The following is a 57,671-nucleotide window of genomic DNA, read 5'->3' on the forward strand; positions in this document are numbered from 1 at the left end:
GCGATGCCGATGCCGCCGGCCCAGCCGTAGTCGCCGTTGCCGGCGGTGAACGCGCCGGGGCCGTCCGGGTCCTGCTTCGACTCCGCGACCAGCGGATTCCCCTCCGGCATCAGCACACCCCCCGTTGAAAGCCCCCATACTGACGCCCCGCGGGAGGTCCCGGTTCCGGGAGACCGAGAATTGCGCCGAACGGTCCAGGGATTACAACCAGCCGTTGGTTTCCGCGATGCGCGCCGCTTCGACGCGGGTGCGTGTCTCCGTCTTGCCGATTGCCGCGGAGAGGTGGTTGCGGACCGTGCCGTGGGACAGGCCCAGCGCCGTCGCGATCTCCGCCACCGTGCCGCCGCCCGCCGCGGCTCGGAGGACGTCGGCTTCGCGGTCGGTCAGGGGGCTGGCGCCCGCGGCGAGGGACTCGGCGGCCAGTGCCGGGTCGACGAAACGCAGCCCCGCGTGGACGCGCCGGATCGCGTTGATCAGCTGCTCCGGCCGCGAATCCTTGACGACGAAGCCGGCCGCGCCCGCGGTCATCGCGCGGGAGAGGTAGCCGGGACGGCCGAACGTCGTGCAGATCACCACCCGGCACGCCGGGAGCGCGCGCCGCAGCTGCCCGGTCACCTCGATGCCGTCGCGCCCGGGCATCTGGACGTCGAGCAGCGCGATGTCCGGTGCCGTGCGCCGCGCCACCGCCAGCACCTCGGTGCCCGAACCGACTTCCGCGACCACGTCGAGGTCGGACTCCATCCGCAGCATCGCCGCCAGCGCGCCGCGCACCAGCGCCTGGTCGTCGGCCAGCAGGACCCGGATCACGCCGGCACCTCGGCGTACACCCGGAAGCCGCCGCGGGGGCCGCGGCCGTGTTCGAGCGCGCCCGACACCGCGGTCAGGCGCTCGGTGAGCCCGGTCAGGCCGTGCCCCGGTGCCGCGTCGGCGGTGGCGGTCCCGTCGTCGGTGACCTCCACCCACCCCGGCCCGAGCCGGACCTGGCACCTCGTCGCGTCCGAGTGGCGCAGCACGTTGGTGACGGCTTCGCGCACGACGTACCCGAACACGCCCCGCAGCGCCGGGTCGACGTCGGCGGCGGTGCCCGGCAGCTCGGCCCGCACACCCGCCGCACGCAGGGCCGCCCGCGCGCCGGCGAGTTCGGTGTCCAGCGTGACTTCGCGGTAGCCCGAAACGGTGGCCCGCACGTCGGAAAGCGATTGGTGGCACAGGTTTTCGAGGTCGCGGATCTCGGCGAGTGCGGGCTCGGGACTGCCCGGCGACTCCAGGATCCGCCGGGCCAGCCCCAGCTTCAGGCTCATCGTCGACAGGTTGTGCCCCAGGATGTCGTGCAGGTCGCGGGCGACGCGCTCGCGTTCCCGCGTCACGGCCAGGTTCCGGACCTGTTCGCGCGCGGCCTGCAGGTGCCCGATGGTGAAGATCAGCGCGAACACCGTGCCCAGCGCGATCGTGACCCCGGCGAGGGTGATCGGCCGCGACCAGGTCACGTGCCCGGTCCCCAGCGCCATCCACGTGATCTGCCCGGCCACCGTCGCGAAGCCGAGCGGCAGCGACCAGCGCAGCGGCAGCAGCATCAACCCGAGCGCCACGGCGTAGGTCAGCTCGGTCAGGTAGTCGGGTGAGCCCAGGACGACGGCCGGGACGGCGCCGAGCGCGAACACCGCGGCCACGAGCGTGCCCCGCCGCCGGCGCGACGCCGAAGGTCCGGACCACAAGACGTACAGGTAGCCGGCGGCGTAGCAGCCGAGCGCGGCGAACGCGATGCCGCTGCGCACCCCGCCGGGGTTCTCGTGGTCGATTTCGGCGACCTGGGCGGTCAGGCCGAGGACGGCGGCGGCGTTGACCGCGATCGTGGTGACCCGCTGGCGGCGGGTCCGCCGGAAACTCCAGTCCGGCCACCGGCGCGCCGGGAACCGGTCTTGATCACGTCCACCCATCCCGGTCACCTTACCGATCCGGGAGAAATCGCCCATGACAAATGGCACGGGGTGGGCTCGGCGGGGCGTGGTGTCGTGATCTTGTGCCGATGCGACGAGGAGTTCCGATGCGAAAGTTCTTACCGGCGGCGCTGGTCGCGGTGGCCGTGACGGCGGGAGCGCCGGCCGTCGCTGCTCCGAGAGCCGCTTTGACGTGGGGCGTGTGCCCGGCCGATGTGACCGCACCCGGGCTGCGGTGCTCGACGCTCGACGTGCCGCTGGACTACCGCCACCCGGACGGGCCCACGATCAGCGTCGCCGTCTCGAAGCTGGCGAGCGCCGACCCGGCGAAACGCCGCGGCGTCCTGCTGCTCAACCAGGGCGGACCCGGGCTGACCGGCTTGGACTTCGCGGCCACGCTCGTCAAGGGCGGGCTGCCGCAGGCGGTGCGCGACAGCTACGACCTGATCGGCTTCGACCCGCGCGGCATCGGCCACAGCACCCCGCTGACCTGCGACCTCACACCCGAGCAGCGGGGGACCGCGCTGAACCCGCCCACCCCGCGCACCGCCGCCGACGTCGTCACGGCGGCCGGGACCGCCGAAACCGTGGCCCGGCAGTGCGCCGGTTCCGCGACCGGCGGCCTCCTGCCGCACATCACCACGGCGAACACCGCGCGGGATGTGGACCGGATCCGGGCCGCGCTGGGGGAGCCGAAGATCTCCTACTACGGCGCTTCGTACGGCACCTACCTCGGCGCGGTGTACGCGACGCTGTTCCCGGACCGCGGCGACCGGATCGTGCTCGACAGCAGCCTCGGTCCCGACGGCTACGACGTCGACGCGCTGCGCAGCCAGGCCCTCGGCTTCCAGACGCGGTTCCCCGACTTCGCGAAGGTCGCCGCGGCCGAGCCGGCGAAGTACGGCCTCGGCGCGACGCCCGCAGCGGTGACCGCGAAGTTCTTCGAGCTCGCCGGGCGCCTGGACGAGTCGCCGGTGCAGGGGATCGACGGCACCACGTTCCGCACGGTGACGGCGTTCTACCTGCGTTCGGAAGCCCTCCTGCCCGGCCTGGCCGAGCTCTGGCACGACCTCGACACGAACCAGCCGGCGAAACCGGCCGCCGCGGCCGCCGAGACGACCGACAACTTCGCCGCGGGCTACCTCGGCGTCGTCTGCGGTGACTCGAAGTGGCCGGGTTCGGTTCGCACTTACCAGCGCACCGTCGCCGTCGACGGGATCCGCTACCCGATGTACGGCGCGTTCGCGGCCAACATCCGGCCGTGCGCGTTCTGGCCGGCCCCGAGCGAGCCGCGGGTGCGGATCGGCGACCGGGGCCCGTCGGACGTCCTCATGGTGCAGAACCTCCGCGACCCGGCGACGCCGCTGCCCGGCGCGCTGCGGCTGCGGTCCGCGTTCGGCGACCGCGCCCGGCTGGTGACCGTCGACCAGGGCGGGCACGGCGTGTACGTCTTCGCGACGAACAAGTGCGGCAACGATTCGGTGACCGATTACCTGGTCACGGGCCGCCGCGCGGGTCACGACACCTTCTGCGCCGCGGACCAGGGTCTGTATCGAAGTCGGCTACACGGCCCGCCACGAGTAATGCGTAAGTCTGGGTGGTGACCGGCGGTGGACGAAGGGAGGCCCGCCGGCTACGGTTCCTGCCCGCCGGCCAATCCGGCTACAACCGCCGCCTGCGTGCCGCACTGCCACTGATCAAGCTCGTCATGCGCTGGCTGGCGGCCGATACCGACCTGTGGACCCCGGTGGAGTACGGCCGGTCCCGGCCCACGGTCAAGCGTTCGGAGCTGGCCGGCTGGGCCAAGTACGGCTTCTGCGGCTCACACTCGCGCTGGTTCTGGGGACTGCGGCTGCACCTGGTCTGCACCCCGGCCGGACTGCCGATCGCCTGGGCGCCGGCCGACCCGGAGGTCGACGAGCGGCAGGTGCTCATGGCGATCTGCGACCACGAACCCCACCAAGCGCGGGATCCGGCTGATTCGTCCGTCCTACCGCAACCGCAAGCGCGCATTACTCGGCTAGGCGCAGGGGAGCGTGCCGGTCCGCAGGGCGTGGTCGCCGTCGTTGCCGTCGTCGGCCCACACCACCGCCTTGCGGCCGGACGCGCACGTCGAGCCAGGGGCGATCGCGAAGCCCTCGTTGTTGTAGTTCGGCATCTTCGACGGCCGCGCGTAGGTGGCCGAGACGGTGAACTTGCCGTTGACCAGCTTCAACGTCGCTGTCTTGCCGGAGCAGGTGTCGTCGCAGACCGACCAGAGGCTGCCGGTCGCCGGCTCGAACTCCAGCTCCATCACCTTCGGGAACCCGGACGCGATGGTCGCCACCTTGGTGAACCCGCCGCCGGCCTGGTCGAGCGCGTAGGCGTAGATCTTGCCTTCGTCCTCGAGCCCGACGAAGTAGAGGCCGGTGCCGTGGCCGGCGTAGGTCGCGGGGTTGTAGGCGGCTTTCGTGTGGTCGTCGCGGAAGCCGCCCGCGGTCAGGAAGGAGTCCGGGATCCAGGTGATGCCCTCGAAGCCGCCGTTGTCGTCGACGGCGGGCAGGTCGTCGGTGAGGTCCCACTCGGCGGTCGCGTTCAGGGACTTCGCCGAGGACGTCGTGTCGTACCGCAGCACCTTGAGCAGGCTGCCGTCGCCGTCGTTGTCGCGCTCGGTCGCGGCGAAGACGCCGTCGGGGGTGGCCACCACGCCCTCGGCGTCCGGGTCGCCGCTGCCGCCGCGGTAGTGCAGGGCTTTCCCGGACGACCAGCCGTTCGCGGGGTCCGGGCCCCAGGTGGTGCCGGTGCGGACGAGCCGGTACAGCGTGCCCGGGCCGTTCTTGACCGCCCACAGCACGTCGGCGCCCGCGAACGAGAGCCCGCTGAGGTTTTCGCCGAAGACGCCGGCGGCGTCGGCGACCGCGACGGCCGGGTCACCCGGCCACTTCGCGGTGGCGGCGTGGGCGGTGCCGGCCGGGGCGGCGAGGACCGCCGCGAGGAGGATTGCGGGTGCCGTGAACCGGCGGAATGTGCGCACGTGTGCTCCTAAGGCCATGGGGGCTCGGGCGAAACAACGCGGCGTTGCCAAGGAAACCTCTTGACGGACCGGACTGTACCGACTTGATCGACTAGGGGCAACCGTCGGTGTCCGGTCGTGCTCTTGACGTAGTTAGGAAAGTTTCTTAACTTGAGGGCATGGAACTGCGGCTCGCCGAGTGGTACGACCACAACGTCCGGAAGCACACGCGGCGCAGTGTGTTCCGCGGTGCCGCGGCCGGCGGTGCCGCGCTGGCCGCGGGGCGCCTCCTGCTGCCGGGAACCGCCGAGGCCGCCCCGGCGCCCCGGCCGGGACCGGCCGTGCTGCTGCGCGCGGAAACCGTGCCGGGCTCGACGCTGCGGCCCTTCGGACGGCACCTCGCCTACGGTGCCGACGCCTCGCGGCAAGTCGTCGTCTCGTGGCAGACGCCGGCCCAGGTGAGCGCGCCCTACCTCCGGATCGGCACGGCCGAAGGGGATTACGGCGCGACCGTGCCCGCCGAGGTGCGCGCGCTGAAGAGCGACTTGTCGTGGCAGACCGCGACGCACACCTTCTCGCCGCACAGCCCGTCCGCGATCACGCAGTACTACCAGCACATCAAGCTCGACAACCTGGTGCCGAACACGACGTACTACTACGTGCTCGGCCACCAGGGCTACGACCCGGCGACCAGCGGCCGGGCCGGCGAGGTCGGCACCTTCCGCACCGCGCCGGCGGCGGGCCGCACCGAGGGCTTCTCCTTCACGGCGTTCGGCGACCAGGGCGTCGGCTACAACGCGTTGGCCACCAACAGCCTCATCGCCGACCTGGGCCCGCGGTTCCACCTCGCCATGGGGGACATGAGCTACGCGCTCAACGGCGAAGGCGGGCACCCGGACGAAGACGAGTACGACGCCCGAAAGTGGGACTCGTTCTTCGCGCAGAACGAACCCGTCGCGGCCGGGATCCCGTGGATGGTCGCCATCGGCAACCACGAGATGGAGGGCTGGTACGACGACCACGGCTACGGCGGCATGCGCGCCCGGTTCGCCATGCCGGACAACGCGTGGGACGGCTCGACGTGCATCTACTCCTGGCGCTACCAGAACGTCGGCCTGATCAGCCTGGACGGCAACGACATCTGCTACAACAGCTAGTCCAACCTGGACTACACCGAGGGCAGGCAGACGGCCTGGCTGAAGAGCCGGCTCGCGAAGTTCCGCGACGACCCGACGATCGAGTTCATCGTCGTCTACTGCCACCAGTGCACCTATTCCACTTCGGACGCGAACGGCGCCGAGCTCGGCGCGCAGCAGAAGTGGGCCCCGCTCTTCGACCAGTACCAGGTCGACCTGGTGCTCAACGGGCACAACCACCTCTACGAGCGCACCGACCCGATCAAGGCGGGCCAGGGCACCAAGCAGGTCGCGCCCGGCGGCACGGTGAACTCGAAGACCGACGGGGTCACCTACATCACCGCGGGCGGTGGCGGCGAGAGCATCAACGACTGGATCGACGAGGCGGCGGGCGATTCCTACCTCGGGCACGTCCACGACGCGACGGTGACCATGCGGTGGGACGACGAAGACGGTGGCGGGCACCGGAAGAAGGTGACCTGGTCGCGGGTGCGCTTCCGCGGCTACAGCCTGGTGCACGTCGACGTCACGCCGGCCGCCGGCGGGAAACCCGGCCGGCTGAAGGTGCGGGCGCTCACCGAAGACAACGTCCTCGTCGACGACCTGACCATCCGCCGCGGCTGACCGGAGGACACGCGATGACCACGAACCTTTCCCGGCGTGCGCTGTTCCGGGCCGCCGCCCCGGCCGCCGGGGCCACGCTGCGCCCGTTCGGCAGGCACCTGGCGTTCGGCGCGGACCCGGCCACGCAGGTCACCGTGTCGTGGCAGGTGCCCGGCAAGGTGACCGGGCCCTACGTCCGCTTCGGCACTTCGCCGACGACGCTGGGGGCGCCGATCGCCGCCGAAGTGCGCCCGCTGGAGAGCAAGCTGTCCTGGCAGCAGCCGGAGGAGCACGACTTCCCGCCGCACGCGCCGGCCACCTCCACGCAGTACTACCTGCACGCGAAGCTGACCGAGCTGGCGCCGGGCACGACGTACCACTACGTGCTCGGGCACGCGGGCTACGACCCCGTCGCCGCGGACCGGCTCGGGGAGGTCGCGAGCTTCCGCACGGCGGGCACTTCCGGCGCGTTCACCTTCACCGCGGCGGGCGAACAGGGGGTCGGCTACAACGCGATCGCGTCGAACAGCCGGGTCGCGGACCTCGCCCCGGCGTTCCACCTGGCACTGGGCGGCCTGAGCTACGCGATGCACGAGCCCGAGGACAAGCCCGCCTCGGAGGACTTCGAGTACGACGCGCGGAAGTGGGACTCCTTCTTCGCGCAGAACGACCCGGTGGCGTCCGGGATCCCGTGGCTGGTCACGCCCGGCCACCGCGAGTACGAGAAGTTTCACGACAGCACCGGAAACGGGGGCATGCGGGCCCGGTTCGCCATGCCGGACAACGCGTGGAGCGGGTCCACCGGGATCTATTCGTGGCGCTACCACAACGTCGGGTTCCTGAGCCTCGACGCCGGTGATGTCTGCTACCGCTTCCCGGCCAAGCTCGGCTACACCGCCGGCAAACAGCTGAAGTGGCTGGACGCGCAGCTCGGGAAGTTCCGCGCGGACCCGGCCGTCGAGTTCGTCGTGGTCTATTGCAACCACTCCGTGTACAGCACGGGCGACCGCTACGGCGCCGAGCGCGGCGCGCAGGAGAAGTGGGCGCCGCTGTTCGACAAGCACGGCGTCGACCTGGTGCTCACCGCGCACAACCGGCTCTACGAGCGCACCGACCCCATCAAGGCGGGGAAGGGGACCACGAAGACCGGCGTGGTGAACCCGAAGACCGACGGCACCACCTACGTCACGGCCGGGGGCGGCGGGCAGGCCCTGGACGCGTTCTACCGGAAGGCGCCCGAGAGCTACCTGGGGCACGAGAACGACTCCGCGGCCACGATGAAGTCGTACAAAAAGGGCAGCACGACCCCGACGGACACGAAGGTGACGTGGTCACGGGTCCGCTACCGCGGCTACGGGCTGGTGGCGGTGGACGTCACGCCGGGGCAGCTGACGGTGCGCGCGCTCGGCGAAGCCGGCGACAAGATCGACGAAGTGGTGCTGCGGCGCGGGTGACCTACCGGGCGGGCTTGGTCTCGCACCGCACCTGGGGTGCCGCTTCGGTGCCGGACGCGACGCAGTCGACGGTCCGGCCCGGCGCGGGAACGGGGTAGCTGAACACGATCGGCCCGTCGCCGTCCCGGCCGGCCGAGAACTTGACGACGGTCGGCGTCCAGGACCCGGTGCCGTGCACCGTCTTCGAGTAGGACGTCGTGCGCGGCCCGATGGCGGTGCTCGTGCCCTGGCCGTCGTCGTCGAGTTCGTGCACGTTCAGCACGTAGTCCCCGGCGGTGTACTTGCCCTCGTTCTCGTGCCCGGCGTCGGCCGGCGTCGCGCTGACGACCTCGGGCGCGACGGGATCGGCGGCGGCGGCCATCACGGTCGCCCCGATGGCGACCGCCGCGGCCCCGGCGGCGACCACGGCGACCCCGACGCGCTTCGCGGTGAACTCCATGGTCGTCAAGCTAGGGGAGCGCCCCGGCCGGTCACCTCGGCCGAAGGGACAGCGGACCTCGTCCTTTCGGCCGATACCCGCGGGCGGACCTGGTTGGAGCGCCGTACCCCCGTCGAAGATCGAGCCGCGGCGTGGCGGAAGCGACGGATAGGGGTACCCGGCGGTGGACAGGAGCACCGTCGGCGTGTTGGGCTGGAGCCCGGCCGCACTCCGGACGCGGCCGGTGGACCGCCGCCCGCGACGTCGAGGAGCGCAGCCCTGAGCTGGTGGGAGTACCTCCGCGAGAACTGGATCGACGTCGTCAACGACGCCATCCTGCACGTGGACCTCACCCTCGCCGCGGTCGCGCTGGCCGTGGTGATCGGCACCGGTCTCGGCGTGCTGACCTACCGGCGGCGCTGGCTCGGCTCCCTCGCGACCACGACCACCGCCGCCTTCCTGACCATCCCCTCGATCGCGCTGCTGGGCATCCTGATCGGCCCGTTCGGGCTCGGGCTGACGAACGTCCTCTTCGCGCTGGTGCTCTACGCGCTGCTGCCGATCACGCGCAACACGATCGTCGGGCTGCGCGGGGTCGACCCGGCCGTCGTCGACGCCGCGCACGGGATGGGGCTCGGCCGCGTGCGGGTGCTGTGGCGGGTGCGGCTGCCGCTGGCCTGGCCGGTGATCCTGTCCGGCATCCGGGTGTCGACGCAGATCACGATCGGGATCGCGGCCATCGGCGCCTACGTCAAGGGGCCCGGCCTCGGCAACGAGATCTTCGACGGCCTCGGCCGGTTCGGCTCGGTCAACTCCCTCAACCAGGTGCTGACCGGGACGGTCGGGATCATGGTGCTGGCGCTGCTGTTCGACCTGGCGTTCGTGCTCGTCGGCAAGCTGACGGCGTGGCGGCGCCCGCGCGCCCGCCTCGAAGCGGCGCCGGGGGAGCCGACCGGCACCGGCGGCGAGACGATCGAACTGCGCGAGGTCAGCAAGCTCTACCCGGGCCGCGCGGTGCCCGCGGTCGACGGCCTCTCGATGCGGATCCCGGCGGGCGAGATCGTCGTGCTCACCGGCCCGTCGGGCTGCGGCAAGACGACGACCATGCGGATGATCAACCGGCTGGTCGAGCCCACCTCGGGAACCGTCACGATCGGCGGCACCGACGTCTCGGCGCTCGACCTCGACGAGCACCGGCGCCACACCGGGTACGTCATCCAGCAGGTCGGGCTGTTCCCGCACCTGCGGGTCGACGCCAACATCGGCGTGGTGCCGCGGGTGCTCGGCTGGACCCGGCGGCGCATCGCCGGGCGCGTGCGCGAGCTGCTCGACGTCGTCGGGCTGACCGCCGAGCACGGCCTCCGCTACCCGCGTGAGCTCTCCGGCGGCCAGCAGCAGCGCGTCGGCGTGGCGCGGGCGATGGCCGCGGACCCGCCGGTGCTGCTGATGGACGAGCCGTTCGGCTCCACCGACCCGATCACCCGCGCCCGGCTGCAGGACGAGCTCCTGCGCCTGCAGCGGCAGGTGCGCAAGACGATCGTGTTCGTCACGCACGACTTCGACGAGGCCCTCAAGCTCGGCGACCGGATCGCGGTGCTGCGGCCGCGGTCGGTGCTCGCGCAGTACGACACGCCCCAGGCGATCCTGGCCGCGCCGGCCGACGACTACGTGTCGACCTTCGTCGGCTCGAAGCGGAACCTCAAACGGCTCGCGCTGATCCCGGTGGCCGACGTGCCGCTCGGCCCGGCCGCGGACGGGCTGCCGTCGGTACCCGCCACGGCCACGCTGCGGGACGCGCTGGACACGATGGTCCGCACCGGCAGCACCGCGGTCTCGGTCACCGGGAACGGGGGCGTCTGCGACGTCGCCCGCCTGGTCGCGGCGCTCGAGCCGGCCGTCGGACCGCCGCCTCCCGCGGTGGTCGAGACGCCGGAGAAGACCGCGGCGCCGGAGAAGCGGCGGCGGCGCCGGCTGGGGCTGCTCGTGCGCCCGGTCCTGCTCGCCCTCGCGCTGCTGGCGTTGTTCCTGATCGTGCGCGCCCACCCGATCGACTCGATCGAACAGCGCTACCTCAACCCGGGCGAGATCTTCGCCGAACTCGGCGCGCACCTGCGGCTGACGCTGATCTCGACGGTGTGCACCATCGCCATCGCGCTGCCGCTGGGCATCCTGCTCACCCGCGCGGGCGCGCGCTGGGCCCGGCCGATCGGGCTGGGCCTGGGCAACCTCGGCCAGGCGATCCCGTCGATCGGGCTCGTCGTCCTGCTCGCGCTGTGGATCGGCACGGGCACCACGACGGCGGTGACGGCGCTGGTTGTCTACGCGACGTTGCCGGTGCTGCGCAACACGATCGTCGGGCTGGACGGCGTCGACCCGACGCTCGTGGACGCCGCGCGCGGCATGGGCATGACGAGGACGGCGATCCTGTGGCGGATCGAACTCCCGCTGGCGGTCCCGGTGATCCTCGCCGGGATCCGGACGGCGCTGGTGCTCACCGTCGCGAGCGCGACGCTGGCGACGTTCATCGACGGCGGCGGTCTCGGCGGCGGCCTCGTCGCCGGGATCGGGCTGTACCGCCCGGTGCTGAGCCTGACCTTCGGCATCGTCGTCGCCGCGCTGGCGCTCTTCGCCGACTGGCTGGGCCTGCTCGCCGAGGAAGTCCTGCACCCGCGCGGAATGCAACCCTAGGAGGACCCATGCGACGCACGCTCGCCGCCGTTTCCGCACTCGTCGTGGTGCTGGCCGCCGGCTGCACGATCGGCAAGGACGAGTCCGGCCCCCAGGTGGGCCAGGGGTCCATCAAGAAGATCGACGCGCTGAGCGGCGCGCAGATCCGGGTCAGCTCCAAGGAGTTCGACGAACAGCTGCTGCTGGGCCAGATCGCCGTCGTCGCGCTGCAGGCGGCGGGGGCGAGCCCGCAGGACAAGACGAACATCACCGGCTCGAGCAACGTCCGCCAGGCGCTGACGAGCGGCGCGGTCGACCTGTACTGGGAGTACACCGGCACCGCCTGGATCAGCTACCTCAAGCAGACCAAGCCGATCGCCGACGCGCAGGCGCAGTACGACGCGGTCAAGCAGGCCGACGCCGCGAACAAGGTCACGTGGTGGGCGCGTTCGCCGGCGAACGACACCTACGCGCTGGCCGGCAACCCGGCGGCGATCGCCCGCACCGGCGTCAAGACGCTCTCGGACTACGCGGCACTGGTGAAGCGCGACCCCGCCGCGGCCTCGACGTGCATCGGCCCGGAGTTCAAGAGCCGCGACGACGGCTTCCCGGGCCTGGAGAAGACGTACGGCTTCGACCTGCCGGCCCCGCAGGAGCACCTGCTCAACGACGCGGTGATCTACCCGACGGTCGGCAAGGGCGACACGTGCGGCTTCGGCGAGGTGGCCTCGACGGACGGCCGCGTGGCGGGGCAGAAGCTGGTCGTGCTGGAGGACGACAAGCACTTCTTCCCGACGTACAACCCGGCCATCTCGATCGCGTCGGGGGTGGCGCAGAAGTACCCGCAGCTGGAGCAGGTCTTCACGCCGATCGCGGCGAAGCTGGACACGGCGACGTTGACGGAGCTGAACAAGAAGGTGAGCGTGGACGGCCAGAAGCCGGCGGAGGTGGCCCGCGACTGGCTGAAGTCGGCGGGCTTCATCAGCTGAAGCCGGTCACCGCCGGAGGTGGTTCTGGGCCCGTTCCCGGAGGTTGGCCGGGATCGACGGGTCGGTCGCCAGTGCTTCTACAAGGAGCCGGCCACGTTTGGGATCGATGTCCCAGGCCTGTTCGGCGGCGTCCAGCCGGACGGGCGCCCGCTCGCGGCGGTCCTCGGCGATGGTGGCGAGCGCGCCCACCACCGCGGGTCCGGGGAGGCATTTCGCCGCGTCGATCCGGACCCGGCCCGGCGTCGCCCGCTTGACCAGCTGCTCCAAGGCCTTCCGCCCACTGGACCGGTCGATCGTGTACAGCGCCTTGGCCGCGTTGAGCCGCAGGGAGTCGGGACGTCCCTTCTGCGCCAGGCTCAGCAACGCGTTCCTCCCGTGCGGACCTGCCTCGCGTGCCGCGTCGAGCCGGAACTCGGGCTTCTCGTCCGTCCGGTCGGCCACCTTCCCCATCAGCCGCGGGCCGTCGGGGTGGCCCATGGCGATGACCTTCTTCGCGGCGGCCCTGGCGCTCTCGCCATCGGCGGTGGCGACGATCTCGGCGTACAGCCCGATGACGACGGCGGTGCCCAGCGTCGTGGCCACGAGTTCGACTGCGCGCACCCGGGTCGGCCCGGCGACGTGCTTGTCCTTGATCAGCTCCGTGATCGCGCCGACGGCCTGCCGTGAGTCGATCCGGTGGGCCTGTCGCAGGAGGGTGAGCCGGCCGGCGTCGGGCGGCCCCGACTTCGAGATGGTCACCAGCAACCGCGCACTGGTCTCGGGATCGGTTTCTTCGAGCGTCTCGGCGGCCTCGGCCCGGTCCGCCCACGCCAGGCGCGGAGCGTTCGCCAGCGCGACGACCGCGTCGATCGGCCCGCGGTGCTCGGTCACGATCCCCGTGGCGGCCCGGAGCCGGACCCGGAAGGTCGCGGCCTCGCTTTCGGACAGCCGGCGCAACGCGGGAACGGCCTGCGCCGGGTCGATCCCGCCGATCAGGAGAACCGCGCGGTACCGCACTTCACTGTCGGCTCGCTTGTCTTCCCGCCCGGCGATCCTGGTCGCCATCCGCAGCGCCGCCGGGCCGTCGAACGGCCGGACCAGCTCGGCGATCCGCAGTGGAGTCTCTTCGTCCGCCGCGGTCTCCGCGAACCGTTCGGCGGCCGTGATCGCGGTTCCGGGTTCCACCGGCAGGAGTTCGCCGAGCGCTCGCAAACGTGCGTCGTCGGACAGGTCGCCTCCACCCGTGACGAGCTCGCTCAGCAGATCGGGGCGGTGGAGGACGATCGCGGCGTCCACGCGCAGATCGCCCATGCCTTCGGTGCCCGCCAGCTGCTGCATGGCCACCACGCCCGCGGCCTCGTCGAGTTCGCCGATGAGGATCGCCGTGTCGAAGCGGTTTTGAGCGGTGCCGGTCGGGTTCCGCGCCAGGATCTTCAGCGCCTTCATGCCCCGCGCCCGGTCGTAGTCGATCAGCGCGACGACGGCGTGGTACCGGCGAAGTGAACTGGCGGTCGGCGCGGCGAAGGTGATCATCGCGTCGAGTTCGTCCGCGGCCACGGCCGGGTCGATCAGCTGGAGCTGCTCGAGGGAGGCCGTCCACCGGTCGTCGTCCAGCTCGTCGTCCCGGACCGCGTCGCGCAGGACGTCGATCGTCCGCCGGCGAAGATCACTGCCCGGCACCAGATTTCGGCGGAGCAGGTCGACGACGAACCGGAGGTTGGGCTCGCGGTGCCGTTTGTGCAGGAGGTTCCCGAGCCGCCGTTCGACCGCGGGTTTCGCGGGCTGCCACCAGAGCGCGGCCAGGAAGGCCTGCACCCCGGCGTCGGGCCACGGCCAGTTCTTCCGGGGGACGAAGTACTTCCACGTCGCCGGCGCCGCCAGCCGGGGACCACGCGGGTGGCGGCGGACCACGTGGTGCGCGGCCAGGTAGTCCCGGACGTCCGGCCGCGCGAACCGCGATCGCCCGTTCTCGGTGCGGAAGAGGCCGGTGCTGGTGTCGACGGGTTCCGGGCCGATTTCCCCGTCACGGCAACGGTGAGCGAGCTCTTCCAGGAACGCCCGCGCGTCGGGCGGCGGGTGTTCCGTCCGGCTCAGCGTCCGCTCCGCCGATCGGACGATTGCCTCGAGTTCTTCGATTTCCCCGCGCGCCCCGTCCGTCACACATCGGCATGCTAGTTCAGCGATCGCCGCCCGCACAGGTCAAAGACGGGACAGCACCAGGGCGGTTCAGAAGGCGTAGCGCACCCGCAGACAGGGGGCGTGCACGGCGATCAGATCCAGCAGCTCGTCCAGCAAAGCCCGCTTCTGCCCGGCCCGGTACCGGACGTTGACGCCGCCGCCTTCGCTGCGCTTGGTCTCCTGGAGGTCGGGACGCCACAGCACCTGCTCGGCCTTCGGGTGCCAGCCGAGGTTGACCTCGTGCAGGGCGCGGTTGTGGGTCAGCATGATGACCTCCGCGGCCAGCTGGGCCTTCGTGGCCGCGTTCGTCGCGTCGCCGAGGTCCTTCAGCAGGGCGGTCCAGTCGTCGAGCCAGCCCGGGTAGACGACGACCGGGCTGAGGTTCACGTGGACCTCGTACCCCGCTTCGACGAAGTCGTCCAGTGCCTGGAGCCGGTCGGTGATCGGGCTCGTGCGCAGGTCCAGCAGCTTCGCCGGCCGCTCGGGCATGAGCGAGAACCGGACGCGGGTGCGGCCGCGGGGGGACAGGCCGAGCAGGCCGCGGTTGACGTACTTGGTGGCGAACGACGCCTTCGCGGTCGGCTGCCCGGCGAACAGCGCGATCAGGTCGCTGACGTTGTCGCTGATCAAGGCGTCGACCGAGCAGTCGGAGTTCTCGCCGATGTCGTAGACCCACGCTTCGGGGTCGCACTGGTTCGGCTCCGGCTTCGGGCCCTGCCTGCCGATGTGGCGGGTCAGGTAGCCGGTGATCTGCTCGATGTTCGCGAAGACCGTGATCGGGTTCGAATAACCCTTGCGCCGCGGGACGTAGCAGTAGGCGCACGCCATCGCGCAGCCGTTCGACGTGGAGGGGGCGATGAAGTCGGCGGAGCGGCCGTTGGGGCGGGCGGTGAGCGACTTCTTGGTGCCCAGCACGAGGGCTTCGCGCTTGATCCGCACCCAGCGCCGGACGTTGGTCTCGTCGCCGTGCAGTTCGGGGATCCGCCAGTGGCTGTCGACCTCGACCCGCGTCGCGTCCGGAAAGCGGTCGAGCACCTGGCGGCCGCGGGGGAGCTCGGCGGCGGCGGGCTCGACGTAGATGCGCGACGGCGCCAGCAGTCGGTCCCGTTCGGCGTCGCTCACCGGACCGAGCTTACCGACCGTAGCCGACGGCGGCTCATGGACGCACCGGCCCGCGCTCTCCTCGGGCATGCCGACGTTGCCCGGTACCGCGCCTGCCCGAGGACGTCGCCGAGTTCGGCGTACAGCGCGTGGCCGGCCACGGAAAGAAAGGGTTTCTTCCGAACGGAAAGGGGAGCGTGCGCATTTTCGCCCCGCCGCGGGAAGGGCGGAGATTCGCGCACCGGGGTCCGTCCACTCGGGACGCGGCGAAGCCGGGCGGCCGACGCAGTAGGCTGAGGCGAATGAGCGCGGTATCCGGCACGGAGCACTCGATGGTCGAAACCCGGCACCAGACCCGGCTGCTCACCCTGCTCCGGGACGAAGGCCCGATGTCACGGGTCGAACTGGGGGAGCGGCTCGAGCTGCCGCGGGCGCGGGTCGGGGCCGAAGTGGCGCGGCTCGCGGAGGTCGGGCTCGTCGAGGCCGCGGGGCCCTCGGCCAGCCGGGGTGGGCGGCGGTCGACCCTCGTCCGGCTCGCCGGTGACCTCCGGGTGCTCGCGGTGGACGTCGGCGCGACGTCGGTCGGGGTGGCGGTCACCGACGCCTCCTGCGAGGTGCTCGCGCACGCCGTCGAGGACTGCGACGTGCGGCAGGGGCCGCACCCCGTGCTGCGGCGGGTCGCCGCGCTCGCCGAGAAGGTCCGGGACGAGGCGCCCGGGCGGCTGGTCGCCGCCGGGATCGGGCTGCCGGGGCCGGTCAGCTTCGCCGAGGGCATGGCCGTCGCGCCGCCGATCATGCCGGGGTGGGACCGGTTCAGCGTGCGCGACCACCTCGGCGGCCTGTGGGGCTGCCCGGTCGCGGTGGACAACGACGTCAACGCGATGGCGCTCGGGGAGCGGCACGCCGGGGTCGCGCGCTCGACCGACGACCTGATGTTCGTCAAGATCGGCACCGGGATCGGCTGCGGCATCGTGCTCGGCGGCAAGGTGTACCGCGGGGTCGCGGGCACGGCGGGCGACATCGGGCACATCCGGCTCGACGACTTCGGCCCGACCTGCGCGTGCGGCGAGGTCGGCTGCCTGGAGGCCTACTTCGGCGGCGCGGCGCTGGCCCGCGACGGGCTGGCGCTGGCCCGCAGCGGCCGGTCGGCGCACCTCGCCGAGGTGGCCGCCGACGGCGGGGCGGTCACCGCGCGTGACGTCGGCCGCGCGGCGGCGGCAGGTGACTTCGGTGCGGTCAACCTCATCCGCGACGGCGGGCGCCGGCTCGGCCAGGTCATCGCGTCGCTGGTCTGCTTCATCAACCCGGGGATGGTCGTGATCGGCGGCGGGGTGGCCCAGCTCGGGCACCAGCTGCTGGCCGAGGTGCGCAGCGCGGTGTACCGGCGGTCGCTGCCGCTGGCGACGGGCAACCTGCCGATCGTGCTCTCCGAGCTCGGCGAGACGGCGGGCGTGATCGGCGCGGCCTGGTCGGCCACCGACCGGGCCTTCACGCTCAGCAGCTGAACCCGCGCGCGGGTTCACGGTCGGTCGCCGAGCAACCTCGCGTAGTAATGTCTGAACCGGACAGACTTTTGCATCGAAAGTGCGAAAGTCTGTCCGGTTTCGCACGTCTATCCGGGTGAAAACCGGGCACAGGGCGCCCACCTCACCTTGACGAGTGATGCGCGCCACCCTACTTTCGCTGCCTGAGAGACAAAGTCCGTTCAGGGCGCAGCACAAGTTGGGGGCACCGTGGCCGTCACCGGGACGAGGCGAGCCGATCCGGCGAGCCCCCGGACCGCGAACCTGGCCGCGGTCCTGCGCGCGCTGCGGACCGGGCCGCTCTCGCGGACGCAGCTGGCCGCCCGGTGCGGGATCGCGAAGTCGGCGGTACCCGGGCTGCTCACCGACCTCGCCGGGCGCGGGCTGGTCCGGCCCGCCGGGGTCCTCCCCGGCAACGGGCGGCCGAGCCGGCTGGTCGAGCTGCACGGCGAAGACGCCTACGCGCTGGCGCTGGGCATCGAGGCCGACCGGCTGTCGGCGGTGGTCACCGACCTCACCGGCCGGGTGCTGGCCGAACGGGCCGAAACCGTCGACGTCGCCGCGCTCGGCCTGCAGAGAGGCATGGACGAACTCGCCCACCTCGCCCACCGGGTGCTGCCCGGGCCGCCGGTCGGGGTGGCGATCGCGGTGCCCGGGCTGGTCGACTCGGCCGCCGCCGTGCTCAGACTCGCACCGGCGCTGCGCTGGCGGGACGCCGAAATCGCCGGCCTGATGGCGGCGCGGCTGGCCGTCCCGGCCGAGGCCATCGCCGTCGACAACGATGCCAACCTCGGCGCGCTCGCCGAATCGGTCGAGGGGCCCGCGGAGCTGTTCTACCTCAGCGGCGGGACGACCGTCGGCGGCGGGCTCGTCTCCGGCGGCGCCATCCTGCGCGGTGCGCGGGGCTTCGCGGGCGAGGTCGGGCACATCGCCGTCGACCCGTCCGGTGAACGCTGCGTGTGCGGCCGGACCGGCTGCCTGGAAACGAAAGCGAACCTGGCCGCGGTCGTGAGAGCCGCGGCCCCGCCCGGCGATCCGCTGCACGACCCCGCCCTCGGCGTCGAAGGGCGGGTCGGCCTGCTCGCCCACCGCATCCGGCGAGGCGACCAGCGCGCGGTCACGGCGGTGCACGAACTCGGCGTCGCGCTCGGCGTCGCACTGTCCACTGTGGTCGACGTGCTCGACCCGGACGTCGTCGTGCTCGGCGGCTACTTCGCCGAACTCGGCGAGTGGCTGGTCGAACCGGTCCGCGTCGAGCTCGCCGCCCGGCCGCTCGGCCACGCCCGGGTCGTGCCGTCGCGGCTCGGCCTGAAGGCCCCGCTGCGCGGAGCCGCCCACCTGGCGGCCGAGCGGCTGTTCGCGAACCCGACGCTCGTCGAGGAGGCCACGGTATGAGTCTGCTTTCGGTCCGCGGGATCGTGAAGAGCTTCCCCGGCGTCCGCGCGCTCGACGGCGTCGACCTCGACGTTGAACCGGGCGAGGTGCACTGCCTGCTCGGGCAGAACGGCGCCGGCAAGTCGACGCTCATCAAGGTCCTCGCCGGCGCCCACCAGCCCGACACGGGGGAGATCACCTGGCAGGGCGAACCCGTCTCGCTCGGCTCCCCGGTCGACGCCCTGCGCCTGGGCATCGCCACCATGTACCAGGAACTCGACCTGGTGCCCGGGCTTTCGGTGGCGGACAACATCTTCCTCGGCCACGAACGCGCCCGCTTCGGGTTCACGCGCATCTCGCAGGCCCGCGACGAAGCCGCCCGGCTGATGGCCCGGCTCGGCCACCCCGGCATCCGCCCGTCGACCGAGGTCGGCAAGCTCTCCGCCGCCGGGCAGCAGCTGGTGTCGATGGCCCGCGCGCTGGCCCACGACGCCCGGCTGCTCGTGATGGACGAACCCACCGCCGCGCTGGCCGGCGAGGAGGTCGACAACCTCTTCCGCATCGTCGGCGAGCTGACCGCCGACGGCGTCGCGGTCGTCTACATCTCGCACCGGCTCGAGGAACTGCGCCGGATCGGGCACCGGGTGACCGTGCTCAAGGACGGCCGGACCGTCGGCACCGGACTCGACGCCCGCACGACGCCGACCGCCGACCTGGTCGCGCTGATGGCCGGGCGCAAGGTCGAGACCGTCTTCGGCCCGCGTCACGAGGGGCACGCCAAGACCACGCCGGTCCTCGAAATCGCGAACCTGGCCCGGACCGGCGAGTTCGAGGACGTCAGCTTCACCGTGCACGCCGGCGAGGTCGTCGGCATCGCCGGGCTGGTCGGCTCCGGCCGCAGCGAGCTGCTGGAGACGATCTTCGGCGCGCGCAAGGCCGACCGCGGGACCGTGGCCGTGCAGGGGAAACCGCTGCGGCCCGGCAGCGTGCTCAACGCCGTCAAGGCCGGCATCGGCCTCGCGCCGGAGGAGCGCAAGAGCCAGGGCCTGCTGCTGGACCTGCCGGTGGTGCACAACGTGACCCTGGCCAGCCTCGGCCGCTACGCCAAGCTCGGCTTCACCGAGCGGGCCCGGGAACTGGACGACGCCGGCGCGAGCCTGCGGCGCCTCGACCTGCGGCCCGCCGATCCCCGGCGGATCGTCCGCACGCTCTCGGGCGGCAACCAGCAGAAGGCCGTGCTCGCGCGGTGGCTGGTCCGCGGGTGCCGGGTGCTGCTGCTCGACGAGCCGACGCGCGGCGTCGACGTCGGCGCCCGCGCCGAGCTGTACCGGCTGATCGACGAGCTGGCCGCGACCGGCGTGGCGATCGTGCTGGTGTCCAGCGAAATCCCCGAGGTGCTCGGGCTGTCCGACCGGGTGCTGGTGCTGCGCGAGGGCCGCGTCCTCGCCGACCGGCCCTCCGGCGGGCTGACCGAGGCCGAGGTGCTCGACGTGATCCTGGAAGGCAGCGCGGCATGACCGAAACCCAAGCACCACCACAGGAAGCGCTTCCCGCGCAGCGGCGGCGGTTCACCTTCTCCGCCGACCCGCGGCTGCTCGGTCTGGCCGGCGTGCTCGTCGTGCTGTGCCTGGTCGGCCAGTTCACCCGGCCCGAATTGTTCTTCACCGAAAGCAACATCTCGACGATCCTGCGGCTGGCCGCCGCGATCGGCGTGGTCAGCGTCGGGATGACGTTCGTGATCATCAGCGGCGGCATCGACCTGTCCGTCGGCTCGATGGTCGGCCTGGCCGGCGTCTGGCTGACGACGCTGGCGACGCAGTCCTACGGGCCCTTCGTGATGGTGGTCTGCGGGCTCGCCGTCGGCCTCGGCTGCGGGCTGGTCAACGGCGTGCTCGTCGCCTACGGCAAGGTCGTGCCGTTCATCGCGACGCTCGCGATGTACGTCTCGGCGCGCGGGCTCGCCGAGCGGATCAGCGGCCGGCGCACCCAGGTCGTCGCCGACCAGGGCTTCCTCGCCTTCTTCCGGGGCAGCTTCCTCGGCATCCCGACGCTGATCTGGCTGTTCGCGCTGGTGTTCGCGGTCGGCTGGGTCGTGCTCAACCGCACCACGTTCGGGCGCCGGACGTACGCGGTGGGCGGCAACGCGGAGGCGTCGCGGCTGGCCGGGATCAACGTCAAGCGCCACCTCGCGCTCGTCTACGGCGTGGCCGGGCTGTGCTGCGGAATCGCCGCGCTCATGGTCGTCGCGCGGACGACGGCGGGGGCGTCGACCAACGGCATGTTCTACGAACTCGACGCGATCGCGGCGGTGGTCATCGGCGGCACGCTGCTGACCGGCGGCCGCGGTTCGCTGATCGGCACCCTGATCGGCGTGCTGATCTTCACGGTGCTGTCGAACATCTTCACGCTCAACAACCTGGACACCGACATCCAGAACATCGCCAAAGGCGTGATCATCGTGCTCGCCGTGCTCTTGCAGTTCCGGGCCAGGAAAGCCAGGACCGGTCCGTAGTACCACCTTTGGAGGCCGTCATGACCGAACAACCCTTCCTCGGCCGCCGGGGATTCCTGCTGGGCGGGGCCGCCGTCGGCGCCGGCGCGCTGCTGGCCGGCTGCACGTCGAACACGCCCGCGAACTCGGAGTCCAACGCGCCGGTCGCCAACGCGGGCACCAACGCCCAGCCCGGCAAGCCGGTCACCATCGGCTTCTCCGCGCCGGCCGCCGACCACGGCTGGATCGCGGCGATCACCAAGAACGCCAAGGCGCAGGCGCAGAAGTTCAGCGAGGTGAAGTTCAACGCCACCGAGGGCACCAACGACGTCAACCAGCAGATCTCCCAGGTGGAGACGCTGATCAACGCGAAGGTCGACGTCCTGGTGATCCTGCCCTTCGACGGCAAGGCGCTCACGTCGGTCGGGCAGCAGGCGATGGACGCCGGCATCCCGGTGATCAACCTGGACCGCGTCTTCGACACGCCGCTGGCGTACCGGACGTGGATCGGCGGTGACAACTACCGGATGGGCGTCAACGCGGGCAACTACATCGCCGCGGAGCTCAAGAAGAAGAACGTCGCCAACCCGGTCATCGGCGAGGTCGCGGGCATCGACTCGCTGCCGCTGACCCAGGAACGCAGCAAGGGCTTCGCGGACGCGCTGGGGCGCAGCGGGTTCAAGGTCGGCCCGCGGGTTTCGGCGCAGTTCACGTCGGAGTCCGGCGAGCAGCAGACCGCGAACCTGCTCCAGGGCGCGCCCAAGCTGGACGCGCTGTGGAACCACGACGACGACCAGGGCATCGGCGTCAACGCCGCGATCGACACCGCGGGCCGCAAGGAGTTCATCATGGTCGGCGGCGCCGGCTCGAAGAACATGATGAACCTGATCAAGGCCGACTCGTCGCCGATCAAGGCGACCGTGCTCTACAGCCCGTCGATGGCCTCGACCGCGGTCGCGCTGGCCCGGCTGCTCGGGCAGGCCAAGGGGATCGGCGACCTGGCCGAGCACGACATCCCGGCCGAGATCAAGACGTACTCGGCGGTCGTCACCAAGGAGAACGTCGACCAGTACCTGGACGTCGGCTTCGACTCCTGACGCGGACTTTCCAGCTGAACCAAAGGAGGGGTATGAGCCCGGGACGGGAAACCATCGGGATCGGCATGGTCGGCCACGCGTTCATGGGTGCGGTGCATTCGCACGCCTGGCGCAGCGTCCACCGGTTCTTCGATCCACCGCTGGTGCCGAGACTCGCCGTCCTCGGCGGCCGGGACGAGGCCCGGGCCAAGGCCGCCGCGGAAAAGTTCGGCTGGGAGGACGTCGAGACGGACTGGCGGAAGCTGGTCGCCCGGGACGACGTCGGCCTGGTCGACGTCTGCACGCCGGGGGACAGCCACGCGGAGATCGCGATCGCCGCGCTGGAAGCCGGGAAGCACGTGCTGTGCGAGAAACCCCTCGCCAACTCGGTCGCCGAGGCCGAAGCGATGGCGGCGGCGGCCCGGAAGGCCCGGGACCGCGGGGTGCGGGCGATGGTCGCGTTCAACTACCGCCGGGTGCCCGCGCTCGCGCACGCCAGGAAGCTGGTCGCGAGCGGGGCGCTCGGGGAGATCCGGCACGTGCGGTCGGTGTACCTGCAGGACTGGCTTTCCGATCCGGAAGCGCCGATGACCTGGCGGCTGCGGCGCGAGAGTGCCGGTTCGGGTGCGCTCGGCGACCTGGGCGCGCACATCGTGGACGCGGCCCAGTTCGTCACCGGCGACCTGATCACCGGTGTCTCGGCGCTGACGAACACCTTCGTGCAGCAGCGGCCGGCCGAGAACGGCGGCACGGACGACGTGACGGTCGACGACACGGCGTTGTTCCTGGCGCGGCTGGCCGGGGGAGCGGTGGCGACCTTCGAGGCGACCCGGTTCGCGCTGGGCCGCAAGAACGCGATGCGGCTGGAGATCAACGGGTCGAAGGCGAGCCTGGCGTTCGACTTCGAGGCGATGAACGAGCTCCAGTGGTACGAGGGCAGCGGCACCGAAGCCGGGTTCCGGCGGATCCTCGTCACCGAGCCGCAGCACCCGTACGTCGGCGCGTGGTGGCCGCCGGGGCACCTGCTCGGCTACGAGCACACGTTCACGCACGAGGTCGCCGACCTGCTGGACGCCATCGGCGCGGGCACCGATCCGGCGCCGAGCTTCGACGACGGCCTGCGCGTCCAGCGGGTGCTCGACGCCGTCGAGAAGAGCGCGGCGGCCGATGCGGCCTGGACCGCGGTGGAGGAGCGGAAATGAGCCGTCCGGTCACGCTGTTCACCGGCCAGTGGGCCGACCTGCCGTTCACCGAGGTCTGCAAGCTCGCCGCCGAGTGGGAGTACGACGGCCTGGAAATCGCTTGCTCGGGCGACCACTTCGAAGTGGACCGCGCACTGTCCGAAGAGGACTACGTGCCGGCGCGGCTGGCTTTGCTGGCCGAGCACGGGCTCAAGGTGTGGGCGATTTCGAACCACCTCGTCGGCCAGGCCGTCTGCGACGACCCGATCGACGCCCGGCACCGCGCGATCCTGCCGTCCCGGATCTGGGGCGACGGCGAGCCGGAGGGCGTCCGGCAGCGGGCGGCGGCCGAAATGGCCGACACCGCGCGGGCGGCGGCGAAGCTCGGCGTGGACACCGTCATCGGCTTCACCGGGTCGAAGATCTGGAAGTACGTGGCGATGTTCCCGCCGGTCACGCGCGATGACATCGATGACGGTTACGCGGACTTCGCCCGTCGCTGGCACCCGATCCTCGACGTCTTCGACGAGGTCGGCGTCCGGTTCGCGCACGAGGTCCACCCGTCCGAGATCGCCTACGACTACTGGACGACCAAGCGCGCGCTCGAGGCCGTCGGCCACCGGCCGGCGTTCGGGCTGAACTGGGACCCGTCGCACTTCGTCTGGCAGGACCTCGACCCGGTCGGGTTCATCCTCGACTTCGCCGACCGGATCTACCACGTGGACTGCAAGGACACGAGAAAGCGCTTCGACGGCCGCAACGGCCGGCTCGGTTCGCACCTGGCCTGGGCCGACCCGCGCCGCGGCTGGGACTTCGTGTCCGTCGGCCACGGCGACGTCCCGTGGGAGGACTGCTTCCGGGCGCTCAACTCGATCGGCTACACCGGCCCGATCTCGGTGGAGTGGGAAGACGCCGGGATGGACCGGCTCCGGGGCGCGGCGGAGGCGGTGAAGTACCTGCGCGAGCACCTGTTCGACCAGCCGTCGGCGGCTTTCGACGCGGCTTTCAGCAACCAGAGATGAGGGAGTTCCATGTGCGGTCATGAAGCTGAGCAGCACTCCCGACGGACATTCCTGAACGTGGCGACGGCGGCCCTCACGGTGGGTGCGGCGGCCATCGCGTTACCCGGCACCGCGGATGCCTCCCCAGCCCGCCGGCGCGTCCCGCTCGACAAGATCAGCATCCAGCTCTACTCCCTGCGGTCGCTGCTGCAGAACGACCCGGAAGGCACGCTCTCCGCGCTGGCCGACATCGGCTACCGGAAGGTCGAGCTGGCCGGGACGTACGGCCGCAGCGCCACCGAGTTCCGCGCCATCCTCGACCGGTGCCACCTCAAGGCGTCCTCTACGCACGTGGGCATCGACGGCGACCTGAACCAGACCATCGCCGACGCGAAGATCCTCGGCAACCGCTCCGCCGTCGTGCCGTACGCGAACTTCGGCACCATCGCCGAGTGGGAAGCCTTCGCGGGCCGCATGAACACCGCCGCGGCCGCCTTCAAGAAGGCCGGGCTCGCGCTCGGTTACCACAACCACGACCACGAGTTCGCCCCGATCGGCGGCGTCGTGCCCTACGACGTGCTCACCGCGAAGACGGACAAGCGGCTCGTGCACCTGGAGATCGACCTCTTCTGGGCGGTGAACGGCGGCGCGGACCCGGTCGAGCTGTTCCGGCGCAACTACCCGCGCGTGACGCAGTACCACGTCAAGGACCGGACCGCGGACGGGCAGATGGTCGACCCGGGCGCCGGCGTCATCAACTTCCCGCGCATCTTCGCCGCGTCCTGCCACACCATCGGCGAATACATCGTCGAGCACGACCAGCCGGCCGACCCGCTGAGCACCGCCAAGGTCGGGTTCGAGTACCTCCGCACCGTGCGCTTCTGAGACCCCGGGGGAATTTCGCATGCGAGTGTCACGTCGGTCGATGCTGGCCGGAACCGCCGCGGGCGTCCTCGTGCCCGCGGCCGGGATGGCCGATTCGGCCTACGCGGCGGGCTTGAACCGCCAGATCACCCTCTACGCCGAAGCCCTGCCCGGCGGCCTCTACGGCTACGGCCTCGAGCCGGGCAAGGCCACCATCCCCGGGCCGCTGCTGGAGATCTACGAGGGCGACACCCTCGAGATCGAACTGGTCAACCGGACCGACCAGCGGCTCTCGATCCACCCGCACGGCGTCAACTACGACACCGGGTCCGACGGCGCCCCGCTCAACGCGTCGTTCAACAAGCCGGGCGAGACGCGGACCTACACCTGGAAGACGCGGGCCCGGTACGACGCCGGCGGCGGGTTCTGGATGCCGGGCAACGCCGGCTACTGGCACTACCACGACCACGCGATGGGCACCGACCACGGCACCGCGGGCCTCGCGCGCGGGCTCTACGGCGGGCTGATCGTGCGCAAGCGCGGCGATCTGCTGCCCAGCAAGCAGTACACCGTCGTGTTCAACGAGATGATGATCAACCACAAGATGGCACCCGACACGCCGATCCTCGAGGCCCGGCTCGGCGAGCGCGTCGAGTGGGTCTGCATCGGGTACGGCAGCCTGCCGCACACCTTCCACCTGCACGCGCACCGCTGGGCCGACACCCGCACCGGGATGCTCAGCGGCGCCGCTGACAACGCTGCCATCGTCGACAACAAGAACCTCGACCCCGGCAGTTCCTTCGGCTTCCAGGTGATCGCCGGTGAAGGCGTCGGCCCGGGGGCGTGGATGTACCACTGCCACGTCCAGACCCACTCCGACGGCGGGATGGTGGGCCTGTTCCTGGTCCGCAACGCCGACGGCAGCCTGCCCGACGGCGCGCAGGAAGCGATCGACCGGTTCAAGGAGCACGGCCACGCCGGGCACGACATGAACCCCGACGGCCGGACACACGCATGAGGACGGGAGCTATGAAAAGACGATGGTTCGGAAGGCGCGGGGCGCTCGTGCTCGCCATCGGCTCGGTCCTGGCGGCCGGGGCCCCGCTGATCACGATGCCGGTCGCGCAGGCCGCGCCCGCCGCGGTGAACGTGCCGGTCAACGTGCTGGTCTTCCACGGCGCCGCCGCGGACCAGAAGGACCCCGTGCTGCGTGCGGCGGACGCGATCGCGCGGCTGGGCTCGGACAACGGCATCACCGTGACGGCGTCGTCGGATCCGGCCGTGTTCAGCACGGCGAACCTGGCCCGCTACCGCGGTGTCGTTTACCTGTCCGCGCAGGGCGTGACGCTCGCGCGTGAGCAGGAAGCCGCGCTGCAGGCGTACATGAAGGCCGGCGGCGGGTTCCTCGGCATCTCCGACGCCGCCCGCGCGCAGGACTCGTCCCAGTGGTTCACCGGCTTGATCGGCGCGCGCCCGGTCGGCGCCCGCCCGACGCCCGAAGCGGTGGCGTCGGTGACCGCGAGCGCGGACAACCCGCCGAACGAGACCAAGGAGAAACTGGCCGACAACAACGAAAACACCAAGTGGCTGACCTTCGCCACGACCGGCTGGGCCGCCTACAAGATGGCCACCCCGGTCGCGGTCAGCAGCTACTCGCTGGTGTCGGCCAACGACTTCCCCGGCCGCGACCCGAAGAACTGGACCCTGCAGGGTTCGGCGGACGGCAGCACCTGGGCCGACCTGGACACGCGCACCAACGAGGTGTTCACCGACCGGTTCCAGACCCGGACGTTCACCTTCGCCAACACGACGGTGTACCCGAACTACCGGCTGAACATCACCGCGAACTCGGGTGAGCCGCTGATCCAGCTCGCCGACCTGAAGCTGTTCAAGGACACCTCGACGACCCCGCCGCCGCCCGAACCGGCGCCGCAGCAAGCGGTCGTCGACGTCCTCGACGCGCAGCACCCGGCCACCGCCGGGCTGCCGCAGAACTGGACGCGCACCGACCGCTGGCTCAACTGGGAGACCAACCCGGTCGGCACCGTCCACACGGTCGCGCAGGTGGAGGAGAAGGGCTACAACCCGGGCGTCGGCGCGAACGGCGCGTTCCACCCGATCTCCTGGTGCCGGGACTACGACGGCGGGCGCTCCTTCTACACCGGCATGGGCCGCACCGAGGCGTCCTACGGCGAGGACAAGTTCCGCAGCCACCTGCTCGGCGCGTTGCGCTGGACCACCGGCATGGTGCGCGGTGACTGCCAGGCCGGGATCGCCGCGAACTACAAGGTCGAGAAGCTGACCGGCAAGAACGCCGCCGGGCAGCTCGACCAGATCGGCGAGCCGCACGGGCTGACCATCGCGCCGGACGGCAAGGTGTTCTACATCGGCAAGGCGGCCTGCCCGACCGGGCCGGTCGTGAGCTGGGACGACCCGAACGTCGGCCTCGGCTGCGGCACGATCCACCAGTGGGACCCGGTCAGCAAGAAGCCCAAGCTGCTCACGACGTTGCGCGTGATGGGCAACCGGGGCAGCGGCGACGAGCTCGTCAAGAACGAAGAGGGCCTGCTCGGGCTGACGCTGGACCCGAAGTTCGCCGAGAACGGCTACCTGTACGCCTACTGGATGCCGCACGAGTCGATCGACCGCGACAAGCGGATCGGCAAGCGCACGGTTTCGCGGTTCACCTACAACCTGACCGCGCAGACGCTCGACCAGGCCACCCGCAAGGACCTGCTGTCCTGGGACGTCCAGATCCACAGCTGCTGCCACGCCGGTGGCGGGATGGCGTTCGACAAGGACGGCAACCTCTACATCGGGTCCGGGGACAACAACTCCTCGGGCGGCTCGAACGGGTACTCGGGCAACAACTGGACGCTCGACTACAAGGGCATCTCGTTCCAGGACGCGCGCCGCACGGCGGGCAACACGAACGACCTGGACGGCAAGATCCTGCGCATCCACCCGGAGGCGAACGGGACGTACACGATCCCGCCGGGCAACCTCTTCCCGAACGGGCCGGCGGACAAGACGCGCCCGGAGATCTACGTGATGGGCGTCCGCAACATCTCGCGGCTGCAGATCGACCCGGTGCACAACTGGATGACCGCGGGCTGGGTCGGCCCCGACGCGTCTTCGCCGAGCCCGGAACTCGGGCCTGCGAAGTACGAGACGGCGACCATCATCACCGAGGCGGGCAACCACGGCTGGCCGTACTGCATGGGCAACCGGCAGCCCTACCGCGACCGCAGCAGCACCAACGCGGCCGAGCTGACCGGCTGGTACGACTGCGACAACCCGGTCAACACCTCGCCGCGCAACACCGGCCTGGTGAACCTGCCGCCGATCAAGGACAACATGATCTGGTACTCGCCCGACGGCGGCGGCCCGGTCTTCCCGAAGCGGCCGGGCTCGTCCATCCCGACCTACGTCGCGGCGGACGCCACCTACACCCAGCCGTACCTGCGGGGCGGCGGCCAGGCGGTCATGTCCGGGCCGACGTACCACCGCTCGCTGGTCAACACGAACAGCGGCGTCGCGTGGCCGGCGTACTGGGACAACAAGTGGTTCATCGGCGACGAGTCGAACGCGCAGAACCGGGTCGCGGTGACCGTCGACCCGGCGGGCGTGCCGACGCACCAGCCGCCCGTGTTCGCCGAGACGTTCCGGCAGATCATCCCCGGCGGCGCGGGGGACACCCGGGTGCAGAGCTGGATGGACGCCAAGTTCGGGCCGGACGGCGCACTGTACGTCCTGGACTACGGCAACGGGTTCTTCTCGCTCGACGCCAACCAGAAGCTGCTGAAGATCAGCTACACGGGTGGCGCGCCGACCCCGGCGCCGGCCGCGTCGTCGACCATGGTGCAGAACAAGGCGCTGACGGCGGCGTTCACCGGCTCGAAGTCCGGCGGGGTGTCCTACCGCTGGGAGTTCGGCGACGGCTCGGTGTCCACCCAGGCCGACCCGCGGCACACCTACCCGCGCACCGGCCTCTTCACCGCCAAGCTGACCGTGACCTACGCGGACGGCGAGGCGGTGACCACCCGGACCTCGGTGAACGTCGGCTGCGTGGTGGCCGATCCGAGCCCGGTGGTGACCTTGGGCGACAGCATCACGAAGGTGGTGAACCGCAACGCCGGCGGTGGCTGCACGGTCGACGACTTCATCGACGACGAGAGCACGTGGAGCACGCACGCGGCGTTCGTCAACCACGTCGAGCAGGCCACCGGGACGCTGTCGGACCTCGGGGTGCTGAACGACGCCGAGGTGGCCGAGCTGAACGCGGCGGCCGAGGCGTCGCCGATCGGGAAGCCGGGCACGACGGGCTACGACGCGCTGTTCGACGGCACGGCGGCGTCGCTGCGCGGCTGGGAACAGGCACCATCGGGTCAGTTCACGCTGCAACCCGACGGGTCGATCCGCTCGGCCGGCGGGCTGGGCATGCTCTGGTACGCCCAGCGCCAGTTCGGCGACTTCTCGGTGAAGGTGCAGTTCAAGGACATCGCCCCGGACGGCTTCCGGGCCAACAGCGGCGTGTTCGTCCGGTTCCCGGATCCGCGGACACCGCCGGCCCAGCGCCCGCCGGGCAGCTGCGGCACGGTCGGGTCGGCGCGGGACTCGCAGGCGTGGGTCGCGATCTACTGCGGTCACGAGATCCAGATCTACGACGGCGACTCCGGTGAGCCGCAGAAGACCGGGTCGGTCTACAACTTCGACCCGCGCCCGCTCGACCAGGCGGGCGCCCGGCCGAAGGGCACGTGGAACGAGTACGAGATCAAGGTCGTCGGGCAGCACTACACGATGATCCGCAACGGCGTGGTGATCAACGAGTTCGACAACACGCCGGGCCAGCAGTCGTCGCGCGCGGGCGACCCGTTGACCGACCTGCGGCAGTTCGTCAGCGGGTTCATCGGATTGCAGAACCACAGCGACAACGACCTGATCGAGTTCCGCAACATCCGGGTGCGGCAGCTGTAGCTCCGCCGCGGGTCGTGAGTGGGAAACAGTGTTCCCAACACTGTTTCCCACTCACGACCCCTTCAGGAAGGGTCTTCCGGCGATGTCCCCACGACTGATCACAGTGCTGCTGGCCGGGTTGCTGGCCGTGCTCGGGCTGGCCACCCCCGCGGTGGCGGCGCCGGTCCAGACGCTGACCTGGACCGGGAACAACAGCACCACCGAATACGCGTCCGCGCCCACCGGCGCGCTGCCCGGCGAGACCACCATCGTCTTCGAGAACAGCGAAGCCACCGGCAACACGACCGGGATGTCGCACACGCTGACGTTCGACACCTCGACGCCGGGTTACAACCACGACGTCTCGCTCAACATCCTGGCCAACCCGTTCGACCCGCAGAACGGGCGGCACGAAGCGACCGTGACGCTGACGCCGGGCAAGTACCGGTACTTCTGCACGATCCCCGGCCACAGCGCGATGGTGGGGGAGTTCGTCGTCTCCGACGGCACCGGGGACACCACGCCGCCGGTGGTGACCGCCGCGGTGGCGGGGGACAAGGATCCCTCGGGGAACTACATCGAGTCGGCGACTGTGTCTTTGACCGCGACCGACGCGGGATCCGGGGTGGCCTCGGTCGAGTACCAGCTCGACGGCGGCACGTGGACCGCGTACTCGGCGCCGGTGGTGGTGTCCGCGGTGGGCATGCACATGCTGCACTACCGGGCGACCGACGTCGCCGGGAACGCGTCCGAAGAGGGCATGGCGCACTTCACGATCGTCGAGGGACAGGGCGACACCACACCGCCGACGGTGACCGCGTCCCTCTCGGGTGACCGCGATCCCGCGGGCAGCTACCTCGACGTCGCCACGGTTTCCTTGACGGCGACCGACGCGGATTCCGCGGTCGCTTCGGTGGAGTACCAGCTGGACGGCGGAGCTTGGACGCGCTACACGGCGCCGGTCGCGGTGACCGGGGCGGGCGAGCACATGGTCCACTTCCGCGCGACCGACGCCGCCGGGAACACGTCCCCGGAGGGGATGTCCCACTTCACGGTGGTCAAGCGGGACACGACCGCACCGGTGGTCTCGGCTTCGGTGTCGGGTACCCAGGACGTGGACGGCAACTACGTCGGCAAGGCGACGGTCACGGTGACGGCTTCGGACACCGGTTCCGGCGTCGGCGCGGTGGAGTACAAGGTGGACGGTGGGGCGTGGACCGCTTACAGTGCACCGGTTCCGGTGACCGCGGCAGGCGCGCACACGGTGGGCTACCGCGCCCGGGACGTCGCCGGGAACGCGTCTCCCGAGGGTTCGGTGTCTTTCGCGGTGGTCGCGGGCGGGGACACCACGGCACCTGTGGTTACGCTGCAGGTCACCGGAAAGCAGGACGGCGGCTGGAACTACGTGGGTTCGGCGACGGTCACGGTTCTTTCTTCCGACGCGGAGTCCGGTGTGGACTCTGTCGAGTACAAACTGGACAGTGGCGCGTGGACGCGGTACGCGGCCCCGGTGGTCGTGCCCGCCCTGGGCGCGCACACGGTGCGTTCCCGGGCCACGGACGTCGCGGGGAACGTCTCGGCGGAGGTGTCGGGGACGTTCACGGTGGTCGCGGCCCCGCCCCCACCGGACGCGTGCCCGAACTCGGACACCCGCGACACGGTGGTGATCGGCGGCGTCGACAGCCAGGTGGAGAACATCGACACGGGCAACGGCTGCACGATCAACGACGTCATCGACGAGAACGCGGAGTACGCGTCGCACGACCGCTTCGTGAAGCACGTGAAGGCGGTGACGCAGGAGCTGGTGGGCAACGGGGTGCTGTCGTCGGGTGACCGCAACCGGATAGTGACGGCGGCGATCGAGTCGGACATCGGCGGCGCTCCGGCGACGAGCACCGGAACTGGCACCGGTGCCGAGCCCCACGCGAAGCCGGAGGTGAAGAAGCGCCTGTAGGTGCCCTGCCGCAGCGGGTCGTGAGTGGGAAACAGGGTTAGAACACTGTTCCCACTCACGACCGCGGGCGGGTCAGGAGTAGGTCCAGTGGCCGAGCCAGGACTCACGCCACGCGACCGTCAGCTCGCTCACCCCGTCCACCCCGGACCGGTCCACCTGGGCCTTCCACGCCTCCTCGACCATCGCGCACAGCTTCGACGCCGGCAGCTCGTTCCCGCCCGACGCGAACTGGCGCAGGACCGACTTCGGGATCGCGAGCTTCGCCTTGCCGCGGATCACCGACTGCTCCGTCGCGCGGCAGATGAGGTACTCGACCGTGGCCAGGTCGCCCGCCGAGGCGACCTGGCTCAGGGCGCGGTACAGGCAGTCCAGGGGAGCGGCCAGGCCGCGGTGCTGGCGGGCGATCTCCCACGAGACCCAGACCGCCAGGCAGTCCGGCATCTGGAACGGGCGGTAGGCGAACGCCGGGCCGGCGAACGTCTGGTAGTCGGCCGTCGGGTCCGCCGTGGTCTCCGCCGGGCCGTCCGGGTCCGGGGGCAGGCCGAGGCGCTTGAACAGCTCGCGCAGCAGCTTGTGCGGGCGGGCCGGGGTCGAGGACTCGGCGAGCAGCTTGGCCAGGATGCGGTTCAGCCGGTCCGCCGCCACGCCGTGGATCGACAGCTGCAGGTGGACGAACGCCACGTCGGACAGCGTCGTGCCCGCGCAGCCGGCCACCCCCACCTGCGGGTAGCGCTGCAGGAACGAGACGATCGCGTGCGTCGAGCCGATGCGGGCCGGGCCGACGAAGGTCACCGGGAGGCACGCGCCGACGCGCTGGCGGGAGCGGAGGTCGCCCTTGTACAGCGGGGAAAACTCGCCGTCGGCGTGGTAGACCTCGAACCAGTTGCCCTGCCGGTGACCGGGCCGCGTGTCGGCGAGCCAGAAGCTGTAGCCGTGCTTCTCGCACAGCTCGCGGAACCGGTCGGCCAGCTCGAACCGCGCGGCCGCGGACACGTCCCGCAACGCGATCGCGAACCGCACCGCCAGCGACGCGCACGGCGACGCGACCTCCTTGCGCGTGCGCAGGTCGTGGTTGCGGGTCTTCACGACCAGCGGCAGCTGCGCCGGGCACTGCAGCGACAACAGCGGCGCGTCGATGAACGCGGCCGCCGCGTCGGAGATCTCCTTCACCAGGTCCCGCACGGCCAGGCCGTGCCACTCGCAGACCTCGCGCGCCGCCGGGTCGATCGCGATCAGGCCCTCGAAGGTCTGCTCGGACTCGTAGATGAACGTCGGGTTCGGCGACGTCGTCTGGTGGAAGACCCAGCCGCCGTCGTTCTGCTGCGGGGGTTCCGCCGGCCGGCGGCCGTCGACGTGCTCGACGACTTCGGTGCCGTCGAGGGGTTTGCGGGTACGGGTACCGATCACGACGCCGGCGCCGTTCGTGGCCGAGCACAGCGTCTCCAGGAACACGGCGTCGCCGGCGTCCGCGGTCACCAGCTCGCGCAGGTAGCCGTGCCGGGCCATCGCGTGGTGCACCTCGAAGTCCACTTTGGTCACCGGCTGCCGCGTGATTTCGAAGCCCGCGCGCGCCAGGTCGGCGACGTTGCGCACGGAGACCCGTTGGCCGCGCATCCTCACCATCCCCCCGAAGAGTCGAACCGGACGTCGGCTTCCAGCGGTTGACGGCGGTCCCACGCCCCGGTCCCCGCCCACCGCGGTGCGCCGATGCGCGAGAGCGGGATCGCCGATTCGCGCCAGGACGCCTGCCCGAACAGCACGAGCGCGGCGATGACCGGCAGCGCCACCGCGACGGTCAGCGCCACCTGCACGACTTCGCCCCGGCTCTGCGTCGCGACGGTCGCGGCGAACCCGGCGATGGCCGCGATGCTCAGCTGGACCAGCGCCTGCGGCAGCGTCCCGAGGTAGCCGAGCACGGTGCGGCGCGGCGGCAGCGACAGCCGGCTGTAGAGGAAACCGGGCAACAGCAGCAGCATCGTGATCACGGACTGGCCGTCGCCGATGTGCCCGAGCGCTTCGGTGGCTTCGCGGCCGTAGGGCCACGGGCTGCCGACCAGCAGCCAGCCGAGCACGAACGACACCGTCGCGACGGCGAGCGCGTAGAACGTCACGTTGAGCGGACCGGACTTCGTGGAGTCCTTGAGCACGAGCGTCGCGCGCACGCGGACGTGGTCGCCGCGCGAGTCGCGGCCGCCGGAACGACGCCAGTACGCGCGTGCCTCGTTGTCGGAGATGCCGTTGACCAGCACGAGGTCCTGCCCGAACTCGCGGTCGGTCAGCTCGCGCGCGGCCTCGCGCAGGTTCGCGGCGGTGAACTCCGGGTGCCGCCGCAGCGAGTTGTCCAGCTCGTTGGTGCCCGTCCGCACCGCTTCGCCCGTGGTGGCCGCGGCGGCGAGCCGGTGGCTGGCGGGCAGGCTGCGCGGGGAAAGCTCGACGCCGGACTGGCCGGCCTCCCACTTGCGGCGGCGCAGCAGGTCGGCGAGGCGGCGAAGCACGGTCTGCGCCTGCAGCTCCAGGATCTTGTGCCGGGCACCGTCGGCCTCCTGCAGCGGCGCGGCGTCCTGCCGTTCGGCCAGGGACCCGAGGTCCGCGGCCAGGCCTTCGACCTGGTGCTGATCGGCGTCGGTGGACAGGTACATCCGCGAGATCTCGGCTTGCGGCGCGGTCCGGGCCACCAGGTGGTAGGACTTGAGCGTCGCCGGGATCATCGTCTGGTAGCTCACGACGTAGCCGCGCCGGCTCGCCGCCAGCCGTCGCCACTGCTCTTTCGCGACGGGCTGCCGCGCGTCGACGTGCAGCGGCGTTTCGTAGCTGAGCCGGTGTTCTTCGACGGAGTCGTCGAGGGCCACCACGAGCATGTAGTCCCGGACGGCGACGTTGAGCAGGTACGCGTATTCGACCAGCAGCTCGGCACAGCCGTCGAGGATGCCGAGCGCGAGCTCCCGGCACTGCCGCCCGTAGCCGGGCACGGTGCCGCCGGTCGTGGCCAGCGCGAACTCCTCCTCGGGGTGGTTCCGCTCGGTGAGCAGCGTCAGCAGCGCCTGCTGGATGAGCCAGCGCGGTTCGTGCACCTGGAAGAGGAAGGTGTTCAGCTCGTGCTTGGCGGTCTGCGCGTTCTCGTCGCTGCCGAGGATCCCGCGCAGCAACCGGTAGAGCCCGGCGGCGACCAGCCGCGACGCCTCGTGCTGGGTGAGCCGCGGCAGTTTCTGGCCGGAGCTGTCGAAGACGTCGATGGGGGAGACGTCCCGGCGCGGCAGCCGGGCCAGCGGCACCCACAGCGACCGCTGCCGCGCCGGACGGGAGGCGGCCCGCTCGCCGTGTTCCTGGCCGATGAGGTCCTGCAGCTGCGCGGTGGCCTGGCGTTGTCCTTCGTCGAGGAGCTTGAGGCTGACGTCGACTTCGGTGCTGCGCCGCGCGGTCCCGTGCTCGACGACGGTCAGCCGTTCGGTCAGCCGCCGCACGTGGTTGAGCCGCAGCGAGGTGTCGAGGAGCGCGAGCCCGACGGCGGCCCCCTGCCGCGACAGCCGGGGCGGGGCGCCGGGGATGGGGATGGTTTCGATGGCGTGCCGGAGACTGTCGATGCCGTCCACACCACTGAGAGTATGAGGTGAGGGGTCTGGATACGAGCAGAATGAGTCATTCAGGACCTCCGACGACCTGAATGACTCATTCAAGGCGTGCGGGGTGTGCCCGGGCGGGGCGGCGGGTGGCGACTTCTGTGCGTCGCGAATGACTCATTGGCGGCGTCGGTGGTTCCCGATGGGTCCATTCGCGGCGTTCGTAGCCGGGGCAGGTGGGTGGTGCGCGGGGTTCGGTGGCGTGAGGCCGAACGGGGTTGGGTGGTGCGCGAGGAGGGGTGGCTCGAGGCCGAACGGCGGTGCTGGGTGCGGTGTGGCCGGTCGCGGTGGCGGGTGGTGGCTTTCGTGTGTCGCGAATGACTCATTGGCGGCGCTCGTGACCGGGTCAGGTGGGTGCCGGCGGGGCGGGCGCGGATGGGTTGGCCGGGTGGAGGCGGCCCGCGTCGGTCCGGCGGTGCTGGGTGCGGTGTGCTCGGTCGCGGCGGCGGGCGGCAACTTTCGTGTGCCGCGAATGACCTATTGGCGGTGTCGGTGGTTCCCCATGAGTCATTCGCGACGTTCGCCGCCGGGTCAGGTGGGTGGGCCAGGGGGAGGCGGGGCGGAAGCGCGCGCGCAACCGGAGTTCGCCGCTCGCTTCTCCACCTCGTCCGCCGCCGGGTGCAGGCCGCGGGCTCGGTACAGGTCGATCGACTGCTGCCACGCCTCACGCGCCTGGCCCGGGTGGCCGAGGGCGTGGTGCGCGTCGCCCAGCACGGCGAGCGTGCCCGCCTGGCGGTACGTGTTGTCCAGGTGGCGCCACAACGTCAGCGCCTGGTGGGACTGGCCCAGTGCCTCGCCGTACCGGCCGGTCTCCGCCGCGATCGTGGCCAGGCTGTCGAGCGCGTCGGCCTCGCCGTAGACGTCCTCGCGTTCGCGGCACAGGGCCAGGCCGGACTCCGCGTGGCCTCGGGCTTCCTCGTGCCTGCCCAGCCGGCTCAGGCACGCGCCGATCAGGCTGTACGCGCGGGCTTCCCACTTCCCGTCCTCCAGGGTGCGGTACAGCTCGAGCGCGCTCATCGCGTGGCCGAGCGCCCGCTCGTCGTCCTTCTCGTGCGTCCAGTGCAGCGCCAGGACGAAGTGGACGCCCGCCTGGCCGAGCGTGTCGCGGATCTCCTTGGCCAGCGTCAAGGACCGGTTCAGGTGGTGCAGTGCCTCGGACGCCTGCCCGAACGGCCCGTAGACGAGGCCGAGGCGGCGGTGCGCGCGCGCCTGCACCGCGAGGTCCTCCAGCCGTTCCGCCGCCGCGAGGCCCGCCAGCCATGACGTGATGTTGGCCTGAAGGTGGCCGCGGCGGTAGTGGAAGTTGTCGAGCGTCCAGGCCAGCTGCCAGACGCACGTGTCCCACCCGGCGTCCTCGGCCGCCTTCCGGGCCGCCAGCACGCATTCGTGGTTGACGTCGAACCAGGTCATCGCGGCGCCGTCGTCGGGGAGCGGGGCCGGGACGCAGCCCTCCGGTGGCTCGCCCACCTCGATCGGCGGGTGCTGCTGGTCGAGCAGGCGGCTGCCGCGGTGGCCGGTGTGCAGGTGGAAGCCGATCAACCGGCGCAACGCCGCCCGCCGCCCGGGTTCGGGCTCCTCGGTCTGCGCCGTGGTCTGCGCGTGCTGGCGGACCAGGTCGTGGAAGCGGAACCGGCCGGTCACCGGCTGCTGGAGCAAGTGGTCGTCGACGAGGCTTTCCAGCAGCCGCTCGGCTTCGAAGGGGGAGACGGCGGCGAGCGCGGCGGCGGCGGGGACGTCGATGTCCGGGCCCGGGTTCAGGCCCAGCAGCCGGAACATGCGCTGCTGCGCGGCATCGAGGTGCCCGTAGGACAAGGCGAACGCGGCGGCGACGCTGCGGTCGCCCGCGGACAGCTCGGCCAGCGCCCGGCCCGCCTGGCGCAGCCGGTCGGCCAGGTGCGCCACCGTCCACGCCGGCCGCGTGCGCAGCCGGGCCGCCGCTATGCGGATCGCCAGCGGCAGGTGCCCGCACAGCTCGACGACGTCGAGGACGGCGCCGGGTTCGGTGGCGGGCCGGTCGTCGGCGACGATGCCGGCGAACAGGTCGACCGCGGTCGTCTCCGGCAGCACGTCCAGGGAAAGGGTGTGCGCCGCCTCCAAACCGACCAGCCGCCGCCGGCTGGTGATCAGCAGCAGGGCGCGCGCGCTGCCCGGCAGCAGCGGCCGGACCTGGGCGGCGTCCGCGGCGTTGTCCAGCACCACGAGCATCGAGCGGCCGGCGAGTTCCGCCCGCCACAGCGCGGAGCGGGCGTCGGGGTCGACGGGGATCCGGTCCGCCGCCACGCCCAGCGCGCGCAGCAGCGTGTCGAGCGCCGCCGCCGGGGTGACCGGCGCCTGCCCGGACGTGTGCCCGTGCAGGTCGATGAACAGCTGCGCGTCGCGGTACTGCGCGGCGAGCCGGTGCGCCGCGTGGATGGCGAGCGTCGTCTTGCCGATGCCGGCCATCCCGTCGATCGCCTCGATCACCACGGCGGTGGGTGCGGTGTGCGCGACACCGTCCCGGGCGGACAGCAGCCGCGACAGTTCCGGTTCGCGGCCGGCGAAGTCGGCGATGTCGCCGGGCAGGTCGTTGCGGCCCGCGGCGACGGTGACCGGCCGTGCCGGTGCGGTCGCGGCGGGCAGCAGCCGGACGTCGTTGTCGAGGATCCGGCGGTGAATTTCGGCCAGCCGGGGCGAAGGGTCCAAGCCGAACTGGTCGACGAGCACCGCCCGGGCGCGCGAGAACGCGTCCAGCGCGTCGGCCTGGCGGCCCGCCCGGTACAGCGCCGTCATCAGCTGGCCCCACAACCGTTCGTGGCCGGGGTGCCGCTCGCTCAACGTCGTCAGCTCGCCGATCAGCGCCTCGCCCGCGCCGGTCGCGAGGTCGGCGTCGACGCGGTCTTCGACGGCGCCGAGCCGCAACGCGTGCAGCCGCCGCGTTTCGCCCAGCAACGCCACGGAGCCGCCGAAGTCCTCGTAGGCGTCACCGCGCCACAGCGCCAACGCGCGTGACAACCGGTCCGCCGCTGTCACGGGATCGCTTGCGGCCAAGGCGGTCCGCCCGGCCGTGACCAGCTGTTCGAACTCGCGGGCGTCGACGAGCACCGGGTCGAGGCGCAGGGCGTAACCGGCCGCGCGGGTCTCGATCAGGTCGGCCGCGCCGAGGGCTTCGGCGACCGGGGCGAGCGAGCGGCGTACGCGGGACATGTACGTCCGCACCGTGCGCGGGGTGCCGGGAGTGGCGTCCACGTCCCACAACGCGTCCGCCATGGTGTCCACTCCGGTCACCCGCCCGGCGTTCGCGATCAGCAGCGCGAGCAGCGTGCGGATGCGGGGACCGCCCAGGTCGAGCGGCCTGCCGTGCAGCCGGACCTCGAACGCGCCGAGCACGCGGAACTCCGCTCGTGCCTGTCCCTGAGCCGCGCCGGTACCGCTCGGGCTGTCCGTCCCCATCTCTTACAGGAGTACCGGGCGCCGGTGTGGATACAGGTCCGTTCGGCCCAACTCCCGTGCTGTCGACCGGTTGTCGACGGGTTGTCGACCGGCCTTGCCACGGTGGTCCCATGGACGTCGCCAGCGAGATCGTGCTGCGGCTCGCCGATCCGGCGGCCCGCGCTTCCGTGCTGACCGCCGATGCGCTGCTCGCGATCGGCACCGTGGCCTACGAACTGGACCCGGCGCTCGTAGCCGAACCGGTGACGGGCGTCTTCGGCCGGTTCGACCTCGCGGTGCCGCTCGACGCCCGGGTGTCGGCGCTGGCCCAGTTCCGCAAGACCGGGGAACCGGTGCCGTGGGAGGTCGCCGCGTCCTGGGACACCGGGCAGGTCCCGCCGGTCGCCGCCGACGCGGTGTGGTCCGGAGCCGTCGTGGTCCGCACGGCGGTCCTGGACGGCACCATTGTGGACGTCACCGCGAAGCAGTCCGGTGTGGACGATCCGGTCGCACTCGACGCCACCGTCCGGATGGGAACGCCGGGGGCCGATCCGCCGGTGGCGCCGGTCCCGCTGCCCGTGCTCGTGGCGTTCCTCGCCGCGGGCGCGGACACCAGCCCGCGGGATCTGCTGCGGGCGACGCCGGCCGCCCGGCTCGGCGCCGCCCGCTACCCCGTCGCCGACGCACCGCCCGGGGCACCGGAGCGCCGGTTCGACCGGCTCGTCTGCTGGGTCGTGCCCGGCACCACGTTCGACGACCCCGGCTGGCCCGGGGCGCGGACCGGCGCGACACCGGACCAGCGGCGGGCGGACCGGCTGGGCGCCGCGCGGAGCTGGCTCGCCGGCCAGGGCGTCGCCGTCATCACCACCACGGAGCCCGCATGACCACCAAGTCCCGCGCGAAACGCGCATCGACCACGCCCGAACCACGTACGGAGATCGGTATGGCCACCCTCGTGCAACCGGCTTTCCCCTTTGTCGACGTCGTCATCGACACCAGCGCGCTGGTTCCGGCCGCGCAACGCTCGCCCGGCGTCGTCGCCGTCGTCGGCAACGCCGACGGTGCCACCGCGCCCGCGTCGACGCCGCTGGTCGTCACCGCCCACGCCGAGGCACTCGCGCTGTTCGGCAAGGCCGGCGCGGCGACCGCGCTGAGCAAGAGCCTCGACCTGGTGCTCGCCCAGGACCCGCGGCCCACCAAGATCTACGGCGTCCGCACGCCGGCGGCGGGCAACTACGCCGCCGCGCTCGCCGGGCTCGAGGCCGCGGACGACGTCACGTTCGTCTGCCTGGCCGGGGAGACCAACGTCGGCGCGGCCACCAACGGCGGGACCCCCGCGACCGGGCTGCGCGCGCTCGCCGAGCACGTCGAGAACACGTCGGCGGCGGGCAACCGGCGGCTGGCGGTCGCGATGATCGACCCGGCCACCGCGCGGTCCGCGACCTACGTGGACACCGTGCTGGCGGCCAACTCCTACGGTGCGCTCAAGAGCGCGACCGGCCGGATGATCCTCGTCGCCGCGCGCGGCGCGACCACCGACGAGACGGTGAGCCCGAACCCGGTCGCCGACGCGGCCGCGGCCGTGATGGGCGCGATCGCCGGCCAGGCCCCGGCCACCAGCGTCGTGCTCAAGCAGGTGCGCGGCTTCACCATCCCGGTCACCCAGCAGTACGTGCCCGCCGAGGTCACCGGGCTGGCCGGCCAGGGCGCCATCCCGCTGATCGACCCGGCGCTGGTGCCCGGCACCGGATTGTTCCTCGGCGACGGCGGCACGTTCTCGTCGGACCCGGCACGCAACTACGTCGACATCTGCCGGGTGCTCGACGACATCGAGTTCCGGCTGCGGGCCGGGCTGATCGGCACGATCGGGGACGCGCGCGTCACCAAGGCCGGCCTGACCGCGGTGCGCGTGCGGGTGGAGGGCATCCTCGGCCCGCTGCGGCTGGGCGCGGTGATCGACGACTTCGCCGTCAGCATCCCGCTGCTGGCGATCCTCGCGCTGCCGGAAAGCGCCCGCAGCACCGCCGAGCAGGCCCAGGTGGTCACCGCCCGCCAGACCCGGCAGGTGTCCGTCCTCATCAGCATCACGTACGGGCCCGCGGTGCACCGGCTCAACGTGACCCTCGCCCCGCAATTCTGACCCAGGAGCCACCATGTCGAGTCCCGAAACCAGCTGGAACACCCGCCTCGCCGTGCGATACACCGACGACAAGGGCGTGGACCACGAGATCTCGCCGATCCAGTCGTTCACGCCGACGTTCGCCACCACGGCCGAGCCGCTGCACAGCATCGAGCGCACGCACGTCGGCGTGGTCGTCCAGCCGTATTCGCTGACCTTTTCGCTGACGGTCAACGCGATCGGCCCGGCCACCGCGCAGCTGACCGCGCTCGCGCTGAACGCGAGCGAGTTCAGCATCTCGATGCAGGAGCGCAGCGGCGACGACTGGTCGTTCTCCACGATCGTGCTCAGCCGGTGCGTCATCACGAGCGCGGCGCCCACGGCGGCGACGGTGGCCGGCGCCCCGCAGGCGACGTTCTCCGGCTTCTCGATGCAGGTGGACGCCACCGACGCCGGCGGCGCGAAGACGTCCGGTCCGCTGCAGTCGGCGCTGTAAGAGGAGGAAACCGTGCTCGACGACCTGGTTCCCGGTGAGGGCAGCGGTGTCATCCTGCCGTCCGAGGGTGACGAGTCCGGGCCGGCCGAGCTCGTGTTCCAGTTCCCGGTGGAGATCGAGGTGCGCGTGGTCGCGCCGTACGACCCGGACCAGCTGGTGACCACGGCTCTGGACCGGCTGACCGCGGCGTTGCAGGGGCTGACGTGACGACCGTGCGCATGCCGGTGCGGATCCGGCTGGACCTGACCGGCGATCCGCTGGACACCCACGTGCTGGACCTGGTGCGGGAAGCGGCCGTCGAGGCCGCGGCCCGGACCGCCGACCGGGCGTCCCGGGCCGGGCTCCCGGCCGGCACCGGCCCGGCACCCGACGTGAGCGTGCGGTTCCTCGGCGCGCCCGTGCCGGCGTGGGCGGCCGCGCACCTGGAAGCCAGCGCGCACGCCGCGGTCCGGACCGCCGTCGCGAAGCTGCGATCGGTGGCCGCGCCGGCGCCGCCGGGCCGCACGACCACCCGGCTGCGGCGGTTCGCCACCGGCGACGAGGTGCTCGACGCGCTCGCCGTCTCCTACGGCGGGGAACCGCGCCCGCCCCGCGTGCTCGTGATCGCGGCGGATTCCGCCGGTGCCGCGGTGATGCTGTTCGTCGACGCCGGCGGCGACGGGTCGTTCGGCGTGGCCTGGAGCACCCAGCTGAACCGGTTCGTGCTGCCGCCGGACGGGCGGGACGCGGAGGCGGTGCCCGGCTACGCGGCCGGGCACCCCGACTCGTTCCACCTCGTGGCCGAAGCCGCCGACGAAGCCGCCTTCCGCAAGGAGCTGAGCGCGGCACTGGTGCGGATCTGGCGCGCGGCCACCCCGGAGGTTCCCGAGCCCCGGCTCGCGGCGCGGGCGGCGGCCCGTGCCCAGCGGTACCGGCTGAAGGGAGCGCTGTACGAATACCGGTTCGGTGGCACCCCGGTGGCGTGGTTCGCCGGTCGCGCGGGCCTGACCGACCGGGCCGGGCTGCCGGTGCTCGTGCTCACCGAGGAGGTGCCGCAGACCCCCGGCAAGCCGTACGGCAGCGACTGCGAGCCCCTGCGCTACGACCCGGACGCGGCCGAAAACGCCGACCCGGACCGGCCCTACCTGCACGAGCTGGAGGTGTCCGACTGGGACGACGGTTCGTTCGGCGACCTGATCGACACGATCACCGCCGAGCTCACCCTGCCCGCGCCGCGGTTCATCGGGTCGTTCCTCTTCGCCGCGCTCGCCGTCATCACGCGGCGCAGCGAAGGGCTGGGGTGGCTCGTGGGCACACAGGCTCGCCAGGACGTGCTCCGCCACCTCGTCACGGCCCTGGAAGCGGTGAACGTCCTGTTCTTCGCCTACACCAGGGCGGTACTGGCCCGCGACAAGGCGCGGAAGCTGCCCTGCCCGCTGGCCGGGCACGCCGCGGAGTGGGCGGGTTACCTGCACCGCGACTACTTCCCGCTGCGCCGCAAGGTGGTCGCGTCGCTGTTCATCGCCGCCTGCCAGGACGCGCTGCTGGAACGCCTGGAGCAGAGCGCGACCGACATCGCCGGCCGGCTGGCGAGCACGGACTGGCTGCCCGCCACCCGCGCCGTCCTGTCGGTTCTGCTCGCCGAGCTCCCCGAACTGTCCGAGCTGCTCGCGAAGCTGCGCCGGGCCAAGGCGATCAACGACGTCACCGCCCGGATCGGCCCCGAGCCGGGCCACGGCCACAAGTCGGTGGACGGGGTCGAGGTCGTGCGGACCCCGGTCTTCCCCGGCCGGACCGACCCCGCTCGCGACCCGTTCCGCACCGGGTACCGGATCCAGGACGCCCAAGGCGGCTGGCACACGCTCGAAGAGGTGGAGGCCGAGGTGAAGAACCTGCGGTCGACCGCCCAGCTGACGGATCCGTTCCTGGAAAAGCTCGCCGACCTCGCCGGTGTGGTGCGCCGGCTGCGCACCGCACGGCAGCTGGACAGCGTGGGCGCGCGGACCGCCGGGCAGGTGGTGACCGACGCCGTCGACCGCGAGTTCTTCGCGGTGCTGGCAGAGATCCAGCAGACCAACCGCGAGAAGACGCAGGAAGCGCGCGAAGACCGGATGGTCGCGTACGGGCTGGCGAGCTTCGAGCCGGACGAGAGCACCGAGCTGCACGCCCGGCTGACCGGGGTGCACAACCTGGCCGACGAGCGGCTGCGGGGCATGTTCACCCAGGGCAAGAGCGGCGCGTCGATCTTCGGCGACGAGCACATCTACGTCGAAGGACTGGCGGCGCTGGCCGGGCACGAGATCGCGAAGGCCCGGTTCCGCGAGTTCTTCGAGCTGGCCGGCTTCACGCTGCTGGCCGTGTTCTTCCCCGAAGCGGCGTTCGTCCTCGGGCTGTTCCAGGCCGCGGAGGGCATCCACACCGCGCACGAGCACGTCGACCTGCAGCGGTCGCTGCTCGGCGGGGACGACATCCTCTCCCGCGCGCAGGTCGAGGCGGAGCTGGCCGGCGCGTGGCTGCAGGGCTTCCTCGCCATCGCGCCGGAGCTGCCCACCCTGGTGCGCAACGCGCTCACCGACGTGCGGGCGCTGGCCAAGGGCGAGCTGAACGCGGTCACGTCGGCGGCGTTGCGGCGGAGCCTGGAGGAGGTGGCGGGGCACCTGGCCGCGATCACCGCGGAGCACTTCGTCAAGAGCTTCCTCACCCAGCTCACCGCCGGCTACGTGCTGAACCTGGCGCTGTCGGCGGTGGCCGGCGAATTCGCCGAGTCCGTGGCGGCCGAGTACCGGCTGGGCGGCACGGTCCCGAAGGCCGAGATCGCCGGGCACGCCAAGCGGACGATGGCCGCCGCGGTGGCCGCGAACCCGGGGGAGGGGTCGTGACGGGCCGCGCCCGGGTCGTCGTCGACCCCGCGGCCGCGGCGCGGGTGAGCGCGCGCGTGCGGGAGTTCCCGCGGCTGCGCGAAGCGGTCGAGAACATCTCCAAGGCCGCCGGCATCCCCGAAAAGCTGGTCGGCGAACACCTCGACCGGTCGGTGCTGCGGGCCCTCGAAAACCTCGGCGAGCGCTACGTGACCGAGATGGGCGCGGCGGTCGAGCGGGTCGGCCGGCTGCGCCAGGAGGTGGACGGCTACTACCGGAAGGCGTTCCGCGCGAAGCTGCGGACCGAGGAGCTGGCGGGGCTGCGCGCGGCGCTGGAACGACTGCGCAAGGCGAGCAAGGAGCTGGTCCCGCCGGACGTCTGGGCCCAGCAGCAGCTGCGCACCGCGCCGGAAGCGCCCGCCGCCGCGCCGGAAGCGGTGCCGCAGGCGCCGCCGGAGCCGGTGGCGGACCCGTTCGCGGACCTCGACGCCCAGGCGCCCGCCCGGGCCCCGGCACCGCGGCCGGCGGACGGGCCGCGGTGGGCGTCCCGGCGCGTGAACCAGCGCATCGACGCGCTGCCCGAGCCGTTGCGCCTGCCGTTGCGCCGCGCCCGGCACCTGCGGCGGTCCACAGTGGACGCGGCGCTGGAAGGCAGGCCCGGGGCGGCGATCCGGGTGCTGGAGGAACTGAACGGCGTGCTGGGGCACCAGGAACTGGCCCAGGTGACGGAGGCGATCGGCATGACACGCACGCCCGACACGGCGTACGCGCTCGGCGGCGGCCTGCGCGGCAGCCGCCCGCCGGACGCGCGGGTGCAGGCCACCTACCACGTGCTGCCCACGGGGGAGCGGGCGGTGCTCGACCGCGTCGCGGCCGTCGACCCCGAATTCGTGCGGGCCATGGCCCTCGGCGAGGAACGGCCCGGTCAGGCGCAGGGCGTTCCCGTGCCGTGGCGCACGGCGGAAATGGACCGGTTCGCCGCGGAAAACGGGCTCGGCGCGGACGAACGGGCCGGCCTCGAACGCGCGCTGATCGCGCTGAACCGGGCCCGGGAGGCGGAACGGCGTGCGGTGGAAGCCGGCGTCGGCGGTTCGCCCGACGCCCGCTCCCGGGCCGCTCAGCTGGACCGCCAGGTGACCGCGCTCGGACTGCCGCCGGCCGGGCAGGTCGCCGAGGCCCTGCGGAGTTCCGCGCTGCTGCGGGACCTCGGCACCCGCAACCCCGATCACCTGCAGGAGCTTTCCGGCGCCTGGCTGGAAAAGGCGGTGCGGGACGCGGCCGAAGGCAAACCCCTGGTCTCGCTGGAGGTCTACGTCCGCGACGTGATCATGAGCAAGCACGTCCGCGGCATGGTCGGCGAGTTCGCCGCGGTGTTCCAGCTGGGCAAGGACGTGCTCGTGCTGAAGGCGCCGGACATCGGCGTCACCGTGGGCGGCACCGACTTCATCGTGCTCGTCAAGGGCAGCCGGGAAATCTGGCTCTGCGACAACAAGACGCTCTCGCAGGCCGGCCTCGGCGAGGTGAGCAGCCTGGTCGAGAACATCGGGAAGAACGTCCAGAAGGACGTCGTCGAGCTGACCAAGCGCGTGCAGGACCTCCCGGACCCGCTCACCGGGGAAGCGTCGGGGGTGGCGGACGCCGCCGGCCGCCTCGCGAAGGCGCGGGACCGGCTGAAGGGCCTGTCCGCCGCGGAACTCGCCACGCCCGAGGGACAGGCCAAGGCGGCCGCGATCCTCGACGACCCGGACATCCGGGTCCGGCGCGTGATCACGAACGCCGGCGGCGAGCTGAGCTACCTGCAGCAGCGCCTGCAGGACCTGAAGATCGACTTCGCCGACCTGCGCACGCGGTTCACCGAGATCCAGCAACGGCTGCGCAAGCCGGGCACCGAGCCCCGCGGAGGGGAAACACGATGAGCTTCTTCGAACCGTACCTGCACACCCCGAGCGCCGTGCTCTCCGACGGCATCGTGCCGGTGCCGCTGTGGGCGGTGACCCAGCTGTCGATCGACTCGGCGTACTTCGTGCCGCAGGTCGGCGGGACCCGGCGGCGGGTCGCGGTGGTCAGTCACGACGACTCGCTGTCGTTGAGCGCCGTGCTGCTCGGCCCGTTGCGCTTCACCTGGAAGGTCGCGCTGGAGAACCTCGCCGAGTCCAGCAGGCAGGGCACCGCGTTGTCCCGGGTCACCGGCGGCACGCAGAGCGGCCTGGTGCTGATCACGACCGCGACCATCCGGACCGACCTCGCGGTGCAGTCGCTGACGTTTTCGCAGAGCGCGCAGCGGCGGGACACCCTCGACGTGGCGCTGCGGCTGGTGCACCTGCCGCGCCCGGGCAGCCTCGCGAAGCTGCTCGACGTCTCGTCGATCGGTGTCGGCGCCCTGACCGACGCACTGCCGGTCTGAGGGGGCGACGATGTCCAGGACCCTGCCCGCACTGATCTCCCGCCCGTTGCTCGCGGTCACCGCGCCCCCGCCGGACCCGGCCGTCCAGGTCGTCCGGCAGGAGCTGACCGCCGGGCTGCCCGTCCGGATCGACCTCGACGCGGCTCGCGCGCTCGTGCTCGCGGTACCGCTCGGGGTGGCCCGTGCGGTGCTCGCCGCCGACCCGTCCGCCGTCGTGTTCACCACGGCGGACCCCGGTGACGGCACGGCTTTCCGCGAGTACGCCGCCGCGTGGCCGCGGCTGACCCTGCTCGTCACCGGGGCGATCGGGGCGACGGTCCCGGTCGTGGCCGGTGTCGGAGTCCGCCTGACCGGCGCGCCGGGAACGGCCGCTGTCGAGGTGACCGTCGACGAACTCGTGCTCACCGCGGGTTCCCTGCGCAGCCCCGGCCGGTTCGGCAGCCGGCTTTCCTTGCGCTGGCGCGATCTCGCGCCGGCGCCGGACGACGGCCCGCCGCACCCGGTGGGCGACCCCGGTGTCCCGGTGCTGCTGTCCCAGCTGGGAAAGGAGAGGTGATGGCCTTCAAGGGCTTCACGTTCGAGCGCGGCCAGGAGGTCGTGCCCGGCACGGTGCCCGCGTGGGCGCTGGTGTTCCGCCACGGCGTCCGCGGCACCGAGCTGTGCACCGTCGGCAGCGACACCTATTCCGGCACGGTGAGCGCGTCGTTGCCGGCCGGCCTGACCGGAGGCAGCTACGAGTTCGTCGTCGAGGGCATGACGGCCGAGGACTACCGGAAGATCAGCCTCGCGCCCGGCACGCCGCTGGACGCGTCGCTGCACCTGTGGTGGAAGGACGCGCCGACCGGAGTGCTCGGCGGGCTGGCGAGGTTCACCGGGCTGGACAACCCGCTGTCGGCGACCACCCCGGTCCCGCCGGACGGCAGCCTGGTCGCCGAGCTCCGGGTGGACCGGTTGTGGCGGCGGCCCGGCCCGCGGCGGATGGACGTCGTGGCGAAGGCGCGCGAACGGGTGGTGGCCCGGCTGGCCGAGCGCCGCGTCGAGGGCCGCTGCTTCGCCGGCCGGGCGAACGCGAACGGCCTCGAGGTGGCGATCGGGAACGTCGCGGGTGCCGACGTGCCCGTGGTCGGCCACGGGCTGGCGAAGGCACAGCCCACGCCGGGGGTGCAGGACTACGCCGCCGTTCCGCCCGGGACCGCGCTGGCCGCCATGGCCGAGCTGAGCGCGCAGGTGCAGGGCACGCTCGGGCTCTACAGCCAGGAAACGGCCGTGATCCGCGACGGGACCCTGCACGTGGGCAAGTGGACCGAGGACGGGGCGGACGCTCCGCGGCTGGACGGCGAGCGGCCGATGGACGACGAGAGCGGCCTGCTCGCCGTCGAGCGCGGCGCGGACCTGCCCCGGGACTCCCGGCTCCCGCCGGGGTTGTTCGGCCCGCGGGCGCCGCGGAGCACGTTCTCCGTGACGGCGCTGGGACGACCGGACCTGAAACCGGGCGACCGGGTCTCCCCGGTGCTGCCACCGGAGGACTTCGCCGTCACCGAACCGCCGAGCCTCGGCGCGACCCTGCTCACGTCGGTGCCGAACCTGCCGGCCGGGGTCGCCGACCCGGACGCCGACGCGTCGGTGTGCCGGATCATCGAGGTGCGCCACGAGATTTCGCGCGAACGCGGGTTCCTCACGACGATCCGCGCGGTCGTGCTGGCCGGCGCGGACGACGGGTGGGACGAGATCACGCCCGGGACGGCGAAGGAGGCCCAGCGGGCCCGGCGGTCCGGCGTCCCGTTCGCCGACAGCGCCCAGGGCGCGGCGAGCACCATCGGCGACGTCATCGGGGACCTGACCGGCCGGGCGTTCGGTGTGACGCGCGCGCGGCCCGCGGTGATCCACGACCACGCCGTGTCGCCGGACACGCCCAAGCACACCAGCGAGGTCTGGCACTCCGACACCGCGCCGGACGGGCGGCCGCAGGCGGCGCAGCGCACCGAGATCACCGCCGACGCGCACGCGGAGCTGACGCAGGTGCCGTACGTGACGCCGTTCGCGTGGGGCAGCTACGGCCTCGTGCTGCCGCGCTACCCCGGCACCCGGGTGGTGCTGGCCAACGTCGGCGGCAGCTCGGCGGACTTCGTCGACGTCGGGGCGCTCTGGCGGCAGGGCGGGGGGCCGAACGGCCGGCCGGGGGACTACTGGCTGGCGTTGCCCGTGGGGATCGACGAGCGGGAGCACCTGCAGGACCCGGACCGGCAGGTGCCGCCGGACGGCCTCGCGAGCCACGACCTCGTCGACGGGGACGGCACCCGCGTGATCGAGACCGCGCGGTTCGTGCTGCGGGTGACCGACCAGCTCACCAGGGTCCCGGACCGGCCGGCGCCCGACGACGGGCTCGACGACGGCAGCGTGCTCATCGAAAGCCGCTCCGGTGCCGGGGCCGCGCGGATCGTGCTGAAGGGCGACGGCAGCGTCACGATCAGCGCCAAGTCGATCACGTTCGACGCCGAGGACCGGATCGAGCTGAACACCAAGGACGTCCGGGTGCAGCTCGACGGCGGCACGATGGACGTGAGCTGATGGCCTTCCCCGTCACCGAAAACGGCTCTGTCGGGTGCGACCACCAGGGTGCCGTGTCCCTGCCCGCGGTCAGCGACGGGCGGCTCACCGTCGGCGGCGGGAAAGCCGTGCTCTTCGCCGGGCTTCTCCAGCAGCCGTACGTGAACTGCGTCGCGCCCAGTCCGCCCGGCGTCTGCGTCAGCACCCTGCCGGCTCCGCCCGATGCCGGCCGGTCCGCCCGGCTGACCGTGGGCGGCGCCCCGGTCCTGCTCGACTCGCTGACCGCCGACTCCCTGCCCTCGGCCACCCCCGTGACGGTCGCCGCCGGGCAATCCGTTCTCACCGCCTCGTGAAGGAGCACCGATGACTTCCCTGCCCCCGCCCCCGACGCCCCCGGGCGCCGCGCCGGGCGACGACTCCGCCGCCCGCCGCCGCGCGCTGCTCGGCGTCGGCGTGCGCGCCGACCTGACCGACCCCGCCGACACCGCGCGGGACCTGGTGCTGCGCGGCACCGGCGGCGGCGTCGACCTCGACCTCGTCGACGGCGTGGACGCGCTCTGCCAGGACCTCGCGGTCGGGCTGACCACGCTGCGCGGCAGCGACCCGTTCAACCTGCGCTTCGGCTTCCTCGGCCTGACGCCGATGGTCGAGCAGACGTCCCCTGTGCTGGCGCGGGAAGGCCTGCGCAGCGCCGTGGTCGAGCTGGTCGCGGCCGACCCGAGGGTGCGCCGGGTGGTCGACCTGTCCGCGCCGTCGCCCACCGGCGACGTCGCTTCCCGCCGGCTCGACATCACCGTCTCGTTCGAAGCGGTCAGCGGCGACCCGGCCACGTTGAACACCGGTGGCCTCGCCTCCGGCACGCCGTTCGGGGAGGTGGCCCCGTGAGCGACGAGACCAGCATCGACCTGACCGACGTCCTCGCCGTCGACGAGACCGTCACCCGGACCACCGGCAGCGCCGGCTTCGGCGTGACCCCGGCGGGGTTCCTGCCCAAGCCGTTCACCCGGCTGCTGGCCGAGAAGATCGCGCTCGCGCAGCAGCTGATCGACCCGGCCATCGACCTCTCCAGCGGCAGCGTCGTGCGCAAGCTCCTCGAGGTCACCGCGCTGGAGGACGCGCGGACCTGGGCCGCGCTGGCGGCGGAGTACGACGACAGCTTCGTCGGCACCGCCCGCGGCCGCGCGCTGTCCGACCTCGGCGAGGAGCTCGGGATCACCCGGCCGTTCCTCGCCGCGACCGGCTCCGTCACGCTGACGCTGGCGAAGGCACTGCCCGCGAGCGTGCCGAAACTGGTGCTGCCACGCGGTTCCCGGCTGTCGACACCGGGCGGGCACCGCGTCGCGCTGGCCGCCGCCGTCCAGTTCACGACCGGGGTGAGCACCGCCGTCGTGCCGGTGACGAGCTTCGACCCCGGACCGGTGGGCAACCTCGACCCGGCCGTCGCCGACGCCGGTGGCGGGCACCCGCAGCGGATCGACCGGTGGGAGGTCGCCGACGCGAAGCTCGCCGGGATGATCGCGGCCGACGTGGCGGCCGGTTTCCTCGCCACGGCGTCGTCGATCGGCCAGGGCCTGGTCCGCGTCCAGCACACGCAGGCGCTGACCGGCGGCAACGCCCAGTTCGACGACGACCGTTACCGGGCGCTGCTGCTCGCCGCGCCGCGGTCGCTGTGGACGGCGGACTCGATCGCCGCCACGGTGGCGCTGGTCCCCGGCGTGCGGCAGGTCGTGGTGCGCGACGGCTGGGGCGGGCTGGACCTGTCCCAGTCGATCTTCGGCCAGTTCGCCTTCTTCGAGCGGCTGTTCGCGGCCGACCGCGACCTGTCTTCGCCGTTCTTCGTCTCGGTGCTGGTGGCCCCCACCGAGGCCGCGGTCTGGGACGGCGCGTCCGGGCTGCGCGCGGCGGTGCAGCAGGCGATCCGGGACGTCCGCCCGGTCGGGATCTTCCCCGACGTCGTGCGGGCCGAGCAGGTGTTCTTCACCGTCCAGTCCGACGTGGTCACCGCGGGCCTGCCGCTGCCGTCGGGGTCGGTCGCCGGCCGCAACCTGAGTCCCGCCGCGCTGGCGCTCAAGCAGCGGCTCGCGGCCCGGCTGCGCGGGGTCGTCGACGGGCTCTCGCTGGCCGAACCGGTGCGGGCCGCGGCGCTGTCCGCGGCGATGATGGCCGAGCCCGGCGTCGTCGACGTCGGCGACCTGCACCTGATGCGGTTCCCGTACGCGGTCGACGGCGTGGGATCCGGTGGGGAGAGCGACACCTCGCCCGACGTGCTCGACCAGGACGAGAACCTCGTCGTGGGGGCCGACCAGATCGCGGTCTTCGTCGAGTCGCCCGGCCGATTGACGGTGCGGTGAAGCCATGACCACCCGTTCCCTGCTCGACCCGGACCACCTCGGTGCCGGGGTGCTGGCCGCCGCGGCGGCCGAACTGATCGGGCCGCTGTCCCCGGCGGCCACCCCGCGCCCGCTGACCCTGAAGGCCACGACCTCGCCCGGCCAGGCCGAGGCGGTGGTCGACACGACGACCCGGCACCCGCTGGTGCTGTGCACCGTGCTGTCCGATGTGGACGTCCAGGGGCTGACCATCCTGCCCGCGGTGAAGACCGGCGGCGGGGCGCCGCAATCCCTGCCGGTGGTGACGTTCGCGCCGCACACCGCGGCGGGCACCGCGCTGGTGGCCGCGCTGCCGCCGGCGGGCAAGGGCGACGTCACGGCGCCGTTTTCCGTGCTGGCGCGCGGGATCCTCGGCGGCGAGCTCGGCGTCGGGCTGAGCACCGCGCAGCTGCTCGCCGCGGTCCGGTTCGACCTCGTCGAGGGCGTGCTCGGGCGGCTGCTCACCGTGCTGCTCGACGAGAAGGGCCGGATCCGGCGCACCGCGCGGGAAATCCGCGCGTCGCGGACCCTGGCGGTGGCGAGCGGCAACGCGCTCGACCGGATCGGTGCCGACCTGTCCAGCCCGCGCTTCTCCGACGAGCTGTTCTGGGACGCGGCCGGCCAGACCCCCGCCACCCGGCCGCTCCAGCCGGAGGGCACCCGGGAGGACGACGAGTCCTACCGGGACCGGCTGCGGGTCCTGCGTGGCGTGCGGCTGCCCAGCCCGCCGTGGATCGGCTCCGCGCTCGCCGACTTCCGCGCCGACGTCGGCGTGCCGGGCACGGTCGGCGTCGACGAGGTGGCGGACCCGCAGCTGATCGCCCTGCGGCTGGTGGCTCCGGGCGCGCCGGCCGCGATCGGGCAGCTGCTCAACGCGATCCGGCGGGTGCACCTGGTCTGGCCGGCCGGCAGCACCGAAGGCGACGACGCGCACGCCCACCGCCTGCTGCCCCCGGACGTCGCCGCGCACGTGGACACCCAGCGCGCGGCGCTCGCCACCTGGCAGGTGCAGCCGTTCCAGCCCCTCGCGCCCAGCGTGGCCGAAGCACTGACCACATTGGACGCGCGGTGCGTTCGGCTGGGGGCCCGGCCGTGGCCGAAGGTGCTCAGGGGACAGGACAACGCCGGCGGCTCCCGGTTCGAGCTCGGGTTCGGTGCTCAGCTGGCGGCCCCGGTGGCCGCCCAGCTCGACGCGGCGGTCACCGCGGCGGGCAAGCTGAAGGACCCGAACCTGGTGCCCCAGCCGCGATCGGCGGACCCGGCCGGGGCGTGGCTGCTCCGGGCGTGCGGCCTGCACACCGTCGAGCCGGACGCCGACGGCACGGTGTTCGTCAGCACCGCGCCGATGGGCCCGCTCGTGGTGGACGTCGAGCCGGACGCCGCCGGGGACGTCCCGCTGACGCTGTCCGCGCGGCTGGTCTCGGCGACCGACCCGGCCCACGACGTCCCGGTGGTCTCGGTGATCACCGCGCTCGCGGGCGCCGGGCTGACCCCGGTCGCGAACCCCGCGGCGGCACTGGCGGCGGCGCGGTCCACCAGCACGGTTTCCGGGCTGGACGCCGCGCTGGACAGCCGGAGCGTGCCGAAGGTGACCGACGTCGCCGCGTTCACCCGCCAGCTGGCCACCGTTTCGCCCCGCGACTACGTGCTCTTCGACCTCGGCGCGACGCGCACGGCGGCGGTGCTCGCGAACTCGGCCGTGCTGAGCCCGCTGTTCACCACGGCCACCGCCGCCGGCGCGAGCAGCGTCGTCGCGCTGGTGACCGGCACCGGGACGCTGGCGCTGCTGTTCGGCGTGACCGGGCTCCCGCTGGCGGGCGCGAACCTGGCGGGGGAGCACACGCTGGTCCACCGCTGGCAGGTGCGCGGGCTCGGCGACCAGCACGCGACGCTGTCGTCGAGGCGCGGTCCGGTCGTCACGATCCCGTTGTTCAACAACGGCATCAGCGTCGTGTCGTGCGTGGTGGGGCAGCGCTCGGGCGCCAACGACCCGTACACGTGGCGGCCGTCGCTGCCCGACGGCACGCTGCTGAGCCTGCGCCAGTACGAGCACCTGCTCAACATCGTCGAGCTGGTGACGCCCGTCGGGGTGCGGGCCGACACCTTCGCCATCCGGCGGCAGCACGTCGACGTGGACGGCTCCGGCCATCCCACGGGCCTGAACATCGCCGCCGCACGGGCCTACCGGCACTACCGCCTGGCGCCGTCCGCGCGGGCAGGACAAGGAGAGATCTCATGAGCGACGAACAACTCGTCTACGGCGTCCCGGCCCACACGATCGTCGAAGCCCTCCGCGGCGCGGGCGTCGCGGAGGACGACGTCGTCGCGGTGCTGGGCCGCGCGATCGCCCGCTCGTCGGGCCCCGGCCTGGCGGCGACGGTGAGCCCGCCGTTCGTGTTCCAGACGAGCGTGCCCCAGTCGGCGCCCCAGTGCGAGCTGCACTTCGAGCCGGTGTTCACACACCCGGACTTCATCGACGGCGTGACGGTGGTGCAGGCGGGCGAGACGCCGACGGAGATCGGGTTCAACCACCGGTTCCACGCCCTCGAGACCGACCTCGGCGGGGTCGCGGAGGCACTGCGCACGGTAAGCAACTGCATCAAGGAGCTGCGGCTGGAGCTGTTCGGGGTGGTCCAGGAGCTGCAGGTGAAGATCACCGCGATCGACCGGCGGATCGACCCGATCAAGGACAAGACCGAGACCAAGGAGTCCAAGGAGAAGGAGAAGGACAGCAAGGAGGGCAAGGAGTCCAAGGAGAAGGAAGGCAAGGACAACAAGGAGAGCAAGGAGAAGGACAGCAAGGAAGGCAAGGAGAAGGACCGGGGCAAGGACGGGCAGAAGGAGTTCGTCGACCTCGCCGGCACCTTCCCGCCTTCGCCGTCCGACCCCGCGTCTGTTCCGGAGGGCGACGAGCGGACGTTCATCTCCCTGGAGGACCGCCCCGACGTCGGCCGCGACGCACTGTCCGAAGAGGACAGCTGATGCTGCTGATCCTGGCCCACGCCCACGATGCCGCCGCCCGCGCCCTGGCGGACCGCTGGGGCGACGAGGCGCTGTTGCTGACGGTCGACGAGCTGCACCGGGCCCAGTGGGCGCTCTCGATCGACCGCTCCGGCCGGGTGCGGGCCGAGCTTTCCCTGGGAAGTCCCGTTTCGGTGACCGGCGTGGTGAACCGGCTGGGGGTGCTCACCGGCGCGGACCTGGCGCGGGTGCGCCGTGAAGACCGCTCGTACGCGGCGGCGGAGCTGACGGCGTTCCTGCTGGCGTGGCTCGACGCGTGCCCGGCCCCGGTGCTGAACCCGCCGAACCCGCGCTGCCTCAACGGCCCGGCGTGGAACCCGGAGGAGTGGGCGGACGCGGCCGCCGCGGTGGGCCTGTGCGTGGCGGCGGTCCACCGTTCGGTCGGTTTCGCCCCGCCCGTGGCGGCGGTTCCGGAGGGGGGCCACCGCGTGCACGTGGTGGGGGAGGTGTGCGTCGGCGAGGTGCACCCCACGGTGGGGCGGCAGCTGCGCGAGCTGGCTTCGCTGGCGGGAGCACCGTTGCTGACGGCGACCGTGTCCGGGCTCGGCGAACGGGCGGAGGTGCGGGAGATCTCGGCGTGGCCGGACCTGGCCGACCCGGCGGTGGCCGACGCCCTCGCGGTGGCTTTGGGGCGCGCCGCGAGTGGTGGGTTGGTGACGGAGGTGGGGGAGTTGCCGGGGTACGTACCCGAGGCGCCGGCGGGGTATTCGCCGCTTGCCGCTGTGTCTCGGGGGCCGGTCGGCGGTGGGGAGTCGGGTGCCGGGGCGTCGGGCCGCCGAGGCAGTTCCGCGCGGGCTGGGGTGGGGGAGTCGTTGGGGCATGTTCCCGGAGCGGCGCGGGGGCAGGCGGCCGCTGCTTCGCCGGGCCGGCGGGGCAGTTCCGCGCGGGCTGGGGTGGGGCAGTCGCCGGGCCATGTCCCCGATGCGCCGGTGGGGAATTCGGCGCTTGCCGCTGTGTCTGGGGGGTCGGTCGGTGGTGGGGAGGCGGGTGCCGGGTCCTCGGGCCGCCGGGGCAGTTCCGCGCCGGTCGGGGTGGGGGAGTCGTTGGGGCATGTTCCCGGAGCGCCGCGGGGGCAGGCGGCCGCTGCTTCCCAACGCCGCCTGGGCAACTCCGCTCCGGTCGAGGTGGGGCAGTCGCCGGGGCATGTCCCCGATGCGCCGGCGGGGTATTCGGCGCTTGCCGCTGTGTCTCGGGGGCCGGTCGGCGGTGGGGAGTCGGGTGCCGGGGCCTCGGGCCGCCGGGGCAGTTCCGCGCCGGTCGGGGTGGGGGAGTCGTCGGGCCATGTCGCCGTAGCGCCGCGGGGGCAGGCGGCTGCGGCCTCCCCAGGCCGCCGGGGCAGTACCGCGCCGGTCGGGGTGGGGGAGTCGTTGGGCCACGTCCCCGGAGCGCCGCAGGGGCAGGCGACCGCCACCTCCCCAAGCCGCCGGGGCACCTCCGCACCGGTCGAGGTGGAGGAGTCGCCGGGCCATGTCCCCGAGGCGCCGGCTGGCTACTCGCCGCTTGCCGCCGTGCCTCAGGGGCCGGTCGGCGGCGGAGAAGCGGCCGGCCCGGCGGTAGCCCGGGCCGCGAGCGGCGGGGCGGCGGCGGAGCCGCCAGACCATGTCCCCGAAGCGCCGCGCGGGCACGCGCCCGCTGCCTCCCCAAGCCGCCGAAGCACCTCCGCACCGGCCGATTCCTCCGGCGTGAAGGCGGTGGCCGGATGACCATCCTCCTCTGGGGCCTGGTCCGCGACCAGCCGATGGCCGCCGTCCGCACTCAGCTCGAGCGGCTCGGTGCGCCTGTCCGGTTCCTCGACCAGCGCCAAGTCCTCGAAACCACCGTCCAGGTCGATGGCGGCCGCACCAGCCGGACCGTCGTGACCGTCGCCGGCCGGGCCTTCGACCTCGACCGCGTTCAAGCCGCCTACGTTCGCCCGCACGACAGCACCCAGCTGCCCGGCCTGCGCACCCGGCCGCCCGGCTCGGTGGAGTGGCGGCACGCCGCCGAAGTGGATCAGGTGCTCAACGCCTGGACCGACCGGACCGGCGCCTACGTGCTGAACCGGCCGGAAGCCGCCGCCGGGAACGCGTCCAAGCCGTTTCAGCTGCGGGCCATCGCCGGAGCCGGGTTCGCCGTGCCGCCGACGCTCGTCACCAACGATCCGGACCGGGTCGCGGACTTCCTCCGCGAGCACGGTGACGTCATCGTCAAGTCGGCCAGCGGGGTGCGCAGCCGCGTGCGGCGGGTCCGGCCCGGGGACCGGTTCGCGGACGTCGCCGCCTGCCCGACGCAGTTCCAGCGCCGCGTGCCCGGGACCGACGTCCGGGTGCACGTCGTCGGCGCCGAGGTGTTCGCCGTCGAGGTGGACAGCGACGCCGACGACTACCGCTACGCACGGGTGCTCGGGCACCGCGACCCCGTCCTGACGTCGATCGAGCTGCCGCCGGAGGTCACGCTCCGCTGCTTCGACCTCGCCAAGCGGCTCGGGCTCCCGGTCGCCGGCATCGACCTGCGGCGCACCCCGGACGGCGAGTGGTACTGCTTCGAAGTCAACCCCTCGCCGGGCTTCACCTACTACGAATCGCAAACCGGCCAGCCGATCGCGGCGGCCGTCGCCGGGCTGCTGGCCGCGGCCGCGTTGTGCAAGGAGCACCCCCGATGACCACAATGGACACCCGGCCGGTCGAGGAAATCCGCTTCGGCGGCGCCCGGGTCTTCGCCGCCGATCTGTTCGGCCCGGCGGAAGTCGACCAGATCCGCGCGGCCGTGGACGCGGCGCCGGCCGAACTGTGGCACCACGGGCGGCGCACGCCGGGCGTCGGCGGCATGGCCACGATCGGCGAACCGCTCTACCGCAGCCGCGGCCGGCTCGACCACTACGCCGAGTGCGCGCGGGCGGAAAGCCGCTTGCTGTACCGGCACTTCCGCCTCGTCCACGAGCGGGTCGCGACGTTCTTCGAGCAGCGGTACGGGCTGCCGGTCGTGTACGCCGACGAACTC

43 protein-coding genes and 1 pseudogene (1 of these 44 running past the window's edge) are annotated in these 57,671 nt (G+C 72.5%); 35 read left to right on the forward strand and 9 right to left on the reverse strand.

The features are described from left to right. Window positions 1-201: 201 nt before the first annotated feature. Both AB0B33_RS40665 and AB0B33_RS40670 read right to left on the reverse strand, forming a co-directional pair. Entirely contained in the window at window positions 202-807 is a 606-nt protein-coding gene (locus AB0B33_RS40665; RefSeq protein ID WP_360782028.1) for a response regulator transcription factor, read from the reverse strand. Further along, window positions 804-1,937, reverse strand: a complete 1,134-nt coding sequence (locus AB0B33_RS40670) for a histidine kinase (protein ID WP_360782031.1) — start codon at window positions 1,935-1,937, stop codon at window positions 804-806. Before AB0B33_RS40670 ends, AB0B33_RS40665 begins: the two co-directional genes overlap by 4 nt. Window positions 1,938-2,044: 107 nt before the next feature. Here AB0B33_RS40670 and AB0B33_RS40675 point away from each other — a divergent pair, with 107 nt between their 5' ends. Then, entirely contained in the window at window positions 2,045-3,541 is a 1,497-nt protein-coding gene (locus tag AB0B33_RS40675) for an alpha/beta hydrolase (RefSeq protein ID WP_360782033.1), read from the forward strand. Window positions 3,542-3,591: 50 nt separating this feature from the next. Beyond that, window positions 3,592-3,864, forward strand: a pseudogene (locus AB0B33_RS40680) (IS982 family transposase); the annotation flags it as partial. A 93-nt stretch (window positions 3,865-3,957) separates the two neighbouring features. Here AB0B33_RS40680 and AB0B33_RS40685 read toward each other — a convergent pair. Next, window positions 3,958-4,950, reverse strand: coding sequence for a hypothetical protein (locus AB0B33_RS40685; protein WP_247022821.1), 993 nt, complete (start codon window positions 4,948-4,950; stop codon window positions 3,958-3,960). Between the two features lie 158 nt (window positions 4,951-5,108). Between AB0B33_RS40685 and AB0B33_RS40690 the strand changes: the two genes are divergently transcribed. The 3 genes from AB0B33_RS40690 (at window position 5,109) to AB0B33_RS40700 (ending at window position 8,122) form a co-directional block, all read left to right on the forward strand. Continuing rightward, a complete protein-coding gene (locus AB0B33_RS40690) occupies window positions 5,109-6,086 on the forward strand; it encodes a metallophosphoesterase family protein (protein ID WP_360782035.1) in 978 nt (325 codons plus the stop codon). Window positions 6,087-6,284: 198 nt separating this feature from the next. Further along, window positions 6,285-6,689 carry a hypothetical protein gene (locus tag AB0B33_RS40695; protein ID WP_360782037.1) on the forward strand — a complete coding sequence of 135 codons (405 nt, stop codon included), beginning with the start codon at window positions 6,285-6,287 and terminating at the stop codon, window positions 6,687-6,689. A 14-nt stretch (window positions 6,690-6,703) separates the two neighbouring features. Then, on the forward strand, window positions 6,704-8,122 hold the full coding sequence (locus tag AB0B33_RS40700) for a metallophosphoesterase family protein (RefSeq protein WP_360782039.1): 1,419 nt from the start codon (window positions 6,704-6,706) through the stop codon (window positions 8,120-8,122). Window position 8,123: 1 nt separating this feature from the next. Here the strand turns inward: AB0B33_RS40700 and AB0B33_RS40705 are convergent, their stop codons facing one another. After that, window positions 8,124-8,561 (reverse strand): hypothetical protein, encoded by a 438-nt coding sequence (locus AB0B33_RS40705; RefSeq protein ID WP_360782041.1) that lies wholly within the window; start codon window positions 8,559-8,561, stop codon window positions 8,124-8,126. Window positions 8,562-8,882: 321 nt separating this feature from the next. Between AB0B33_RS40705 and AB0B33_RS40710 the strand changes: the two genes are divergently transcribed. Both AB0B33_RS40710 and AB0B33_RS40715 read left to right on the forward strand, forming a co-directional pair. After that, on the forward strand, window positions 8,883-11,228 hold the full coding sequence (locus AB0B33_RS40710) for an ABC transporter permease subunit (protein ID WP_360782043.1): 2,346 nt from the start codon (window positions 8,883-8,885) through the stop codon (window positions 11,226-11,228). Window positions 11,229-11,236: 8 nt separating this feature from the next. Then, window positions 11,237-12,196 (forward strand): glycine betaine ABC transporter substrate-binding protein, encoded by a 960-nt coding sequence (locus AB0B33_RS40715; protein ID WP_247022825.1) that lies wholly within the window; start codon window positions 11,237-11,239, stop codon window positions 12,194-12,196. Window positions 12,197-12,202: 6 nt separating this feature from the next. Here AB0B33_RS40715 and AB0B33_RS40720 read toward each other — a convergent pair whose 3' ends face one another. Both AB0B33_RS40720 and AB0B33_RS40725 read right to left on the reverse strand, forming a co-directional pair. Further along, window positions 12,203-14,335, reverse strand: coding sequence for a hypothetical protein (locus AB0B33_RS40720; RefSeq protein ID WP_360782045.1), 2,133 nt, complete (start codon window positions 14,333-14,335; stop codon window positions 12,203-12,205). A gap of 66 nt (window positions 14,336-14,401) precedes the next feature. Further along, the gene (locus tag AB0B33_RS40725; RefSeq protein WP_360782048.1) at window positions 14,402-15,475 is read right to left on the reverse strand and encodes a spore photoproduct lyase family protein; all 1,074 of its coding nucleotides are present in this window, start codon (window positions 15,473-15,475) and stop codon (window positions 14,402-14,404) included. 311 nt (window positions 15,476-15,786) lie between these two features. On the opposite strand from AB0B33_RS40725, the gene AB0B33_RS40730 reads away from it, so the two are divergent. The 11 genes from AB0B33_RS40730 to AB0B33_RS40780 all read left to right on the forward strand — a co-directional run bounded on the left by AB0B33_RS40730 (window position 15,787) and on the right by AB0B33_RS40780 (window position 31,874). Continuing rightward, window positions 15,787-16,959 (forward strand): ROK family transcriptional regulator, encoded by a 1,173-nt coding sequence (locus AB0B33_RS40730; protein ID WP_247025107.1) that lies wholly within the window; start codon window positions 15,787-15,789, stop codon window positions 16,957-16,959. A gap of 228 nt (window positions 16,960-17,187) precedes the next feature. Further along, on the forward strand, window positions 17,188-18,372 hold the full coding sequence (locus AB0B33_RS40735; RefSeq protein ID WP_360782050.1) for an ROK family transcriptional regulator: 1,185 nt from the start codon (window positions 17,188-17,190) through the stop codon (window positions 18,370-18,372). Continuing rightward, window positions 18,369-19,868 (forward strand): sugar ABC transporter ATP-binding protein, encoded by a 1,500-nt coding sequence (locus AB0B33_RS40740; RefSeq protein ID WP_360782052.1) that lies wholly within the window; start codon window positions 18,369-18,371, stop codon window positions 19,866-19,868. The genes AB0B33_RS40735 and AB0B33_RS40740 overlap by 4 nt, the downstream gene beginning before the upstream one ends. After that, a complete protein-coding gene (locus AB0B33_RS40745; RefSeq protein ID WP_360782054.1) occupies window positions 19,865-20,863 on the forward strand; it encodes an ABC transporter permease in 999 nt (332 codons plus the stop codon). The genes AB0B33_RS40740 and AB0B33_RS40745 overlap by 4 nt, the downstream gene beginning before the upstream one ends. Window positions 20,864-20,883: 20 nt before the next feature. Then, window positions 20,884-21,939 carry a substrate-binding domain-containing protein gene (locus AB0B33_RS40750; RefSeq protein WP_360782056.1) on the forward strand — a complete coding sequence of 352 codons (1,056 nt, stop codon included), beginning with the start codon at window positions 20,884-20,886 and terminating at the stop codon, window positions 21,937-21,939. Window positions 21,940-21,971: 32 nt separating this feature from the next. Then, a complete protein-coding gene (locus AB0B33_RS40755) occupies window positions 21,972-23,120 on the forward strand; it encodes a Gfo/Idh/MocA family oxidoreductase (RefSeq protein WP_360782058.1) in 1,149 nt (382 codons plus the stop codon). After that, window positions 23,117-24,121, forward strand: a complete 1,005-nt coding sequence (locus AB0B33_RS40760; protein WP_360782060.1) for a sugar phosphate isomerase/epimerase family protein — start codon at window positions 23,117-23,119, stop codon at window positions 24,119-24,121. Before AB0B33_RS40755 ends, AB0B33_RS40760 begins: the two co-directional genes overlap by 4 nt. 9 nt (window positions 24,122-24,130) lie before the next feature. After that, window positions 24,131-24,985 (forward strand): TIM barrel protein, encoded by an 855-nt coding sequence (locus AB0B33_RS40765; RefSeq protein WP_360782062.1) that lies wholly within the window; start codon window positions 24,131-24,133, stop codon window positions 24,983-24,985. Window positions 24,986-25,004: 19 nt separating this feature from the next. Further along, window positions 25,005-25,982, forward strand: a complete 978-nt coding sequence (locus tag AB0B33_RS40770; RefSeq protein WP_360782064.1) for a multicopper oxidase domain-containing protein — start codon at window positions 25,005-25,007, stop codon at window positions 25,980-25,982. Window positions 25,983-25,993: 11 nt separating this feature from the next. Then, on the forward strand, window positions 25,994-29,941 hold the full coding sequence (locus tag AB0B33_RS40775) for a ThuA domain-containing protein (protein WP_360782066.1): 3,948 nt from the start codon (window positions 25,994-25,996) through the stop codon (window positions 29,939-29,941). Between the two features lie 82 nt (window positions 29,942-30,023). Then, window positions 30,024-31,874: a copper-binding protein gene (locus AB0B33_RS40780; protein ID WP_360782068.1), complete on the forward strand. Its 1,851-nt coding sequence runs from the start codon at window positions 30,024-30,026 to the stop codon at window positions 31,872-31,874. Between the two features lie 72 nt (window positions 31,875-31,946). Here AB0B33_RS40780 and AB0B33_RS40785 read toward each other — a convergent pair whose 3' ends face one another. The 3 genes from AB0B33_RS40785 to AB0B33_RS40795 form a co-directional block, all read right to left on the reverse strand. After that, window positions 31,947-33,488, reverse strand: a complete 1,542-nt coding sequence (locus tag AB0B33_RS40785; RefSeq protein ID WP_360782069.1) for a hypothetical protein — start codon at window positions 33,486-33,488, stop codon at window positions 31,947-31,949. A gap of 2 nt (window positions 33,489-33,490) precedes the next feature. Next, a complete protein-coding gene (locus AB0B33_RS40790) occupies window positions 33,491-35,464 on the reverse strand; it encodes a hypothetical protein (protein WP_360782070.1) in 1,974 nt (657 codons plus the stop codon). 558 nt (window positions 35,465-36,022) lie between these two features. Further along, window positions 36,023-38,920 carry a BTAD domain-containing putative transcriptional regulator gene (locus tag AB0B33_RS40795; RefSeq protein ID WP_360782072.1) on the reverse strand — a complete coding sequence of 966 codons (2,898 nt, stop codon included), beginning with the start codon at window positions 38,918-38,920 and terminating at the stop codon, window positions 36,023-36,025. Between the two features lie 110 nt (window positions 38,921-39,030). Between AB0B33_RS40795 and AB0B33_RS40800 the strand changes: the two genes are divergently transcribed. The 17 genes in view from AB0B33_RS40800 to AB0B33_RS40880 are tightly spaced (at most 59 nt apart) and all read left to right on the forward strand, a layout consistent with a single transcriptional unit that may run on beyond the window. After that, entirely contained in the window at window positions 39,031-39,783 is a 753-nt protein-coding gene (locus AB0B33_RS40800) for a hypothetical protein (protein ID WP_360782074.1), read from the forward strand. A gap of 59 nt (window positions 39,784-39,842) precedes the next feature. Further along, a complete protein-coding gene (locus AB0B33_RS40805; RefSeq protein ID WP_360782076.1) occupies window positions 39,843-41,039 on the forward strand; it encodes a hypothetical protein in 1,197 nt (398 codons plus the stop codon). Window positions 41,040-41,052: 13 nt separating this feature from the next. Continuing rightward, window positions 41,053-41,514, forward strand: a complete 462-nt coding sequence (locus AB0B33_RS40810) for a hypothetical protein (RefSeq protein ID WP_247022843.1) — start codon at window positions 41,053-41,055, stop codon at window positions 41,512-41,514. A 12-nt stretch (window positions 41,515-41,526) separates the two neighbouring features. After that, complete coding sequence (locus AB0B33_RS40815) at window positions 41,527-41,721, forward strand: hypothetical protein (protein WP_247022844.1); 195 nt, start codon at window positions 41,527-41,529, stop codon at window positions 41,719-41,721. Then, window positions 41,718-44,372, forward strand: coding sequence for a hypothetical protein (locus tag AB0B33_RS40820; RefSeq protein ID WP_360782078.1), 2,655 nt, complete (start codon window positions 41,718-41,720; stop codon window positions 44,370-44,372). Before AB0B33_RS40815 ends, AB0B33_RS40820 begins: the two co-directional genes overlap by 4 nt. Continuing rightward, window positions 44,369-46,267, forward strand: coding sequence for a hypothetical protein (locus AB0B33_RS40825; RefSeq protein ID WP_360782080.1), 1,899 nt, complete (start codon window positions 44,369-44,371; stop codon window positions 46,265-46,267). The genes AB0B33_RS40820 and AB0B33_RS40825 overlap by 4 nt, the downstream gene beginning before the upstream one ends. Then, window positions 46,264-46,755 carry a hypothetical protein gene (locus AB0B33_RS40830; protein WP_247022847.1) on the forward strand — a complete coding sequence of 164 codons (492 nt, stop codon included), beginning with the start codon at window positions 46,264-46,266 and terminating at the stop codon, window positions 46,753-46,755. Before AB0B33_RS40825 ends, AB0B33_RS40830 begins: the two co-directional genes overlap by 4 nt. Window positions 46,756-46,765: 10 nt before the next feature. Beyond that, complete coding sequence (locus AB0B33_RS40835; RefSeq protein ID WP_247022848.1) at window positions 46,766-47,311, forward strand: hypothetical protein; 546 nt, start codon at window positions 46,766-46,768, stop codon at window positions 47,309-47,311. Next, a complete protein-coding gene (locus AB0B33_RS40840) occupies window positions 47,311-49,323 on the forward strand; it encodes a hypothetical protein (RefSeq protein ID WP_360782083.1) in 2,013 nt (670 codons plus the stop codon). Before AB0B33_RS40835 ends, AB0B33_RS40840 begins: the two co-directional genes overlap by 1 nt. Beyond that, the gene (locus AB0B33_RS40845; RefSeq protein WP_247022850.1) at window positions 49,323-49,655 is read left to right on the forward strand and encodes a hypothetical protein; all 333 of its coding nucleotides are present in this window, start codon (window positions 49,323-49,325) and stop codon (window positions 49,653-49,655) included. The genes AB0B33_RS40840 and AB0B33_RS40845 overlap by 1 nt, the downstream gene beginning before the upstream one ends. A gap of 10 nt (window positions 49,656-49,665) precedes the next feature. Then, window positions 49,666-50,187: a hypothetical protein gene (locus AB0B33_RS40850; protein WP_247022851.1), complete on the forward strand. Its 522-nt coding sequence runs from the start codon at window positions 49,666-49,668 to the stop codon at window positions 50,185-50,187. Next, window positions 50,184-51,653, forward strand: coding sequence for a hypothetical protein (locus tag AB0B33_RS40855; RefSeq protein WP_360782085.1), 1,470 nt, complete (start codon window positions 50,184-50,186; stop codon window positions 51,651-51,653). Before AB0B33_RS40850 ends, AB0B33_RS40855 begins: the two co-directional genes overlap by 4 nt. Before the next feature lie 4 nt (window positions 51,654-51,657). Then, entirely contained in the window at window positions 51,658-53,910 is a 2,253-nt protein-coding gene (locus tag AB0B33_RS40860) for a hypothetical protein (RefSeq protein WP_360782087.1), read from the forward strand. After that, entirely contained in the window at window positions 53,907-54,653 is a 747-nt protein-coding gene (locus tag AB0B33_RS40865) for a hypothetical protein (protein WP_360782090.1), read from the forward strand. Before AB0B33_RS40860 ends, AB0B33_RS40865 begins: the two co-directional genes overlap by 4 nt. Continuing rightward, window positions 54,653-56,395 (forward strand): hypothetical protein, encoded by a 1,743-nt coding sequence (locus AB0B33_RS40870; protein ID WP_360782092.1) that lies wholly within the window; start codon window positions 54,653-54,655, stop codon window positions 56,393-56,395. Before AB0B33_RS40865 ends, AB0B33_RS40870 begins: the two co-directional genes overlap by 1 nt. After that, window positions 56,392-57,333, forward strand: coding sequence for a RimK domain-containing protein ATP-grasp (locus AB0B33_RS40875; RefSeq protein ID WP_360782094.1), 942 nt, complete (start codon window positions 56,392-56,394; stop codon window positions 57,331-57,333). The genes AB0B33_RS40870 and AB0B33_RS40875 overlap by 4 nt, the downstream gene beginning before the upstream one ends. Next, window positions 57,330-57,671: the beginning of a hypothetical protein gene (locus tag AB0B33_RS40880; RefSeq protein ID WP_360782097.1), read on the forward strand. The gene runs 390 nt beyond the window's last position; only the first 342 of its 732 coding nucleotides appear in the window; its start codon is at window positions 57,330-57,332; its stop codon lies beyond the right edge, outside the window. Before AB0B33_RS40875 ends, AB0B33_RS40880 begins: the two co-directional genes overlap by 4 nt.

Origin of the sequence: Amycolatopsis sp. NPDC049159 (genome assembly GCF_040648295.1) — a bacterium.
Taxonomy (GTDB): Bacteria; Actinomycetota; Actinomycetes; order Mycobacteriales; family Pseudonocardiaceae; genus Amycolatopsis; species Amycolatopsis pretoriensis_A.

Excerpts from the sequence above, each read along its gene's own strand:
- AB0B33_RS40740 (WP_360782052.1), top strand. The coding sequence starts at position 18,369 with ATGAGTCTGCTTTCGGTCCGCGGGATCGTGAAGAGCTTCCCCGGCGTC.
- AB0B33_RS40865 (WP_360782090.1), top strand. The coding sequence starts at position 53,907 with ATGAGCGACGAACAACTCGTCTACGGCGTCCCGGCCCACACGATCGTC.
- AB0B33_RS40715 (WP_247022825.1), top strand. The coding sequence starts at position 11,237 with ATGCGACGCACGCTCGCCGCCGTTTCCGCACTCGTCGTGGTGCTGGCC.
- AB0B33_RS40730 (WP_247025107.1), top strand. The coding sequence starts at position 15,787 with ATGGTCGAAACCCGGCACCAGACCCGGCTGCTCACCCTGCTCCGGGAC.
- AB0B33_RS40775 (WP_360782066.1), top strand. The coding sequence starts at position 25,994 with ATGAAAAGACGATGGTTCGGAAGGCGCGGGGCGCTCGTGCTCGCCATC.
- AB0B33_RS40875 (WP_360782094.1), top strand. The coding sequence starts at position 56,392 with ATGACCATCCTCCTCTGGGGCCTGGTCCGCGACCAGCCGATGGCCGCC.
- AB0B33_RS40700 (WP_360782039.1), top strand. The coding sequence starts at position 6,704 with ATGACCACGAACCTTTCCCGGCGTGCGCTGTTCCGGGCCGCCGCCCCG.
- AB0B33_RS40670 (WP_360782031.1), bottom strand. The coding sequence starts at position 1,937 with ATGGGTGGACGTGATCAAGACCGGTTCCCGGCGCGCCGGTGGCCGGAC.
- AB0B33_RS40785 (WP_360782069.1), bottom strand. The coding sequence starts at position 33,488 with ATGCGCGGCCAACGGGTCTCCGTGCGCAACGTCGCCGACCTGGCGCGC.
- AB0B33_RS40755 (WP_360782058.1), top strand. The coding sequence starts at position 21,972 with ATGAGCCCGGGACGGGAAACCATCGGGATCGGCATGGTCGGCCACGCG.
- AB0B33_RS40810 (WP_247022843.1), top strand. The coding sequence starts at position 41,053 with ATGTCGAGTCCCGAAACCAGCTGGAACACCCGCCTCGCCGTGCGATAC.
- AB0B33_RS40840 (WP_360782083.1), top strand. The coding sequence starts at position 47,311 with ATGGCCTTCAAGGGCTTCACGTTCGAGCGCGGCCAGGAGGTCGTGCCC.
- AB0B33_RS40765 (WP_360782062.1), top strand. The coding sequence starts at position 24,131 with ATGTGCGGTCATGAAGCTGAGCAGCACTCCCGACGGACATTCCTGAAC.
- AB0B33_RS40690 (WP_360782035.1), top strand. The coding sequence starts at position 5,109 with ATGGAACTGCGGCTCGCCGAGTGGTACGACCACAACGTCCGGAAGCAC.
- AB0B33_RS40780 (WP_360782068.1), top strand. The coding sequence starts at position 30,024 with ATGTCCCCACGACTGATCACAGTGCTGCTGGCCGGGTTGCTGGCCGTG.
- AB0B33_RS40830 (WP_247022847.1), top strand. The coding sequence starts at position 46,264 with ATGAGCTTCTTCGAACCGTACCTGCACACCCCGAGCGCCGTGCTCTCC.
- AB0B33_RS40860 (WP_360782087.1), top strand. The coding sequence starts at position 51,658 with ATGACCACCCGTTCCCTGCTCGACCCGGACCACCTCGGTGCCGGGGTG.
- AB0B33_RS40795 (WP_360782072.1), bottom strand. The coding sequence starts at position 38,920 with ATGGGGACGGACAGCCCGAGCGGTACCGGCGCGGCTCAGGGACAGGCA.
- AB0B33_RS40675 (WP_360782033.1), top strand. The coding sequence starts at position 2,045 with ATGCGAAAGTTCTTACCGGCGGCGCTGGTCGCGGTGGCCGTGACGGCG.
- AB0B33_RS40805 (WP_360782076.1), top strand. The coding sequence starts at position 39,843 with ATGGCCACCCTCGTGCAACCGGCTTTCCCCTTTGTCGACGTCGTCATC.
- AB0B33_RS40745 (WP_360782054.1), top strand. The coding sequence starts at position 19,865 with ATGACCGAAACCCAAGCACCACCACAGGAAGCGCTTCCCGCGCAGCGG.
- AB0B33_RS40760 (WP_360782060.1), top strand. The coding sequence starts at position 23,117 with ATGAGCCGTCCGGTCACGCTGTTCACCGGCCAGTGGGCCGACCTGCCG.
- AB0B33_RS40845 (WP_247022850.1), top strand. The coding sequence starts at position 49,323 with ATGGCCTTCCCCGTCACCGAAAACGGCTCTGTCGGGTGCGACCACCAG.
- AB0B33_RS40835 (WP_247022848.1), top strand. The coding sequence starts at position 46,766 with ATGTCCAGGACCCTGCCCGCACTGATCTCCCGCCCGTTGCTCGCGGTC.
- AB0B33_RS40850 (WP_247022851.1), top strand. The coding sequence starts at position 49,666 with ATGACTTCCCTGCCCCCGCCCCCGACGCCCCCGGGCGCCGCGCCGGGC.
- AB0B33_RS40870 (WP_360782092.1), top strand. The coding sequence starts at position 54,653 with ATGCTGCTGATCCTGGCCCACGCCCACGATGCCGCCGCCCGCGCCCTG.
- AB0B33_RS40750 (WP_360782056.1), top strand. The coding sequence starts at position 20,884 with ATGACCGAACAACCCTTCCTCGGCCGCCGGGGATTCCTGCTGGGCGGG.
- AB0B33_RS40800 (WP_360782074.1), top strand. The coding sequence starts at position 39,031 with ATGGACGTCGCCAGCGAGATCGTGCTGCGGCTCGCCGATCCGGCGGCC.
- AB0B33_RS40770 (WP_360782064.1), top strand. The coding sequence starts at position 25,005 with ATGCGAGTGTCACGTCGGTCGATGCTGGCCGGAACCGCCGCGGGCGTC.
- AB0B33_RS40705 (WP_360782041.1), bottom strand. The coding sequence starts at position 8,561 with ATGGAGTTCACCGCGAAGCGCGTCGGGGTCGCCGTGGTCGCCGCCGGG.